The organism is Hyphococcus luteus, assembly GCF_002943565.1.
Taxonomy (GTDB): Bacteria; Pseudomonadota; Alphaproteobacteria; order Caulobacterales; family Parvularculaceae; genus Hyphococcus; species Hyphococcus luteus.
The window spans coordinates 282331-337846 of sequence record NZ_PJCH01000017.1 but is presented as its reverse complement, the minus strand read 5'-3'; the positions used below and the strand labels follow the sequence as shown (position 1 = coordinate 337846).

58 protein-coding genes (2 of these 58 running past the window's edge) are annotated in these 55516 nt (G+C 61.9%); 36 read left to right on the top strand and 22 right to left on the bottom strand.

Annotated features, from left to right (window positions below):
* Both CW354_RS22085 and CW354_RS22080 read left to right on the top strand, forming a co-directional pair.
* Positions 1-196: the 3' end of a hypothetical protein gene (locus CW354_RS22085; protein WP_104832265.1), read on the top strand. It extends 1184 nt beyond the left edge of the window; only the last 196 of its 1380 coding nucleotides appear in the window; its start codon lies beyond the left edge, outside the window; its stop codon occupies positions 194-196.
* The gene (locus CW354_RS22080; protein WP_104832264.1) at positions 193-942 is read left to right on the top strand and encodes a PepSY domain-containing protein; all 750 of its coding nucleotides are present in this window, start codon (positions 193-195) and stop codon (positions 940-942) included. Before CW354_RS22085 ends, CW354_RS22080 begins: the two co-directional genes overlap by 4 nt.
* Positions 943-990: 48 nt before the next feature.
* Here CW354_RS22080 and CW354_RS22075 read toward each other — a convergent pair whose 3' ends face one another.
* From CW354_RS22075 to ald, 3 genes are all read right to left on the bottom strand, one after another.
* Positions 991-1731 carry an EF-hand domain-containing protein gene (locus tag CW354_RS22075; RefSeq protein WP_104832263.1) on the bottom strand — a complete coding sequence of 247 codons (741 nt, stop codon included), beginning with the start codon at positions 1729-1731 and terminating at the stop codon, positions 991-993.
* 193 nt (positions 1732-1924) lie between these two features.
* Positions 1925-2275, bottom strand: coding sequence for a hypothetical protein (locus CW354_RS22070; RefSeq protein WP_104832262.1), 351 nt, complete (start codon positions 2273-2275; stop codon positions 1925-1927).
* Positions 2276-2487: 212 nt separating this feature from the next.
* On the bottom strand, positions 2488-3603 hold the full coding sequence (gene ald / locus CW354_RS22065; protein ID WP_104832414.1) for an alanine dehydrogenase: 1116 nt from the start codon (positions 3601-3603) through the stop codon (positions 2488-2490).
* A gap of 134 nt (positions 3604-3737) precedes the next feature.
* On the opposite strand from ald, the gene CW354_RS22060 reads away from it, so the two are divergent.
* The 3 genes from CW354_RS22060 (at position 3738) to lipA (ending at position 6134) form a co-directional block, all read left to right on the top strand.
* A complete protein-coding gene (locus tag CW354_RS22060; RefSeq protein WP_104832261.1) occupies positions 3738-4190 on the top strand; it encodes an Lrp/AsnC family transcriptional regulator in 453 nt (150 codons plus the stop codon).
* A 180-nt stretch (positions 4191-4370) separates the two neighbouring features.
* Positions 4371-5096, top strand: coding sequence for a hypothetical protein (locus CW354_RS22055; RefSeq protein ID WP_104832260.1), 726 nt, complete (start codon positions 4371-4373; stop codon positions 5094-5096).
* An 87-nt stretch (positions 5097-5183) separates the two neighbouring features.
* Positions 5184-6134: a lipoyl synthase gene (lipA, locus tag CW354_RS22050; RefSeq protein ID WP_104832413.1), complete on the top strand. Its 951-nt coding sequence runs from the start codon at positions 5184-5186 to the stop codon at positions 6132-6134.
* Positions 6135-6180: 46 nt separating this feature from the next.
* On the opposite strand, the gene CW354_RS22045 is transcribed toward lipA, so the two are convergent.
* Complete coding sequence (locus CW354_RS22045) at positions 6181-6813, bottom strand: hypothetical protein (protein ID WP_104832259.1); 633 nt, start codon at positions 6811-6813, stop codon at positions 6181-6183.
* 67 nt (positions 6814-6880) lie between these two features.
* Positions 6881-7105: a hypothetical protein gene (locus tag CW354_RS22040; RefSeq protein ID WP_104832258.1), complete on the bottom strand. Its 225-nt coding sequence runs from the start codon at positions 7103-7105 to the stop codon at positions 6881-6883.
* Positions 7106-7297: 192 nt separating this feature from the next.
* On the opposite strand from CW354_RS22040, the gene CW354_RS22035 reads away from it, so the two are divergent.
* Together CW354_RS22035 and CW354_RS22030 are read left to right on the top strand one after the other, a co-directional pair.
* Complete coding sequence (locus tag CW354_RS22035) at positions 7298-7984, top strand: glutathione S-transferase N-terminal domain-containing protein (protein WP_165793899.1); 687 nt, start codon at positions 7298-7300, stop codon at positions 7982-7984.
* Positions 7981-8421, top strand: a complete 441-nt coding sequence (locus tag CW354_RS22030; RefSeq protein ID WP_207764952.1) for a type II toxin-antitoxin system RatA family toxin — start codon at positions 7981-7983, stop codon at positions 8419-8421. Before CW354_RS22035 ends, CW354_RS22030 begins: the two co-directional genes overlap by 4 nt.
* 21 nt (positions 8422-8442) lie before the next feature.
* Here CW354_RS22030 and CW354_RS22025 read toward each other — a convergent pair whose 3' ends face one another.
* From CW354_RS22025 to CW354_RS22000, 5 genes are all read right to left on the bottom strand, one after another.
* The gene (locus CW354_RS22025) at positions 8443-9345 is read right to left on the bottom strand and encodes a hypothetical protein (RefSeq protein ID WP_104832255.1); all 903 of its coding nucleotides are present in this window, start codon (positions 9343-9345) and stop codon (positions 8443-8445) included.
* 61 nt (positions 9346-9406) lie between these two features.
* Positions 9407-11962 carry a TonB-dependent receptor gene (locus tag CW354_RS22020; protein ID WP_165793898.1) on the bottom strand — a complete coding sequence of 852 codons (2556 nt, stop codon included), beginning with the start codon at positions 11960-11962 and terminating at the stop codon, positions 9407-9409.
* Positions 11963-12348: 386 nt separating this feature from the next.
* Complete coding sequence (locus CW354_RS22015) at positions 12349-12852, bottom strand: CinA family protein (RefSeq protein ID WP_243396509.1); 504 nt, start codon at positions 12850-12852, stop codon at positions 12349-12351.
* A gap of 338 nt (positions 12853-13190) precedes the next feature.
* Positions 13191-13427 (bottom strand): putative signal transducing protein, encoded by a 237-nt coding sequence (locus CW354_RS22005; protein WP_104832252.1) that lies wholly within the window; start codon positions 13425-13427, stop codon positions 13191-13193.
* A gap of 3 nt (positions 13428-13430) precedes the next feature.
* Positions 13431-14618 carry a bifunctional 2-C-methyl-D-erythritol 4-phosphate cytidylyltransferase/2-C-methyl-D-erythritol 2,4-cyclodiphosphate synthase gene (locus tag CW354_RS22000; protein ID WP_104832251.1) on the bottom strand — a complete coding sequence of 396 codons (1188 nt, stop codon included), beginning with the start codon at positions 14616-14618 and terminating at the stop codon, positions 13431-13433.
* A gap of 73 nt (positions 14619-14691) precedes the next feature.
* On the opposite strand from CW354_RS22000, the gene dusB reads away from it, so the two are divergent.
* From dusB to CW354_RS21955, 9 genes are all read left to right on the top strand, one after another.
* Positions 14692-15717 (top strand): tRNA dihydrouridine synthase DusB, encoded by a 1026-nt coding sequence (dusB, locus tag CW354_RS21995; RefSeq protein WP_104832250.1) that lies wholly within the window; start codon positions 14692-14694, stop codon positions 15715-15717.
* A 266-nt stretch (positions 15718-15983) separates the two neighbouring features.
* The gene (locus tag CW354_RS21990) at positions 15984-18251 is read left to right on the top strand and encodes a sensor histidine kinase (protein WP_133162415.1); all 2268 of its coding nucleotides are present in this window, start codon (positions 15984-15986) and stop codon (positions 18249-18251) included.
* A 20-nt stretch (positions 18252-18271) separates the two neighbouring features.
* Complete coding sequence (ntrX, locus tag CW354_RS21985) at positions 18272-19660, top strand: nitrogen assimilation response regulator NtrX (RefSeq protein ID WP_104832248.1); 1389 nt, start codon at positions 18272-18274, stop codon at positions 19658-19660.
* Positions 19661-19705: 45 nt separating this feature from the next.
* The gene (gene trkA, locus CW354_RS21980; RefSeq protein WP_104832247.1) at positions 19706-21079 is read left to right on the top strand and encodes a Trk system potassium transporter TrkA; all 1374 of its coding nucleotides are present in this window, start codon (positions 19706-19708) and stop codon (positions 21077-21079) included.
* A gap of 24 nt (positions 21080-21103) precedes the next feature.
* Entirely contained in the window at positions 21104-22495 is a 1392-nt protein-coding gene (locus CW354_RS21975) for a potassium transporter TrkG (RefSeq protein ID WP_104832246.1), read from the top strand.
* A gap of 5 nt (positions 22496-22500) precedes the next feature.
* Complete coding sequence (gene dat, locus CW354_RS21970; protein WP_104832411.1) at positions 22501-23355, top strand: D-amino-acid transaminase; 855 nt, start codon at positions 22501-22503, stop codon at positions 23353-23355.
* A gap of 145 nt (positions 23356-23500) precedes the next feature.
* Positions 23501-23743 carry an RNA chaperone Hfq gene (hfq, locus tag CW354_RS21965; RefSeq protein ID WP_104832245.1) on the top strand — a complete coding sequence of 81 codons (243 nt, stop codon included), beginning with the start codon at positions 23501-23503 and terminating at the stop codon, positions 23741-23743.
* Between the two features lie 172 nt (positions 23744-23915).
* Positions 23916-25283: a GTPase HflX gene (gene hflX, locus CW354_RS21960; protein WP_104832410.1), complete on the top strand. Its 1368-nt coding sequence runs from the start codon at positions 23916-23918 to the stop codon at positions 25281-25283.
* A complete protein-coding gene (locus CW354_RS21955; RefSeq protein ID WP_104832244.1) occupies positions 25280-26092 on the top strand; it encodes an inositol monophosphatase family protein in 813 nt (270 codons plus the stop codon). Before hflX ends, CW354_RS21955 begins: the two co-directional genes overlap by 4 nt.
* Before the next feature lie 59 nt (positions 26093-26151).
* On the opposite strand, the gene CW354_RS21950 is transcribed toward CW354_RS21955, so the two are convergent.
* The 3 genes from CW354_RS21950 to cysD all read right to left on the bottom strand — a co-directional run bounded on the left by CW354_RS21950 (position 26152) and on the right by cysD (position 30022).
* Positions 26152-26907, bottom strand: coding sequence for a VPLPA-CTERM sorting domain-containing protein (locus CW354_RS21950; RefSeq protein WP_104832243.1), 756 nt, complete (start codon positions 26905-26907; stop codon positions 26152-26154).
* Positions 26908-27209: 302 nt separating this feature from the next.
* Positions 27210-29114: a sulfate adenylyltransferase subunit CysN gene (gene cysN, locus CW354_RS21945; protein ID WP_104832242.1), complete on the bottom strand. Its 1905-nt coding sequence runs from the start codon at positions 29112-29114 to the stop codon at positions 27210-27212.
* Complete coding sequence (gene cysD, locus CW354_RS21940) at positions 29114-30022, bottom strand: sulfate adenylyltransferase subunit CysD (RefSeq protein ID WP_341476496.1); 909 nt, start codon at positions 30020-30022, stop codon at positions 29114-29116. The genes cysN and cysD overlap by 1 nt, the downstream gene beginning before the upstream one ends.
* A gap of 414 nt (positions 30023-30436) precedes the next feature.
* Here cysD and CW354_RS21935 point away from each other — a divergent pair, with 414 nt between their 5' ends.
* The 17 genes from CW354_RS21935 to CW354_RS21855 all read left to right on the top strand — a co-directional run bounded on the left by CW354_RS21935 (position 30437) and on the right by CW354_RS21855 (position 46586).
* Positions 30437-31006, top strand: coding sequence for a GbsR/MarR family transcriptional regulator (locus CW354_RS21935; RefSeq protein WP_104832241.1), 570 nt, complete (start codon positions 30437-30439; stop codon positions 31004-31006).
* A gap of 133 nt (positions 31007-31139) precedes the next feature.
* On the top strand, positions 31140-31670 hold the full coding sequence (locus CW354_RS21930; protein ID WP_165793897.1) for a DUF3429 domain-containing protein: 531 nt from the start codon (positions 31140-31142) through the stop codon (positions 31668-31670).
* Positions 31667-32170, top strand: a complete 504-nt coding sequence (locus CW354_RS21925) for a hypothetical protein (protein ID WP_133162414.1) — start codon at positions 31667-31669, stop codon at positions 32168-32170. The genes CW354_RS21930 and CW354_RS21925 overlap by 4 nt, the downstream gene beginning before the upstream one ends.
* Before the next feature lie 49 nt (positions 32171-32219).
* A complete protein-coding gene (locus CW354_RS21920) occupies positions 32220-32495 on the top strand; it encodes a hypothetical protein (RefSeq protein WP_104832238.1) in 276 nt (91 codons plus the stop codon).
* A gap of 85 nt (positions 32496-32580) precedes the next feature.
* On the top strand, positions 32581-33615 hold the full coding sequence (locus CW354_RS21915; RefSeq protein ID WP_104832237.1) for a hypothetical protein: 1035 nt from the start codon (positions 32581-32583) through the stop codon (positions 33613-33615).
* Between the two features lie 44 nt (positions 33616-33659).
* Positions 33660-34403, top strand: a complete 744-nt coding sequence (locus tag CW354_RS21910) for a sulfite exporter TauE/SafE family protein (RefSeq protein WP_104832236.1) — start codon at positions 33660-33662, stop codon at positions 34401-34403.
* 146 nt (positions 34404-34549) lie between these two features.
* Complete coding sequence (locus CW354_RS21905; protein ID WP_104832235.1) at positions 34550-36091, top strand: MmgE/PrpD family protein; 1542 nt, start codon at positions 34550-34552, stop codon at positions 36089-36091.
* A 207-nt stretch (positions 36092-36298) separates the two neighbouring features.
* Entirely contained in the window at positions 36299-36730 is a 432-nt protein-coding gene (locus CW354_RS21900) for a nuclear transport factor 2 family protein (RefSeq protein ID WP_104832234.1), read from the top strand.
* Positions 36730-37221, top strand: a complete 492-nt coding sequence (locus tag CW354_RS21895; protein ID WP_104832233.1) for a nuclear transport factor 2 family protein — start codon at positions 36730-36732, stop codon at positions 37219-37221. Before CW354_RS21900 ends, CW354_RS21895 begins: the two co-directional genes overlap by 1 nt.
* 34 nt (positions 37222-37255) lie before the next feature.
* On the top strand, positions 37256-38167 hold the full coding sequence (gene prpB / locus CW354_RS21890) for a methylisocitrate lyase (protein ID WP_104832232.1): 912 nt from the start codon (positions 37256-37258) through the stop codon (positions 38165-38167).
* A 56-nt stretch (positions 38168-38223) separates the two neighbouring features.
* Positions 38224-39360, top strand: coding sequence for a bifunctional 2-methylcitrate synthase/citrate synthase (locus tag CW354_RS21885; protein WP_104832231.1), 1137 nt, complete (start codon positions 38224-38226; stop codon positions 39358-39360).
* A gap of 8 nt (positions 39361-39368) precedes the next feature.
* Positions 39369-39962, top strand: a complete 594-nt coding sequence (gene folE / locus CW354_RS21880) for a GTP cyclohydrolase I FolE (RefSeq protein WP_104832230.1) — start codon at positions 39369-39371, stop codon at positions 39960-39962.
* Between the two features lie 26 nt (positions 39963-39988).
* Entirely contained in the window at positions 39989-40765 is a 777-nt protein-coding gene (locus CW354_RS21875; RefSeq protein ID WP_104832229.1) for an enoyl-CoA hydratase, read from the top strand.
* Positions 40766-40789: 24 nt separating this feature from the next.
* A complete protein-coding gene (locus CW354_RS21870; protein ID WP_104832228.1) occupies positions 40790-42730 on the top strand; it encodes a cation:proton antiporter in 1941 nt (646 codons plus the stop codon).
* A gap of 96 nt (positions 42731-42826) precedes the next feature.
* A complete protein-coding gene (locus CW354_RS21865) occupies positions 42827-43738 on the top strand; it encodes a sensor histidine kinase (protein ID WP_104832227.1) in 912 nt (303 codons plus the stop codon).
* Positions 43725-45440, top strand: a complete 1716-nt coding sequence (locus CW354_RS21860) for an ATP-binding protein (RefSeq protein ID WP_165793896.1) — start codon at positions 43725-43727, stop codon at positions 45438-45440. Before CW354_RS21865 ends, CW354_RS21860 begins: the two co-directional genes overlap by 14 nt.
* Positions 45441-45557: 117 nt before the next feature.
* A complete protein-coding gene (locus tag CW354_RS21855; RefSeq protein WP_104832225.1) occupies positions 45558-46586 on the top strand; it encodes an isoaspartyl peptidase/L-asparaginase family protein in 1029 nt (342 codons plus the stop codon).
* Here CW354_RS21855 and CW354_RS21850 read toward each other — a convergent pair whose 3' ends face one another.
* The 5 genes from CW354_RS21850 to CW354_RS21830 all read right to left on the bottom strand — a co-directional run bounded on the left by CW354_RS21850 (position 46587) and on the right by CW354_RS21830 (position 50712).
* Positions 46587-47507 carry a 1-phosphofructokinase family hexose kinase gene (locus tag CW354_RS21850; protein ID WP_165793895.1) on the bottom strand — a complete coding sequence of 307 codons (921 nt, stop codon included), beginning with the start codon at positions 47505-47507 and terminating at the stop codon, positions 46587-46589. It lies immediately after the preceding gene.
* Positions 47508-47523: 16 nt separating this feature from the next.
* On the bottom strand, positions 47524-48225 hold the full coding sequence (gene radC, locus CW354_RS21845; RefSeq protein WP_104832223.1) for a RadC family protein: 702 nt from the start codon (positions 48223-48225) through the stop codon (positions 47524-47526).
* Between the two features lie 177 nt (positions 48226-48402).
* Positions 48403-49251 carry a type I methionyl aminopeptidase gene (map, locus tag CW354_RS21840; protein ID WP_104832222.1) on the bottom strand — a complete coding sequence of 283 codons (849 nt, stop codon included), beginning with the start codon at positions 49249-49251 and terminating at the stop codon, positions 48403-48405.
* Positions 49248-49964, bottom strand: a complete 717-nt coding sequence (gene sfsA / locus CW354_RS21835; protein WP_104832221.1) for a DNA/RNA nuclease SfsA — start codon at positions 49962-49964, stop codon at positions 49248-49250. Before sfsA ends, map begins: the two co-directional genes overlap by 4 nt.
* Before the next feature lie 481 nt (positions 49965-50445).
* Complete coding sequence (locus tag CW354_RS21830; protein ID WP_104832220.1) at positions 50446-50712, bottom strand: type II toxin-antitoxin system Phd/YefM family antitoxin; 267 nt, start codon at positions 50710-50712, stop codon at positions 50446-50448.
* A 145-nt stretch (positions 50713-50857) separates the two neighbouring features.
* Here CW354_RS21830 and CW354_RS21825 point away from each other — a divergent pair, with 145 nt between their 5' ends.
* Positions 50858-51616, top strand: coding sequence for a competence/damage-inducible protein A (locus CW354_RS21825; protein WP_104832408.1), 759 nt, complete (start codon positions 50858-50860; stop codon positions 51614-51616).
* Positions 51617-51628: 12 nt separating this feature from the next.
* Here the strand turns inward: CW354_RS21825 and CW354_RS21820 are convergent, their stop codons facing one another.
* From CW354_RS21820 to CW354_RS23770, 4 genes are all read right to left on the bottom strand, one after another.
* Complete coding sequence (locus CW354_RS21820) at positions 51629-52447, bottom strand: cyclase family protein (RefSeq protein WP_104832219.1); 819 nt, start codon at positions 52445-52447, stop codon at positions 51629-51631.
* A gap of 79 nt (positions 52448-52526) precedes the next feature.
* A complete protein-coding gene (locus CW354_RS21815) occupies positions 52527-53042 on the bottom strand; it encodes a PH domain-containing protein (protein WP_104832218.1) in 516 nt (171 codons plus the stop codon).
* Positions 53043-53090: 48 nt separating this feature from the next.
* Positions 53091-53534 (bottom strand): phasin family protein, encoded by a 444-nt coding sequence (locus CW354_RS21810; RefSeq protein ID WP_104832217.1) that lies wholly within the window; start codon positions 53532-53534, stop codon positions 53091-53093.
* Between the two features lie 77 nt (positions 53535-53611).
* Complete coding sequence (locus CW354_RS23770; protein ID WP_207764950.1) at positions 53612-53998, bottom strand: YrhK family protein; 387 nt, start codon at positions 53996-53998, stop codon at positions 53612-53614.
* Between the two features lie 32 nt (positions 53999-54030).
* On the opposite strand from CW354_RS23770, the gene CW354_RS21800 reads away from it, so the two are divergent.
* Both CW354_RS21800 and CW354_RS23765 read left to right on the top strand, forming a co-directional pair.
* Positions 54031-54750: a PEP-CTERM sorting domain-containing protein gene (locus CW354_RS21800; protein WP_104832216.1), complete on the top strand. Its 720-nt coding sequence runs from the start codon at positions 54031-54033 to the stop codon at positions 54748-54750.
* 176 nt (positions 54751-54926) lie between these two features.
* Positions 54927-55516, top strand: partial view of a VPLPA-CTERM sorting domain-containing protein gene (locus CW354_RS23765; RefSeq protein WP_207764949.1) — the 5' portion only. Its footprint extends 94 nt past the window's final position; the window shows 590 of its 684 coding nt (coding positions 1-590); the start codon lies at positions 54927-54929; the stop codon falls past the right edge of the window.

The following is a 55516-nucleotide window of genomic DNA, read 5'->3' as shown; positions in this document are numbered from 1 at the left end:
ACAGCGCGTGCGCTTTATCGAGACCTATCGCGGTTATGTCCTGAATTACAATCTCGGCCGCGACCTCGTCGCCGCCTATGTGGAGGCGAAGGCGCGCGAAAATGGCGGCGACCGCTGGGCGGCGTTCGAAACGCTTTTGACGACGCCGCTTTCCGCGTCGGACATCGCGGCGGCGGCGGGCGGCGGCGGCGAATGAAATTGAAGACCTGGATTCAGCGCATTCATCTATGGGCCGGGCTGGTGTTCGGCGTCCAGGTTTTGCTCTGGATGGCGTCCGGCGTCGTCATGAGCTGGTTTCCCATCGAGCTCGTGCGCGGCGAAACGAGCGCCTACACCGCGCCGCTTCGCCCGCTTGCGGCGGAAACCTACGCCTCGCCCGGCGGCGTCATTGCGCAAGTCGACGGCGCAACCTCGGTGGAGCTGACGCGGTTTCTGGGCCGTCCGGTCTATGTGACGCGCGGGCCCGGCGAAGCGGCGACGGCGATTTTCGACGCCTCGAGCGGGGACAGGCTGACGCCGCTTTCGGAAAAGGACGCGCGCCGTGTCGCGCGGCGCGATTATGTGGGCGAAGGCGAAATCGACCGCGCCGCGCTGGTTTCCTTTCCGCCGCAGGAATATCGGGGCGAGACGCCGGTCTGGCGGATCGACTTCGACGACAAGCGCCACACAAGGCTTTACATATCGCCGGATACGGGCGAGGTGCGCGCGCGCCGCAACGATATCTGGCGGCTCTATGATTTTTTCTGGATGCTGCACATCATGGATTATGAAGACCGCAAGGACTTCAACAATCCGCTGATCATGACGGCTTCCGCGGCGGGACTTGTCTTCGCGCTTTCTGGGATCGTCATCGTCATTCTGCGTCTCATGCGCGGACGCTACGGCAACGATCTGAAGCTCCTCGCCGGCAGGCGGCCGGGCAAGAAAACCGAGCGGCCGTAAGCCTGAAAAAGGGCTGCAATGGCGCGAAGGCGGGCGGCTCCTTTGGCGTTATCCCGCAAAATCTTCGGGGCCGACCGCGCCGTCCTTGTCCGCGTCATGGGCGGCGATGACGCCATGGGCCATCAAGGCCGCGCCCGCCGCCGGGCTTCGGTCGCCGGCCATGGCTCTTCGCGCCGTGATATAGGCGGCGAGTTCGCCTTCAGCGACTTTGCCGTCTCCGTCCTGGTCCGCCTGAAGGACGGGTTCGTTTAGAACCGTTTCGACGGTGACAATTGAGCTCAGTTCCTCAAGGCTCAACATGCCGTCTTTCGTTTGATCCATGCGGGCGAACAGGCGCTCCCGCGTTTCGTTTGCGGGAATTGCGCCTTTGGTTGTGAGCATGATCATGAGCCCGTTGAAGCTTGCTTCCCCGGTTTTTTCAGGCGAGAGAAACTCCTGCTTTGAAATCGCCTCGTCATGATCGGCGTCGAGCCATTGAAACACCGCCTCTACTCTCGGATCGGCGGCTGCGGAGGTCGTGGCTAGGGCGAAGCCGGCGGCGATGCAGCCTGCCAGCGCCGAAAGTCTCAGCTTGTTTTTGTTGATCAGTCTCAGCATGTCGAACTCCTTGATTGGGATGCTTTGAGGAGCCCGATTGGTTTCTGCGATATAGAGGTCGATGAAACCACGGATGACGGCGCTTGCCGAGCGTTTGCGTTTTTCACAAGACGCCATGAAAGCTTGCTTGGCGTCGGGCGACAAACGGATTTCGATTGTCTCGGTTTTCTTTGGCGGGCGCTGGCGGTTCATCAACAGCCTCTCGCGAAATCGGGCGCAGCAGAGATAAGCCGCGCCGGATTGATCACTGAAGCAGTTTCGATCCGGGACGCAACAGAATTCGTGTCCGGACACGAAAACACAAAGCTAAATTACGCACGAGTGACCATCTTCGATCACGAGGACAGCGCTCGTAAACGATGAAAATAGAGGGGAGGCGCGTCGATTAAAACGCGAAGTAGATCGGCTCGGGACCGACAAGCTGCTTCTTCTTGTCTTTGTCTTCGCTTGCGCCGTCCGCTTCGCTGAGCTTTTCGGCTTCTTTCGGGCAGCCGCCTTTGGGGTGTTCGGCCGCGGCCGTCCTGGTGACTTCGGCTTTTGTCTCGACCGTAATGAAGCGGGCGAGGATCGCGCTGAGCGCCGAGCGGGCCTCTTCCTCAGGCGCCGGCCCTTCCTCCGCCAGCAGGGCGGCGGAATCGAGCTCCGCAGGGAGCGGTTCGGGCGCCGCATGCGCCGCGCCCATGGACATTGCCGAGGCGCTGATGGCGGCGATGCTCGTCAATAAGGATTTGCGCATAAATAGCCCTCTCTCCGCGCGCGACTATGCCCCTGACGCCCCGTTTCCGGCAAGGGAATAAAGCGGCCAGGGAAGGCCGCAAACCTTACTATAAGGTAATATTTCCGAGAGGCTTGGCCTTGTTTTCGAGGATCGCCCAAGACTTGCGCAAGAAAAAGCCCCGCCTGACGCGCACGCCAAACGGGGCTTTTCGGGGAGGAACTGTTGAACGCTCAGGCCTTCAGCGCGTCTTCGGCCGGGACGTAATCGACGCCGAGGGCGTCGGCCACCGCCTTGTAGGTGACATGGCCTTTATGAATGTTGAGGCCGTCCCGGAGATGCGGGTTCTCCTTCAGCGCGGCGAGGCCCTTGTTGGCGAGGGCGAGGCCGAAGGCGAGAGTCGCATTGTTGAGCGCGTGCGAGGAGGTGAGGGGCACCGCGCCCGGCATGTTGGCGACGCAATAATGAATGACCCCGTCCACCACATAAGTCGGATCCGCATGGGTCGTCGCATGGGAGGTTTCGAAACACCCGCCCTGGTCGATGGCGACGTCGACGAGCACGGCGCCTTCCTTCATGCCTTTCAGCATCTCGCGCGTGACGAGTTTCGGCGCCGAGGCGCCGGGAATGAGCACCGCGCCGACGACGACATCCGCGACGTCGGTTTCCTCGTCCAGCGCTTCAAAGGTGGAGTAGCGGGTTTTCGCGCGGCCTTCGAAGGCTTCGTCGAGTTCGGCGAGGCGGCGGTTGGAACGGTCTAGAATGGTGACGTCGGCGCCGAGGCCTACAGCCATGCGCGCCGCATGGGTGCCGACGACGCCGCCGCCGATGACGAGGACTTTCGCCGGCAACACGCCCGGCACGCCGCCCATCAAGAGGCCGCGCCCGCCCTGATGCGCCGTCAGTGCGTAAGCCGCGGCCTGGATCGAAAGCCGGCCAGCGACTTCGCTCATGGGCGCAAGCAGGGGAAGCCCGCCATAAGCATCCGTCACGGTTTCGTAAGCGACGGCGGTGACGCCCGACTGCATCAGCCCGCGCGCCTGATCCGGATCGGGCGCCAGGTGAAGATAGGTGTACAGAATTTGTCCTTCGCGAAGTTGCGCCCATTCTGTCGGCTGGGGCTCTTTCACCTTCACGATCATGTCGGCTTTTTCGAAAACCGTTTTGGCGTCCGGCGCGATTTTCGCGCCCGCGGCGACGTAATCCTCGTCGCTCGCCTTGATGCCGGCCCCGGCGCCGGTTTCCACCAGCACTTCATGGCCGTTTTGCACATATTCGCGCACGCTGCCGGGCACGAGGCCGACGCGGTATTCGTGATTTTTGATTTCCTTGGGAACGCCAACGAGCATGAGACCCTCCTGCGGCTTGTTCGGGCGCATCATATTCGGATTTCAAAGGATTTTCTTGATATTTTCCGGTATTTTAGCAATTATAGAGAATGTTATTTTGAAAATAAGCTAATTTAAGAAACGGGATTCTGAATATGGACCGCTTTGACACGGCCATCCTGAATGTTCTCCAGGAAGACGCCCAGACGCCGTTCACTGAACTCGGCGAAAAGGTGGGCCTGTCGCCCTCGGCCTGCCACAAGCGGGTGAAGGAGATGTGGCGGACCGGGGTCATCACCCAGGAGGTGGTGCTGGTCGACGAGCGCGCGGCGGGGCTCGAAACCTCCGTCTTCGTGCAGGCGACCCTTAAAAACCAGCAACAGGCGACGCTCGCCGCCTTTGAAGAGGCCGCCGCGCGGCGCCGGGAAATCATGGAATGTTATCTGATGGCCGGGCTTTCCGATTATCTGTTGCGCATCCTTTGTCGCGACGGCGCCGATTACGAACGCATTCACACGCAAATCCTGACACGCCTGCCGGGCGTCGACCGGGTCATCACGAACTTCGCGATCCGCAAAGTCATCAGGCGCACGGCCGTCCCGTTATGAGGCGAAATATTAAGGCGAAACGGCGCCAGATTGTGGCGACAATGGGGCGGCGTTAAGCCTCATAAGCCTTGCTGCGCGCACCTTACGAGAAAGTTATTCAATTTGCCGTTAAGCCTTTAAGCCGGCGGCAAATCTTCTGCGCCAGGCTTTCCTCGAAACGGTTTTGGAAAAGAGGATGCCATGCTCACGACTGCGCGTGTTGAAATTCCGGCCCCGGTTGTCGCGCGCCTGAAACATGCCGCGGACTATTCGGACAATGTCAATGATTACGCCCGCGAGGACCTGATCGGGTTCAAGCGGCCGCTGGCGGCGACATTTGCGCTGCTTTTGCCTTTGACGCTCGCTTTTGCTTATTACGCCGGCGGGCCGATGATGGTGCTCCAGCTTGGCCTTTCGATCATTTTAATGGTCGCTTTCGGCATTTACGTCATCGGCCGTCAGGAATGGCCGAATATCGTCGCGAAGTTCCAGGACTGCGTGATGACCAAACGCAAGGCGATCGCCGACTTGAGATGCGGCTTCGGAGAATCGTCTTTTCTCAGCAATGGCCGCGCGCCGCAATTTTTCGAACATGCGAACGGCGTTCTGGCGCTCGCCGATGCGGGCGATTTAAAAACGCTGTTCTTCGACATCTCCAAGGACGGGTCCGACCCGCGCTGGGCGCTTTATCAGAGCGGCGAAATCCGCCGCCGGGTCTGGCGCTGGCTGCGCCTGCCGGTCTCGCGCGAAGTGGTGAAATTCTCCACCGAAGGCGCCCGGCTCGCCCGCGTCGAAAAGGCGCCGATGATCCCCTCCATCGAAGCCTGGGAAGCCATTAACGTCTCGCTGGGCGAGCCCATGGACGGCGCGATCATCCACCGCCCGTTCGACGAAGTGATCGACGACGTGAACCGCCTTATGTTCTAACCCCTTGAGCTTTCATGCCTTTGGCGGTTCACGGATAGAGAGCGGCGCCCCCTTACAATATCGGGGCGCCGCTGCTACATGGGCGTTATGGCCACCCTTATAGACAGTTTAAGCGACAAGCCGCGCCACCCTGAAAAGCAGAAGCGCGCGGACAGCCCCGTCCTGCGCAAGCCCGAATGGATTCGCGTCAAGGCGCCGGTTTCCAAAGGCTACGCCGAAACCCGCAAGATCGTTCATTCGAAAAACCTCCACACCGTGTGCGAGGAAGCGGCCTGTCCGAATATCGGCGAGTGTTGGGATAAAAAACACGCGACCATGATGATCATGGGCGACACCTGCACGCGGGCCTGCGCCTTTTGCAACATCAAGACCGGCCTGCCGGCGGCGCTTAATGTGGACGAGCCGGAAAACGTCGCCAAGGCGGTGGCGGAGATGGGGCTCAATCATGTGGTCATCACCTCGGTCGACCGCGACGATCTCGAGGATGGCGGCGCCGAGCATTTCGCCAAGGTGGTGCGTGCGATCCGCGCCGCGGCGCCGGGCACGACGATTGAAATTCTGACGCCGGACTTTTTGCGTAAAACGGGCGCCGCGGAAATCGTCATCGATTCTAAGCCTGACGTCTTCAACCACAATCTCGAAACCGTGCCGCGCCTTTATCTCTCGATCCGCCCCGGCGCGCGCTATTATCATTCCATGCGCCTGCTTGAAAAAGTGAAGGAGCGCGATCCGCAGATGTTTACGAAGTCCGGCATTATGGTCGGGCTCGGCGAAAGCCGCGAAGAAGTGATGCAGGTGATGGACGACATGCGTTCGGCCGGCGTCGATTTCATCACCATCGGCCAGTACCTCCAGCCGACGAGGAAGCACGCGCCCATCGACCGCTTCGTGACCCCGGACGAATTCAAGTCCTATGAAATCACGGCGCGCGCCAAGGGCTTTTTGATGGTCTCGTCCTCGCCGCTGACCCGGTCTTCGCATCATGCGGGCGAGGACTTTGCGAAACTGCAGGCCGCGCGCGCCGCGAAAACGCGCTAGAGCGGAAGCGAACCGGAAAGCCGGTTTTGCTTTTCCCGATCGCGCTCTAACACTGCCGGCAGGGCTTTCGGCAGCGCCGGTCGAGCAGGCCGCGCGCATTGCCGCAGAGCATCAGAATGTCCTGATCCACTTTTTTGTCGCCGGTTTTCGACTCGTTCGACTGTGTTTGCGTCTGCGTCGTATCCTGCTCGATATTGTTGTTGATCGTCACCGGCGGCCGTTTTTTGCCGTGGCGGGACTTTTTCTTCCGGTTTTCGATCCGGCGCAGGGTTTCGGCGAGATCTGAAAAGCGCCGCTCGGCGTCCTTGCGGTCGCTCGCGGCCATATAGCACTTGCCTTCGTCGTAGCGCTGGACTTCCAGGCAATGCATGTGCGTCTTGCAGCGCTGCACGACATTATTATAGGCGGCGTTGATTTCAGCGCGAAACGCATCGAGCGGCGCTTTCGTGGCGTCCGGCTCGCCCTTGGCGGCGATGCGCGTTTCGACGGCGGCGAGATAATTCTGTTTGTCGCCTTCATATTGCGCTTCGCACGTTTCTTCGGCGACCTGAACCCGCTGATCGAATTCCGCCGAAGGAACGATTGTCCTGTTCGTCACCGTGATGTCGTCAACGGCGACTTGGTGGGTGCAGGCGGCGGCGAGAGCGGACGCGGTGAGCGCAAGGATGATTTTCTGCATGGATGGATACCCCCCGTATTTGCGGCCGTTTGCGCACGGCCTCATGAATGGCGCGGTGAAGCGGCGCTCAAAGGTCCAGATCGAAATCGAAGTCGTACCCGCCGATGCAGCAGGGCGCGGCGAAATAGCCGGCGCGCCAGCCGGCGCAATATCCGGCCCCGATCAAGATCACGGCGACGATGACGCCCGCCGCCGCCATCGCGAGGGGATGCGACTTTTTCGGCGGCGGCGCAGGCTTTTCGATATGAAAAAAAGCAATATCCTGACAGCTTTTTTTAATAGTTGAAAACATTATTCCCCTCCACGCATAGTAAAGAACAAATAAACAACATCTTCTTATTACAATCTATAATTGTGGCTTGTCGAGTCTTTTCGAGGAAAGGTTGTGTCCTAAAGTATCGGCGCCGCCATCCGCCGGGGCGCTTGCCCGCCGGGGCGGGGCGGGGCTATGACACCGCCGACTTCACCGGACGGAAACAGGCCTATGTCCTTGAAATTATACGATCTGGCGCTCGCCGACCGGGATATCCGGCCGAGCCCGTTTTGCTGGATCGCGAAATTCGCGCTCCTGCATAAAGGGCTCGATTTCGAGACCGTCCCCGTGGGGTTTTCCAACAAGCAGGATTATCCCGACCCCGAATATGGCCGGGTGCCGGTGCTGGTGGACGGCGACGAGATGGTGAAGGACAGCGCGGCCATCGCCGCCTGGCTCGACAAGACCTATCCCGAGAAGCCGCTCACCGCGACGCCGGGCGAGGCGGCTGCGGCGGAGTTTTACAAGGCCTGGCTGTTTGCGGCGTTTTTTCCGGCGGTGATGCCCATGCTGGTGACGCGGATCCACGCCCTCGCCAAGAAAGAGGACAAGCCCTATTTCCGGCAGTCGCGCGAAGAGCGTTTCGGCAAAACGCTTGAGGATCTCGCCGCGGCCAAAGGCCAAAAGGAGAAACTCGAAAAAGCGGTCGAGCTGTTGTCGGCGCCGTTGTCGCGCTTTTCATATCTCGGCGGCGACGCGCCCAATCTTTCCGATTATCTCGTCATGGGCGCCTTCATGTGGCCGCGGCTTTCCACGGCTAAAGACATTTACACGGCGCCCGAGCCTGTCGCCGCATGGACCGAACGCATGCTCGACCTTTATGACGGCTATGCGCGAAAGGCGAAGCGCCCCTCGTGACCGCCCGGCATACGCAGACAGACGTTCCGTACACAGCCGACCAGATGTTCGATCTGGTCGCCGATGTGGAGCGCTATCCGGAATTCCTGCCCTGGTGCGTCGCCTTGCGCATTATCGAGCGCGACGACGCGGCGGGAACGCTCACCGCCGACATGGTCGTCGCTTACAAGGTCTTTCGTGAACGTTTCCGCAGCAAAGTGATGCTTAACCGCGCCGAAAAGCATATTGAAGCTTTTTACATCGACGGGCCGTTCCGTAATCTCGAAAACCGCTGGCGCTTCACGGATAAGCCTGAAGGCGGCTCGGTGATCGATTTCGAAATCTCTTTTGAGTTCAAGAACTTTCTTTTACAGGCGACGGCGCAGGCGGTCTTCGACAAGGCCTTCGCGCGCATGTCGGAAGCGTTCGTGAAGCGGGCGGATGAGGTATACGGCTAACACCCCCGCACTGTTTCCCGGCTATTTCATATCCGGCAGGCGGAAGGAGACGACCTTGCCGCGCGGGCGGCTGATCGCCCAGACGCGATCCGGCTCTTTCGGATCGAAGTCAAAGGCCTGACCTTCGGCGGGAACCGCGATGGTCGCCGCATGGACCAGGGTTGGCCCCATCTCAGGGAAATCGAGGACATACATTTCCGGGAGGTCGTGGCCCATGACGTAAAGCTTGCCGTCCGGTCCGATGGAGCCGCCCGACGCGGCCTGCGGCGCCATTTTCTCTAAAATGCCGGCGGGCAGGGCGTAGCCGCCGGTCTTGCGCCAGTCTTTGTCGAAGGTCACGACCGTTGCATAGGTGTGGTCTTTATAGGGAAGACCTGTTTCGTCGTCATATTGCGCAAAGCCGGCGATCCAGCCGTCCTTGTAATGGTCGAACCAGACGAGGGAGCCCTCGTCCAGGACGCCGAGGCTCTTCGAGTCCGCATGGGTCATGGTCTTCGTATCGAAGATCTCGATGGAGCTCGCCATGGGCAGGTGCGGATGGTTTGAATTGGCGCAGTAAAGCCGGCCCGCTTCTTCGTAACAGCTGTTGAGATGGCCGATCAGGCCGCCGCGCTTGCCGATCCAGCGTTTTACGAGCGCGCCGGTTTTGCGGTCGTATTTGCCGATGACGTAATTGGCGACGGCGTAGAAATATTTTCCGTCGGCGGCGACGCCTTGCGTCGCGTCCGGGGCGTCCCAGGCGCCGAGTTCCTCCGCCGTTCCCGTTTTCACTTCGGGGGGAACATAATCCTCGATGCCCATGGCGGCCCAGGCGGCTCGGCGCGCGTCGCGTTTCGCCTCGATATTATCGGGCTCTTCGGCTTGCGCGAGGGAGGCGGCGCAGAGGCCGAGAGCGGAAAGAAAAGCGGCGGCGGTCTTGATCATGACGGGTCCTTGGGAAAAAGCGGGCGCTCTACAATATTTAGAGCGCCCGTTTCGGGTTTGGCTAGAAGGAGGCGTTGACGCCGAGCCAGAAAGTGCGGCCGAAACGCGCGTCTTCCTGCAGGAATTTCTTGTTCGGCCCAGTCAGCTCCGTACGGCCTTCATCGGTGACGTTGACCGCTTCGGCGACCAGCGAAAGATTTTCGCTGACATTCACGCGGGCCTGCAGGTCGAGCTGGCCGCGTTCTTCCCAGTATTCATCCTTGTTCGGATCGCCGGCGTTGAGCGAGTCAAGGAACTTGCCGGTGAAGTTGTAAGACCCGCGAAGTTCGAAATATTCGTTCTGATAGAACGCGGTCAGGTTATAGGTGAGGTCCGGCTGCTGATAGAGTGTTGTCGTGCGGCTCGTCCCGTCGCCCAGCGGCACGACAAAGTCAGTGTCGAGCCAGGTGACGTTGGCGCCGACGCCGAGGCCGTTCCAGGGCGCGGGCAGGAAGGACAGCACCTGCTGATACTGGGCCTCAAGGCCCCAGATTTCCGCATTCGCCGCGTTTTCCGGCTGGTTCACCGTGTCGAAGGTGTCGCCGTTGATGACGATGCCGGCGCCGGTGGTGGTCAGGTTGAAGATTTCGTCTTTGATGTCCTTGTAGAAGCCGCCGACCGCGAAAATGCCGTCGGGAATGTACCATTCGAGCGAGACGTCCAGGTTGGTGGATTTGCGCGGCTCGAGATCGGGGTTGGAGCGCGTGACGCTGTTTTCCGTCACATTGATGGAAAGGCCCCGGGTCAGGCTGGTGATGTCCGGGCGGCCGATGGTGCGCGAAGCGGCGATGCGGAACACGACGTCATCAGCGAGTTCGAAGCGGGCGATGGCGCTTGGCAACCAGTTTGTGTACTCGCCGGAAACTTGCTCCGCATCCGCCGGGCCGCCGTCCCAGGAGGTGTGTTCGACGCGCAGGCCGCCGACGATGGAGCCGACGCCGAAATCCAGATCGCCTTGAATGTAGCCGGCGATGACTTCTTCAGAAGCGGTCGAGCCCGAGATGTAAGGCGCGCCGGCGCTGAACGCGTTCTCAGCGAAATAGGCGTTCGCCGCGTCAGAGTCGATGCGGAACGGGAAGTGGTAATTGCCCTGATAATCGACATCGCCGAGCTTTGTATCAAGGACCTGGGCGAGCGTGTAAGGCGCGTCCGCAGAATAGCTTACATAGGTAAGCCCTTCTTCTTTGGTGCGGTCGCGATAGACGCCGCCGGCTTTCACGGTGAAGCTTTCGAAGGCGAATTCGCCGTTCAGCGCCGCTTCGTAAATCTCGTCATCAGCGAAACGGTCAAGACCGCCGCGGCCGCTATGGGCGTAGTTGGACGGATCGAAGAACGCTTCCGGGTCGAGTGGCGAGAAACGGTTGAAGAAATCGACTGTGTCATAGCGCGCGCCGTAAGTCGTGTCGGTGCGGAAGCTTTCCGTCGATTCCGGATTGTGCAGTTTCGCGCCGGAATAGGTGAAGCGCGTGTCGAAAGTGGCGATATCGCTTGGGCGCCAGATCGCGTCGGCTTGAGCGTTGTAGATCTTACGGTCGAGGATGAAGCGGCCGATGCCGACGATGCCATAGCCGGTCTGGGTGACGCCGGAGGTTGGCGTCTGGCCGGTGATCGTCGCAGGCTCCGACGCGCTGCCGCTCGTGCCGAGCTCGTAAGTGAATTCGTCACGGCGCTCGTCATCGTTGAACTGGGTGTAAAGGCCCGAAAGCGCCAGTTCGAACTGTTCGGAGGGCCGCCACTCGACTTTGCCCGAGCCGCCAATGCGCTGGCGGGTGTTGTTATAGAAGAAGAGGCGGTTGTTGGTTGGCACGATGATGCCGTTGCCATTGCCGAGCCCGACATTGTTTCCGGCGTCGTCGAATTCGGTGTAGTCGGCGTCGTCCACTTCGATCTGCGGAATCTCAAAGTTACGCACGGAATAGTCGAAGCCGATGACGACGCCGAATTGATCGTCCGGGCCGAAGCGCGTGCCGGTCGCGAAATTGGCGCGCCAGGGCTGGACCCGGTCGCCGTCGCTCAGCGTGCCGCCGTCGCCGGATTGTTCATGGAAACCGATAAAGCCCGAGCCGTAAAAGAACGGATCTTCCTGATCGAAGGCGCTGCGCGTGACGACGTTGATGGCGCCGCCGATGGCGTTGGCGTTGAGTTCCGGCGTCGCCGATTTCACGACTTCAAGCCGCGACAAAAGCGAGGCGGGAATGACGTCAAGCGGCACGGCGCGGCCTGACCCGCCGCGTTCCGGCGAGGAGACGATGCCGCCGTCGATGGTCGTGCGGTTATAGGTCGGGTTGAGGCCGCGGATAATGGGAAAGCGGGCTTCGGCCTGGTCGTTCTGGACCGCAACGCCGGTAATGCGGCGGATGACGGAAGCGGTGTTGAGATCGGGCAGGCGTCCGATATCGTCCTGCACGGTGGCGTCCATGATGTTGGTCGCCGCGCGCTTGGCGTCGACGGAACGCTGCATCGAAAGCGCCTGACCGTAAACGACGATTTCGTCGGCCTCGTCCTCATCGTCTGCGTTTTGCGCATAAACCGGCGCGCTGATGCAGGCGGCGAGCGCAGCCGTGCAACAGGTGCGCATAAAACGGGCGCTGAATTTTGGACGAGCGAAATTGACGCGTAAACGCGTTTGATCAGACATTGCCTTATACCCCTCAACAGGAATCAACTTCGTTGCGCAGCGCAACAGGGCGGGATCAAGCACAAATATGCGTCAGTTTGATGTCTGTTTTTTCTCGTTGATGTTACAGCTTTAGAATTTATATTTTCGCGCAATAGATAATAAAATCAGTAGACAGAATAAATTGGTTTAACGCTTTCGGCGGTAATCTTTTGTTTGCTTTCGCAAAAGCCAGAATGCGGGGGCGGTGATGCGAGCGCGCCCCGCTATGATGCAAAGCGCGTATTTGAAAATCGGCGCATGGTAAAAATAACGAGAGCGGTGCGCACGGATTGCGTAAAAAGGGGTTACGCCTGGCCGCCGAGCGCCGTCAGCATGAGATGCAGCGCGGTTTCGGTCGCCTTGGTGCGCACGAAATCGCGCCCGCCCTCGGCGAAGACGCGGCGTTCGACGCGCGCCGGCGCGCCTTTGACCGCAAGGCCGAACCAGACGAGCCCCACGGGCTTTCGCGCTGTGCCGCCGTCGGGGCCGGCGATGCCAGTGACCGAGACGGCGATATCGGCGCGGGAGTGAAGGAGTGCGCCTTTCGCCATCGCCCGCGCGACGGCGGCGCTGACGGCGCCGTGCCGTGCGATCAGCGCCATAGGCACGCCGAGCATTTCGTTTTTGGCTTCGTTGGAATAGGTGACGAAACCGCGTTCGACCACCGCGGAGGAGCCCGGCACGTCGGTGAGCGCCCCGGCGATGAGCCCGCCGGTGCAGGACTCCGCCGTCGCGACCATCATGCCTTCCGCGCCGGCCTTGTCGATGATGGCCTCGGCGAGGGACCAGATGCGATGGGTTTGGGTCACAGATGTTCGTCCTTTAAGCGACTGCAAGCCATGTCTCGCCTTATCTGCTGAAAACGCCGGAAGAATAGAAGCCTAGCGCTAAGACGCCTCCTATAAGAAGGCTTAACATCAAACCGTAAAGAATAACTGTCCTGCCGACTTTGAGGGCCTTCGTTCTTTCTGTCTTGGAACGCAGAACCGGCAAGACAACCGAGCCGAGAAAAACGAAAAGAACCAAAACGGAAAAAATCGAAAGGAATCGGAAGGCCGTTGCGTCTAGCTGGTCCCGGAATATCTCTACTGAGGCAAAAAGCACTATCAATACGCACAAAAGGAGCATTCTAGCTTTCGGCATTTCACTAGTCTTTGTTGTGCGTGCGGCTGATCTCGTCGCCGATATCGGCCTCGCGCATGATGCGTTTGGCGTCTTCGAAATCGTCGTCGGGCACGAGAATGCGCCGGGGCAGGGCGCCGATGGAGCCGTCCATGATGCTGGCATGCTGGTCGGCGAGCAGAAATTCGATCTCCGCTTCTGACAGAAGGCTCTGAACGAAGCTCAAGAGCGCCGGATTGTTGGTGCGGACAAGTTCTTTCATGGCTTACTCCGTTGCGGGCAGGGCGATCGTCGCCGTCGCCATGGCGGCGAGGCCTTCGCCGCGGCCCGTAAAGCCGAGTTTTTCCGTGGTCGTCGCTTTCACCGAGATGCGGGGCTCGTCGATGTCGAGGATGAGGGCGAGCGCAGCGCGCATGCGATCCCGGTGCGGGCCGATCTTCGGCGTCTCGCAGATCAGCGTCACGTCGCAATGAACGATCTTGCCCTGATATTGGGCGACGAGGTCTCGCGCCTTTTCCAGAAACACATGGCTCGGCGCGCCTTTCCATTGCGGGTCGGAGGGCGGGAAATGATCGCCGATGTCGCCTTCGCCGATGGCGCCTAATATGGCGTCGGTGAGGGCGTGCATGCCCGCGTCTGCGTCGGAATGGCCTTTCAGTTTCTTGTCGTGGGGAATTTCGACGCCGCAGAGCATGACGGCGTTTCCGTCCTCGAAGGCGTGAACGTCATAGCCGTGGCCGGTGCGGTATTCCATTTGATTGTCTTTCCGGCCGAGCAGGGTTTCGGCCATGCCGAAATCTTCAGCCTGGGTCAGTTTCATATTGTCCGGCGAGCCGGGGACGAGCGCCACTACAAGCCCCGCCTCTTCGGCGACCGCGGCGTCGTCGGTCAGCACCTTGCCTTGCGCCGCGCGATGGGCGGCGAGGATCTTGTCGAAGTGAAAGCCCTGCGGCGTTTGCGCCCTCCATAGCGCGTCGCGCGGCACCGTCGTCTCGATCTTGCCGTCCGCGTCTTCGCGCTTGATGGTGTCGTGAACGGGGAGGGCGGCGATGGCGCCGTCCGCCGTGTCGAGGGCGTTGATCACGCGGGTGATGGTCGCTTCGTCGATAAAAGGCCGGGCGGCGTCGTGAATGAGCACGCGCATCGGCTCTTCTGCGACGATGCTTTCCAGGCCGAGCCGCACGGAATCCTGGCGCTCGGCGCCGCCGGTGACGGGCTCCATGAGTTTCTTGTCTTTTAAGAGCGGGCCCATGGCGGCGTCATATTCCTCCCGGTCGTCGCGGTGGATGATGACCCGCACGCCGTCGATATCGGGATGGGCCAGAAAAGCCTCCGCCGTGCGGGCGATGACGGCGCGCCCGCTAAGCTGGCGATATTGCTTAGGCCCGCCCGCCCCGGCGCGGGCGCCGCGCCCGGCGGCGACGATGACAGCGATGGTGTTCAGCTTAACCATGGAATCCCAAAGTTATTTGTAACGTCATGCTTTAGCGGTTAAACACGGCCGCCGCCAACATGAACCCTGAAGAATGTTTTCGATCGCCGACATCACGCTGAAAAACGCCGTCGCTCTGGCGCCCATGTCGGGCGTTTCGGACCTGCCGTTTCGGCGGGCGGTGGCGCGGTTCGGGGCCGGGCTCGTGGTGTCGGAGATGACCGCCTGCGAGGAGCTGGCGCGGGGCCGCCCGGACGTCGTGCGCCGTGCCGAAGGCGACGGCGAGATCTTTCCTTTCGTCGTTCAGCTTGCGGGCCGCGAGGCGCGCTGGATGGCCGAGGGCGCGCGGCTCGCCGAAGCGGCGGGCGCGGACATCATCGACATCAATATGGGCTGCCCCTCGCGCCAGGTGACGGGCGTGCTCTCAGGCTCGGCGCTGATGCGCGATCTCGATCACGCCCTGACGCTGATCGAGGCGACGGTCGGCGCGACGGCGAAACCGGTGACGCTTAAAATGCGTTTGGGCTGGGACTGGAACTCCTTGAATGCGCCGGAGCTCGCAAGCCGCGCCGAAAGCGCCGGGGTGCGGATGGTCACGGTCCATGGCCGCACCCGCAACGATTTCTATACGGGGGTCGCGGACTGGTCCGCGGTGCGCGCGGTGAAGGAAGCGGTCTCGGTTCCGGTCATCGTCAATGGCGACATCACGGACGAGACGACAGCGCGCGAAGCCCTGCAACAGTCCGGCGCCGACGGCGTCATGATCGGGCGCGCGGCGACGGGCCGGCCCTGGCTGCCGGGCGTCGTTGCGAAAGCGCTGGAGACGGGCGGGGCGATGGCGCCGCCGCCGCTGGAGGCGCAGCGCGATGCGGCGCTCGCTCACTATGAAGAGACCATCGCCCATTACGGCGCGCCGCTGGGCGTCCGGATGGCGCGCAAGCATCTGGCGGCGACGGTCGACCATCTGCCCCTCGATCTCGACCCGGCTTTGCGCCGCTCCTTCCGCAGCGCCCTTTGCCGGATCGCTTCGCCGGAGCGGGTGCTGGACGCGCTCGCCGGCTTTTTCGAAGGCGAGACCGGCCTCGAAGAAGAGGTCGCGGCCAGCAAATCCGCCGCCTGAGTCGGCCCGATTCGCGTTGAGCCGGTCTGGAGCCGGTCTGGTCTCGGCCCGGGGCGAAGCCGCCCGCTTTCCCGCAGCCGGACGGCGAAAATTTACCCTGTTTCATTTTGGCAACAAATGTGTTGATTTTCGGCAACAACAGACGCAACATCCTGCTGGTTTGGGGGGCCGTCTGTCCTGCCCGGCGCTTTTCGGAGTCCGAATCGGCAGGGGGCGTGCGGCGAAAACAAACCCGGGCGTGAAGCGCCCTTCAGGATGGCGTGGAGTTGAGTAGTCTGACTCAAAACCAAGGCGATAAAGACAATTCCAGCCGGCGGTTCATACCGCAATGGGCGCTTTCCAACACGACCGCCGCTGCGGCGCTGTTCGGCGCGGGCGCCGTGGCCTTTTTCACAACATGGTTTTTGATGTCGCCGCTGGTCGAGCGCGTCGACCGCAGCTTCCTGATGTGGATGATCATCGGCAACATCGTCATCGCCGCAGGCTTTGCGTTGCTCGTGGGCGTGCGCCTTTTCCACGTCTGGTCGAGCCGGCGCAACCAGCTCGCCGGGTCGCGCACGCATATTCAGCTTGTCGGGATTTTCTCCGCGCTTGCAGTGGTGCCGGCGGTGATCGCCTTTCTGTTCGCTTTTACGATCCTGCGCGCCAGCCTCAACGATGTGTTCAGTGAACGGATCGACCGCTATCAGGAAACGGCGCGCGATCTCGCCCGCGGCCTCATCGACTTCAATTCGTCGGAAGCCCAGCAGACCATCCGCGAAGTCGCCTATGACATTCACCGTCAGGAAGAGGCGGGCATCGGGTTCGAACAGACGCCGATTTCGTTCCGGCGCTATATATTCGCCCAGGCGCAGATCCGCGGCCTGTCGGCGCTTTATCTCATGGACGGGGACATGAATCTCCTGGTCCGGGCGGAGCTCGAACCGGGCAATTACACGCTGCCTTCGGCGGATATCTTCCGCAAGATCGCGGAAAATCCCGCGCCCGGCGGGCCGTTCTTCTTCGGCGTCAATAATGACGAAACCTACGACATGTTCCGGGGGACGCTGCCCATCGAGGATTATGGCGGCGGCTATCTCATCGCCTATTACCGCATCGATCCGCAGACGACGGCGCGCATCATTTCCGCCCGGCAGGTGGTGGAGGACTGGGAGGAGGCCAAGCTCGGCCGCGCCCGGCTCGAACGGGTGTTCCTCGCCGGCTATGTGGTGCTGGCGATCATCATTCTCTTCGGCGCAATCTGGCTTGCGCTGTGGGCGGCGACCCGCTTCGTCCAGCCTATCGGCCGCCTCGTGAACATGGCCGAGCGCGTGTCCGGCGGCGAGCTCGGCGCCCGGGTCGAAGTGCACAAGGAAGACGGCGAGCTTGGCGCGCTGGCGCGCTCGATGAATCACATGACGGCGCAGCTTCAAACGCAACGCGACGATCTCATCGACACCAACCGCCAGTTCGACGAACGCCGCCGCTTCACCGAAGCCGTGCTGTCGGGCGTCTCCGCCGGGGTCATCGGCCTCGCCGCCGACGGGCGCATCACCATCGCCAACAAATCCGCCGCCGAACTCCTCGGCGAAGATCCGGGCAAGCTCACCGGCCAGAACATCAAGGAGATCATGCCGGAGCTCGCCGGGCTTCTGGAGCAGTCGGAGCAATCTTCTTATGCGGAGGTGGGCAACCAGATCGACATCGCCCGCCATGGCCGCGTCAGAACGCTCAATGTGCGGGTCGTCAAAGACCTTGCCGGCGAGGGCGGGCGTTACGTCGCGACCTTCGACGACATCACCCAGCTGATCTCCGCTCAGCGCAACGCCGCCTGGGGCGACGTGGCGCGGCGCATCGCCCATGAGATCAAGAACCCGCTGACGCCGATCCAGCTTTCGGCGGAACGGCTCAGGCGCAAATACCGCAGCGAGATCCAGTCGAACCCGGACGTCTTCGAACGCTGCACCGAAACCATCATTCGCCAGGTCAGCGATATTGGCCGCATGGTCGACGAATTCTCGTCTTTCGCGCGCATGCCCAAGCCGGTCATCAACAGCGAGGATCTGCGCGAGCTCGTCAAGGCGGCGGTGTTTCCGCAGAAAGTCGCTTTTCCCGACGTGGAGTTCACAGTGGAGGGGCTCGACGCGCCGGCCTATGTGGAATGCGACGGGCGGCTTATCGTGCAGGCCCTGTCCAATCTCTTGAAGAACGCAGCGGAGTCGATCGGCGCGAGGATTGCCGAAGACGAAGACGGCGTTCCGGGCCGCATTGTGGTGCGCATTGAAAATGACGGTCCCTTGTCGAGAGTCCATATCACCGATAACGGGATCGGCTTGCCGAAAGAGGAACGCCACCGGCTCGCCGAACCTTACATGACCACCCGCGCCAAAGGCACCGGGCTCGGGCTTGCGATCGTCAAGAAGGTCGCGGAAGAACATGGCGGATCGCTTGAATTCGCCGACGATCAGTCGCTGGGCCCCACCGGCGCGCGGATCACCATGTCATTATTGCGGGAGAAAACCGGCGCGGCGGCGCAAGTCGCGGCGGCGGAATAAGATCAGGGAAGAAGGCGCATATGAGTATCGATGTTCTAATTGTCGACGACGAGGAAGACATCCGGGAGCTCATCTCGGGGATCCTCGAGGATGAAGGCTTTTCGCCCCGGGCGGCGGCGAATTCGACCGAGGCGCTCGCCGCCGTGCGCGACCGCCTGCCGTCGCTCGTCATTCTCGACGTCTGGCTGCAGAACTCCGAAATGGACGGGATCGAAATCCTGGAAGCGTTGAAAAAACTGCATCCTGAAATTCCCGTCGTCATTATTTCCGGACACGGAACGATCGAGACCGCCGTCGCTGCGATCAAGAAAGGCGCTTACGACTTTGTCGAAAAGCCGTTCAACGCCGACCGGCTGATCCTCGCCGCCACGCGCGCTCTCGAGACGGCGCGACTCACCCGCGAGGTTTCGGAGCTGCGCGAGCGCGCGCCCGACTGGGGGCTGATCGGGTCGTCCGCCGCCGTCGCATCCTTGCGCAATGTCATCGAACGCGTCGCCGACGCCCGTTCGCGGGTTCTCATCTCCGGTCCGCCGGGCTCCGGCAAGGAAATGATCGCGCGGCTTCTGCATGCGCGCTCGAGCCGCAACACGCGGCCTTTCGTGGTCGCCAGCGCCGCCTCCATCGCGCCGGACCGCATGGAGGAGGAGCTGTTCGGCATCGAGGATGAAAGCGGCGACACGCGCGCCGTCGGTCTTCTGGAAAGGGCCCATGGCGGCACCTTGATGTTCGACGAAATCTCGGACATGCCGCTCGAAACCCAGGGCAAGATCCTGCGCGTTCTCGTGGAGCAGCGCTTTAAGCGCGTCGGCGCCCAGAAAGCGGTGGAGGTCGATGTGCGCATCGTCTCGACCACCTCACAGGACCTCCTGGCGCTCGCCGGCGAAGGCCGCTTCCGCGAGGATCTCTTTCATCGCCTTAACGTGGTTTCGATCAACGCGCCGGGGCTCGACGAACGCCGCGAGGACATCCCCGCGCTCACGGCGTTTTTTGTCGACCGCATCGCCAAGTCGTCGGGCCTGCCGAAGCGCCCGCTCTCGGCCGAAGCCATGGCGGCGCTGCAGGCCTGCGCCTGGCCGGGCAATGTCCGCCAGTTGCGGAACGTCATCGAGCGCACGCTCATCCTTATGGGCCGCGATCCGGAAATAGAGATCACCTGCGAGCACCTGCCTACGGAGGTCATGGATTCAGGCCTGTCGATTCCGGCGGGCGAGGGGCTCGAACAGATCATCACGCTCCCCTTGCGCGAGGCGCGCGAGCGTTTCGAGCGCGAATATCTGATTGCGCAGATCAACCGATTCGGCGGCAATATCTCCCGCACGGCGGCGTTCATCGGCATGGAGCGCTCGGCGCTGCACCGCAAGCTCAAAGCCCTCGGCGTCAACGGCCAGGCGCGCATTGAAAGCGCCTAAGCGCCCGGTTAAGACCCGCGAGGCGAAAAGAAAGAGGATCGGATCATGCGCGTGATCGTTTGCGGCGCCGGCCGCGTCGGCGTCGGCATCGCCCGGCGCCTTTCGCATGAGAACAATGAAGTGACGGTGGTCGATCAGTCGAAAGAGCTGATCCGCGCCGTCACCGAACGTCTCGACGTGCGCGGCGTCGTCGGCAACGGCGCTTATCCCGAAACCTTGGAGGAAGCGGGCGCGCGCGAAGCGGACATGGTCATCGCCGTCACCTTTTCCGACGAGGTGAACATGGTGGCCTGCCAGATCGCCCATTCGCTGTTCAAGGTGCCGACCAAGATCGCCCGGGTGCGCGCGCAAGGTTATCTCGACCCGCGCTATTCCGACATCTTCTCGCGCAACCACCTGCCCATCGACGTCGTCATCTCGCCGGAACGCGAAGTCTCCGAAGCGATCACCCAGCGCATGTCGACGCCCGGCGCTTTCGAACTCAAGACCTTTGTCGACGGGCGGGTCTGGGCGGTGGGCGTCAAGCTGCGCGAGGATTGCGCCATCGTGAACACGCCCCTGCGCCAGGTGGCGGAGCTGTTCCCGGATCTCAAGATCACGATTGTTGCAGTCAAGCGCGGCGATCACATCTGGCGCGCCCATTCCGGCGACATGCTCGAAGCCGGCGACCGCGTGTTTTTCATCGCCGACCGCGCCGATGTTTCCCGCGCGCTCGAAATCATGGGCGAGGCGGCGCGTCAGGCGCGGCGCGTCATCATTGTCGGCGGCGGCAATATCGGCCTGTTCGTCGCCAAGGGGCTCGAGAAAATGGGCGCGATGAAAATCCGTCTCATCGAGCGCAACCGCAAGCGCGCGGAGATCATCGCCGAGGAGCTCGAGCGCACGATTGTGTTGCAGGGCGACGGGCTCGATCGCAGCATCTTGCGCGAAGCCGGCGTTTCGGAAGCGGAAACCGTGGTCGCCGTCACCGACAACGACCAGGTCAACATTCTCGCCGGCGTCGTCGCCAAGCGCGAAGGCTCGCGCCGGGCCATGGCGCTGATCAACGACCAGGATTACGGGCCGATCAGCGAAGCCGTGGGGGTCGACCGCTATGTGGATCCGCGCGCTACGACCATTTCAACGATCCTCCAGCATATCCGCCGCGGACGCATTAAAGGCGTCTATTCGTTGTCCGACGGCGATGCTGAGCTGATCGACGCCGTGGCGCTCGAAACCTCGCCGCTTGTCGGCAAACCCCTGCGCGAGGCGAACCTGCCCGAAGGCGTGATGATCGGCGCCGTTTATCGCGACAACGAGGTGCAAATGCCCACGGGCGACATGGTGATCAACGCCGGCGACCGCGTCGTTTTGATGTCCATGCGCGAAAACGTCAAAGACGTCGAACAGATGTTCCGCGTCAGCATCGAATATTTTTAAGGCGCGCATGCGCATGGCCGCATCATGGCGTTGACGAGCATTCTGCGCAGTACGGCGGCGTTGCTGCTGATTCTCGCCGCCGCCATGATCGCGCCGATGATCATGGCGTTCGCCAATGGCGAGCAAACCGCCGGGGCTTACCTGTTCGCCTTTTCGACGGCGCTTCTGTTCGGCGCCGGGGCTTACGCCGCCGGGCTCGGCAAGCGCTACCCTTCAGGCTTTCGCGGCGCGATGATCGTCGTTCTGGTCTGGTGGATCGTCATTCCCCTGTTCGCGGCGCCGCCGATCATGGCGGAAGGCTTAAGCTTCGCCGACGCCTATTTCGAAACGGTCTCGGCAATGACGACCACCGGCGCCTGGCTGTCCCATAACAGCGCCATTGCAACGCGCGCCGGCGCCCTCTGGCGGGCCGAGCTGCAATGGCTGGGCGGGCTCGGTTCTCTCGCCATCGCCGCGGCGATTTTCATCCGCCCCGCCTTTATCGGCATCGACACGCTGTTGCCGCCGTTTTCCCGCGGCGAACAGGACTCTTATCTGCGGCCCTTGCGCAATGCGGTGGTGTCCTTTTCGGGCGTATATCTGATCGTGACGCTTGCGGCGTTTTCCGCCATCGCCGTCGCCGGCGCGCCGACTCTCGACGCGGTGATCATGGCGATGACGACGGCGGCGTCCGGCGGCTTCATTCCCCATGACCGCGGTCTCGCCGGGTACTCCACCGGCGTCGAAACCGCGATTTTCTTTTTCACGCTGCTGGGCGGCGTCAATTTCGTTCTTCTGGCTCGCGTGATGAAAGGCGAGCGCGAGCGGCTGCGCGATATTGAAACCGGCGCCTATCTGATGATCGTCCTGTGGGCGGCGGTGCTTTTCTGGATCACCGCCGGGGCCGGGGACGTCATTCTGCTCGCGCCGCAGCTTTTCAACGCGGCCTCTCTCGTCACCACCAACGGCTATCTCATCGGCGAGGCCCCGCCGCTGCTTGTGGCGCTCGTCACCTCGATCATCGGCGCGGCCGCCGTGTCGACCGCCGGCGGTTTCAAGATCCTGCGCTGGCTCGTCATCATGCGCCGGGCGCGGGAGGAAATCCGCCGCCTGATCACGCCGAGCGCGATTTTCGGAACGCGCCGCGTGGTGAACGAATTCGGCGTGTGGATGCATTTTCTCGTTTTCACGCTGACGCTCGCCGGGCTCTTGCTGGCGCTGTCCATGGGCGGGCATTCTTTTGATCTGGCTGCTGCGGCGGCCACGGCGGCGCTGTCGAACACCGGCCCGCTGATCGGGCTTGCGGCGGAACATGCAGACGGTTACGCCGTCTTTCAGGAGCCTTTACGCTGGCTGCTTCTCGGGGCCATGATCCTTGGCCGGCTCGAAGCGGCGGTGGCGCTCGCCCTTGTCAACCGCACCTTCTGGAGATGGTGATCCCGATGTCGCGCATTGCTTATGTCAACGGCCAGTATGTTCCCGTCTCGAAGGCGATGGTGCATATCGAGGATCGCGGCTATCAGTTCGCAGACGGCATTTACGAAGTCTGCACCGTGGTGAACGGCCGCTATTGGGACATGGAGGGCCATCTGGCGCGGCTCGACCGGTCCTTGCGCGAGTTGCAAATGGACGCGCCCATGGATCACGCCGCGCTGAGAGTCGTGATGAAAGAGGTCGTGCGGCGCAACCGGCTTAAAAACGCGCTCGTTTACATGCAGGTGACCCGGGGCGTCGCGCCGCGCAACCACGCCTTTCCGCCCGAAGGCACGCCGCCTTCGCTGGTCATCACGGCGCGCCGGTTCAATCTCAATCGCGGTGACGCGCTTGCGGAAAGCGGCGTCTCCGTCATCAGCCATCCGGATATTCGCTGGGGCCGGGTCGACATTAAGACGGTCGGCCTTTTGCCCAATGCGCTGGCCAAACAGGCGGCGAGCGAAGCCGGCGCCTATGAAGCGTTTTTGGTTCGCGACGGCTATGTCACGGAATGCTCCTCTTCGAACGCCTGGATCGTCGATGAGAGCGGGGCGCTCGTCACCCATCCCAAGGGAAACACCATCCTTGGCGGCATCACCCGCCAGACCGCCATCGCCTGCGCCGAAGAGCTCCAGATCAAGGTGATCGAGCGTCCGTTCACCCTGGAGGAGGCCAAGGCCGCGCCGGAGGCGTTCCTGACCTCGGCGACTTCCTTCGTCACCCCGGTCACCGCCATCGACGGGGTGCGAATCGGGTCGGGCAAGCCCGGCCCCGTGGCCCGCCGGCTGCGGGAAGCTTACAAGGCGCGGGCCGCAAGGGGCTGAAAAACCAGCCTTTTATCCCCATATCAGGGTTAAATTGCAGAACTTGACGCCTTACGGGCCTTAAACCAGTTGCAAGCCCCGATTTTCCGCGTCAGTATGTTTGCTGCGCTGCAATAAAAATAACCGACTCGGAGAAGCGGGATAAATGACGGAAAAGAAACAAAACTTGCAGGACACGTTCCTGAATCACGTTCGCAAGACGAAAATCCCGGTGACGATTTTCCTCGTGAATGGCGTGAAATTGCAGGGCATCGTGAGCTGGTTCGACAATTTCTGCGTGTTGTTGAAACGCGACGGCCACGCCCAGCTTGTTTACAAGCACGCGATTTCCACGGTCATGCCGCAATCTCCGGTCACGCTCTGGGACGGCGATGACGCGGGCGAATAAACCCCGCCGGATCGCGTGAGCCTTGCGCGGCTTTTAAAGCTGGAAAACGCCGAGCCCAAGGGCGGCCCGCGAAAACGCGTGAGCGATTTTTCGCCACAGCGCCGCGGCAATCGAAATTTTACACCGTGATGCGCGATTCTGAAATCACGCATCATGCTGTAGTATGGTGGACATGACGGAAGCCAAATCGTCTGAAAATCTCTTTGCGGTTGTCGTCCACCCCGCCATTCGCGGGGAGGAGGGATTGCGAGACCCTGAGGCGCGGCTTGAAGAAGCCGTGGGCCTGGCGGCGGCTATTGACCTTGAGGTTGTGGCGTCGGAAATCGCGCCGGTCGTCAAGCCGCGCCCGGCGACGTTGATGGGCGCCGGCAAGGTCGAAGAGATCAAGGCGCGGCTCGACGGTTTCGAACCGCGCCCGGCGCTTGTCATCATCGACGGCGCCTTGACGCCGGTGCAGCACCGCAATCTCGAACGCGAACTGAACGCGAAAGTGCTCGACCGCACGGCGCTCATTCTCGAAATTTTCGGCGATCGCGCGCAGACGGCGGAAGGCCGGCTGCAGGTCGATCTCGCCCATCTCAATTATCAGCGCTCGCGGCTGGTGCGCTCCTGGACCCACCTCGAGCGTCAGCGCGGCGGCGCCGGTTTTCTCGGCGGTCCCGGCGAACGCCAGATCGAAAGCGACCGGCGCGCGCTTGACGACAAGATCGTCCGTCTCAAGAAGAAACTGGAGGACGTCCGGCGCACGCGCACGCTTCAGCGCGCCAAGCGTAAGCGCGCGCCGCATCCCATCGTTGCGCTTGTGGGCTACACCAACGCCGGCAAGTCGACGCTGTTCAACCGGCTGACGCATTCGCGCGTCATGGCGGAGGATCTTCTGTTCGCCACGCTCGACCCGACCATGCGCGCCATCGACCTGCCGTCCGGCGTGGGGGCGATCCTGTCCGACACGGTGGGCTTCATCTCCGATCTGCCGACGCAGCTCGTGGCCGCTTTCCGCGCCACGCTCGAAGAGGTGCTCGAAGCCGACGTCATCGTTCATGTGCGCGACATCGCCCATCCCGATTCCGACGCCCAGCGGGCGGACGTGGTGAAGGTGCTGGGCGAACTCGGGATCAAAGGAGAAGATTCGCGCCCGGTGATCGAAGCCCTGAACAAGATCGACCTTCTCGATGAAGACGAGCGCCTCGACGTGGAAGCGATTGCGCGTTTGTCTCAGACCGGCGAGCCGGGAACGCTCGCCGCGCCCGTGCGCGCGGCGATTTCCGCCGAGACGGGCGAGGGCGTCGCGCATCTGCTGGATCTTATCGAGGAGGCGCTGACCGCGGAGCATGAGACGGTGACGATCCGTCTGCCGTCGCCTTTCGGTGCGGCGCGCGCCTGGCTCCACGATCGCGCCGACATTCTCGACGAAACGCCCAGCGGCGAAGATATGATCATCACGGCGCGCCTGTCGAAAAAGACCGAAGGACAGTTCTTCAAACTCTACCCGGACGCAATCGTCGCCGCTGACGACGACCTGTCAGAAAAGCGCGCATGATTGTCGATCCTGAAAAAGCCGCAGCGCTGATCGCCGAGATCGCGGAAGAAGAGATCATGCCCCGTTTCGGCGCGCTCGCCGAACATGAGATCGACACGAAGTCGGGGCCTGAGGATTTCGTCACCGCCGCCGATCATGCAGCCGAAGCGCGCCTCGAAAAAGCGCTTGGCGGGCTTTATCCGGGCGCGGCGTTTATTGGCGAGGAAAGCGCCGCCGCCGATCTCTCGCTGGTTTCGCGCCTTGATCATGAACGCGGCGCCTTCTGGATCGTCGATCCCCTCGACGGCACGCGCAATTTCGTCCATGGCCGACGCGAATTCGCGACTATTGTCGCGCTTATCGAGAACGGCGAAATCCGGCAAGGCTGGATTTATGCGATCCCGGACCGCGCCTGCGCCATCGGCTCGAAAGGCGACGGCGCGGCCTGGCGGGGCGCGCCTTTAGGGCCGGTGGCGGCGCCGGACGGCAAAATGAGCGGCTATCGCGGCATGAACTCCATGGCGCCGGCCTGGAAAGACCGCATCATGGACGCGCTGAAGAAAAATTTCGAGAGCGAGCGCGCCCGCTGCTCCGCCTACGCCTATATCAATCTTGCGCGCGGGGAGAAGGATTTCGCCGTTTATTCGCGGGTCAATCCCTGGGATCACGCCGCCGGCGTCTTGCTGTTGCGCGAGATCGGCGGGCGCGCCGCCTACCTCGACGATGAAAGCCCTTACGCGCCCCGGCTCACCGTGGGCCGGCCGCTTCTCGTTTCGGGAAGCCGGGAGATATGGGCGCGCGCCGCCGCCTTTCTTGAAAACGGCGTTTAAGTTCAAAAACAAAAAACGCCGCCCGAAGGCGGCGTTTTGTTGTTCAGATGAGCTCAGGCTTAAGCGGCTTTGCGCTTTTTGCGGCCGAAGAAGCCGAGCGCGCCGACGCCCGACAGGAGCAATGGCAGGGCCGCAGGCAGCGGCACTTCGCTCGGCGGCGGCGCCACGTCTTCCGTGATGCCCGCATAACGGACATCTTCTTGCGAGAAGTTGTAAAATCCGAAAGCGCCGTCTGAGAACGAGCCGGTCACGTAAAGTTCGAGAACGTCGTCGACATAAACGCTGATATAGCTGGATGTGAAGTTAAGATCGAACTTGTAGGTCGTGTTGTCTTCCCAGCCCGTGTCGCCGAGATTGTTGGCCCTGTCGAGAAGCTCGACATTGCCTGTATGTGTCCAGGTGTCCGCAGTCACGTCCGTGCCGCCTGCCTGGATAGGGCCGGTGACGCGCGAAATGGACATGCCTTCTTCCCAGCCGCTTTGGTCGCCCTGTTTCCAGTCGATGAGGATGAAATCCGTGTCATCGTTGCCGTCGATGTCGCCCTGCGTGTAGCCGAGAACGAAGCCGATAAAGTCGTTATCGGCCGTAGTCTCCACCGTGATGGAGCCGGACAGAGACTTGCCCTGGCTGTTTTCGCCGTTGTGAAAAACCGTCGGCGGGCTGTTCAGCGACTGGAACACGCTGTTGTTGTCGCCCGCCAGCGTCCAGTTCCCGTTGCCGTCGACGGTCCAGCTTGAAAGGTCGACGGGCGCGGCATGGGCCTGCGCGGCGAACAGGGCGGACGCCACCGCAATGGCTGATAATTTGTGTCGCATAGTGCTCCCCACATAACGTAAATACGGCGTTAGGGTTGCCGATTTACAAATGTAGCGCAACCCGTATCCCCCTGAATTTTCAAAAAATAGGGGGCCGGCTTCAAAAACTAGGTGTGTAGCGCGAACTCTCCGCGACCCTTACGTGTTTTTAGCATGCTGTGCGTTATTTTACGTTGAATTCGCGCTAGCGCCTTACGCACGAATCTATCCCTCCGCCGAAGGGCTGGCTGGCGTGTTAACGATCGCTATGACGTTATTATGGATGCTAGCGAAATTATGGATGCTGGCGAAATAAGCGCTGCTTACCCCGCCAGATAGCCGTTCTTTTCGAGATAATCGACAATCCGGGTCGCGGCGTCCGCCGCCGACATCTCCGCCGTGTTGAGATCGAGCTCGGCGTTTTCCGGCGCTTCATAGTCGCTGTCGATGCCGGTGAAGTTCTTGATCTCGCCGCGCCGCGCGCGCGCATAGAGCCCTTTGACGTCGCGCTGTTCGCAGACTTCGAGCGGCGTCGAGATATAGACCTCCACGAACTCGCCGTCTTCCACCACGTCGCGCGCCATGCGCCGCTCGCTCTGGAAGGGCGAGATGAAGGAAACGAGCACGATCAGCCCGGCGTCGACCATGAGCCGCGCGGTTTCCCCGACGCGGCGGATGTTTTCGACCCGGTCGGCGTCGGTGAAGCCGAGATCCTTGTTGAGGCCGTGGCGCACATTGTCGCCGTCGAGCGTGTAGGTGTGCCGGCCCATGTCATGGAGGCGCTTTTCAACGAGGTTCGCCACCGTCGATTTGCCGGAGCCCGAAAGTCCGGTGAACCACAAGACGCATGGCTTCTGGTGCTTGGCGCTCGCCCGCACGGTTTTGTTGACGTCGAGATCCTGCCAGTGGACGTTCTTCGCCCGCCTGAGGGAGAAGTCGATCATGCCGACGCCGATGGTGGCGTTGGTGCGCCGGTCGATGAGGATGAAAGACCCCGTCTTCGGATTGTCCTTGTAGGGGTCGAAGGCGATCGGCTGGGCCAGGTTGAAATTGCAGAAGCCGACTTCGTTGAGCTCCATGGTCTTGCCGGACATATGCTCCAGCGTGTTGACGTTGACCTTGTGTTTCAGCTCCGTGACCGTCGCGGGAATAGTGCGGTTCGCGGTTTTCAACAGATATTGCCGGCCCGGGTAAAGCGCGTCTTCGCCCATCCAGAGGAGATGTGCGGCGAACTGGTCGGTCTGTTCCGCCGGCGCCTTGCCGGCGCAGATGATGTCGCCGCGGGAAATGTCGATCTCGTCTTCCAGCGTCAGGGTCACCGCCATGTCGGGGCGCGCTTCGGCGAGTTCGCCGTCATGCGTGACAATGCTTTTCACTTTAGAGCGCTTGGCCGATGGCAGGACGACGATCTCATCGCCGGGCTTGACGACGCCGCTGGCGACGGTGCCGGAAAAGCCGCGGAAATCGAGATTGGGCCGGTTCACCCATTGCACGGGCAGGCGGAAGGGCTTTTCTTCTAGCCGCCCGCGCACCTTGACCGTTTCCAGATAGGGCAGGAGCGCGCAGCCCTGATACCAGCCGGTTTCGCTGCTCTGTTTGGTGATGTTGACGCCTTCGAGCGCCGACATCGGGATGCAGGTGATCGATTCGAAACCGAGGTCTTTAGCGAAAGCGCGGTAATCGGCTTCTATCCTGTCGAAGGTGCTTTCGGAATAATCGACGAGGTCCATCTTGTTGATGGCGACGACCACATGGCGGATGCCGAGGAGCGAGACGATATAGGAGTGTCGGCGGGTCTGCGTCAGGACGCCCTTGCGCGCGTCGACGAGAATGACCGCAAGGTCCGCGGTCGAGGCGCCGGTCGCCATATTGCGGGTGTATTGCTCGTGGCCCGGCGTGTCGGCGACGATGAATTTGCGTTTTTCCGTTGAGAAGAAACGATAGGCGACGTCGATGGTGATGCCCTGTTCGCGCTCGGCGGCGAGGCCGTCGACGAGGAGGGCGAAGTCGATCTTCTCGCCTTGCGTGCCGTGTTTCTTGGTGTCGCTTTCAAGCGCTGAAATCTGGTCGTCGTAAAGCAGTTTCGAATCGTAGAGCAGGCGCCCGATCAGGGTCGACTTGCCGTCGTCGACGCTGCCGCAGGTGATGAAGCGCAGCATGGATTTCTTCTCATGCGCGGCGAGATATTCGATGACGTCGTCGGAGGGTTTGAGCGTCGAAACGGACATTAGAAATACCCTTCCTGTTTCTTCTTCTCCATGGACGCCGCCTGGTCGTGGTCGATGACACGGCCCTGGCGCTCGGACGTGGTGGCGACCAGCATTTCCTTGATGATTTCGGGCAGGGTCGTCGCGGTCGAGCGCACGGCGCCGGTCAGCGGATAGCAGCCGAGGGTGCGGAAGCGCACCATTTCCTTCTTGGGCGTCTGGCCGTCGAGCGGCATGCGCTCGTCATCGACCATGATGAGCGCGCCGTCGCGCTCCACCACCGGGCGTTCGGCGGCGAAATAAAGCGGCACGATGGGGATGCTCTCGCGATAGATATATTGCCAGATATCGAGCTCGGTCCAATTGGAGAGCGGGAAGACGCGGATCGATTCGCCCTTGTTGATGCGCGTGTTGTAGATGTTCCAGAGCTCCGGGCGCTGATTTTTCGGGTCCCAGCGATGCTCGCGCGAGCGGAAGGAGAAGATGCGTTCTTTCGCGCGGGATTTCTCCTCGTCGCGCCGCGCGCCGCCGAAGGCCGCGTCGAACTTGTATTTGTCGAGCGCCTGTTTCAGGCTTTGCGTCTTCATGATGTCGGTGTGAAGCTGCGAGCCGTGGGTGAAGGGGCCGACGCCTTGCTCCACGCCTTCCTGATTGATGTGGACGATGAGATCGAGGCCGAGCTTCGCCGTCATCTCGTCGCGGAACTGGATCATCTCCCGGAACTTCCAGGTGGTGTCCACATGCATGACCGGGAAGGGCGGTTTCGACGGATAGAACGCCTTCATGGCGAGATGCAGCATCACCGCGGAGTCCTTGCCGACGGAATAGAGCATCACCGGATTTTCCGCTTCCGAGGCGACCTCGCGCATGATGTGAATCGATTCCGCTTCGAGCCGGTCGAGATGGGTCATGGTTGAGGGCGTCAACAGGCCCGTCTCGTCATTGGCCGGACTGGCGGCGGTGTCGGGGGCAGCGCTTTCGGCGCTGGGGCTTGCGCCGGATTGCAGCTCGGCGAGGCGCGCCCGCGCCGTTTCCAGGGTCTTCAGCGTGCATTGCCCGCCGGCCTCGAGCCGGGCGATCGCCTTGCCGTCATTGAAGAGCTTGCGGCTGATGGTGGAGACCGAAAGGCCCGTGCTTTCAGCGGCGGCTTTCGCCTGGTTCAGAAGAGTGGTGATTTCCGACATTGGGACATTACCCACGTTTGCGCGACAAGATTGCCGACCTTTTCAGCACAACATCGTGGGATATGCAAGTTTCTTACGCATTAAACCGGTAATCGTGGGATTAATCCAACGATTCCGAATTTTATTGGCTTGGCTCTCTGTTTTTCCTAAATTTCTGTCATGACAGAAATAACTGTAAATAGTGCTGAGCTCAGCCCCGCCATCAAGCGCTTCGTTCTTCACTGGGGCGATCTCGGGGGGCAATGGGGCGTCAATCGCTCCGTGGCGCAGATCCATGCGCTGCTCCTGGTAAGCGACAAGCCGATGAACGCCGAAGACATCGCCGAGGCGCTCGGCCTTGCGCGTTCCAATGTCTCGAACTCGGTGAAAGAGCTTCTGACCTGGGACCTCGTCCGGCGCGCGCCGGTGGCCGGCGACCGCCGCGACCATTTCGAGGCGGAAAGCGACATGTGGGAGATGGTTTCGCGCATCGTCGCCATGCGCAAAGCCCGCGAGCTCGACCCGGCGGCGAAGGTTCTCGACTCGTGTCTGACCGATGCGAAGGAAGACCCGGCGGCGGGCGAGGCGGCGGTCAAGCGCCTTTCCGATTTGCAGGAGCTGATCGGGCTGCTCGACGGCTGGTACGCGCAGATGAACAAGCTGCCGAAATCGCGCCTCTTGCCCTTGATCCGTATGGGAACGAAAGCCGTCGATTTGCTGGCGCCTTTTATGGGCAAGAAAAAGGAGTGACGCCAAAACATTGAGGGCAAGCGTGAATTTTTAACCGCTCATCCCGGCGAAAGCCGGGATCTGGAGCAGCCCGGAAATAGATTCCGGCCTTCGCCGGAATGAGCGGATCAGGGACGGGAAGATGGAGGCGATAATGAGCTATGCAGATGTTCTTGAGCTTCGCCGTTTTGGAAACCGCAAAGAGACGAAGCGCCGCGCTCCTTCCGTCGTCGCATCGGAAGATGTTAAAACCGGCGCCGCGCAGCTTCTCGCCTATCTCGCGGCCGCGCCGCTCATCGCCGCATCGCTTGTGATCGTCGCCGGGAGCGAAGAGGCGGCGCGCATATCCATCTATTTCATGAGCCTTTACGGCGCGGCGCTGATCGTCTTTTTCGGGGGCGTCAGATGGGGCGTCGCGGTGATGAAAGAGGGCGGGCCGACCATGGGCGCGCTCTTCGGCGCCGTCCTGCCGCTCGCCGCCGCCATGCCGCTCTTCGCGCCGATCGGCGGCGTGTTCTGGAAATTTCCTGTGATTATGGCCGTCATTGCGATCCTCTTGCTGGACGACCTGAAGGCCACGGCCCGCGGTTCCGGTGCGCCCGCCTGGTATCTCGCAACGCGGCTGCCGCTGACGGTGCTGATCGAGCTTGCCTTTGTCATCGCCATCACGGGAGCGGTGAAATGACCCAGGTGGAGACAAAGTTGAAAACGCCAGAAGCCGCTGATCCCGGTGAAAAGATCGGGCGCCGTTTTGCAATTTTTTGCGTCTATCTCGTCCTCGGTCCGCCGGTGGGCGGGCTTTTCCTCATCGCGGGGGCGCTGCTCACAGCGGGCGCCTCAGTCTTTACCGGGAATGGAGACGGAATTTCCAGCGGCTCTGGGTGGGACACCATTTTTGGCGTGTTCGCCCTCACGCCTTTGGTGCTCATGTTCAGCTATCTGTTCGGCGGGCTGCAGGCGGCGGCGACGGGGCTTTTCCTCGCTGTTTTTTCCGGAAAGGAAGGCCGGTTCGGCTACATCCTCGCCGTGCTGGCGCCGGTTCCGCCAGGGCTTGTGGCGTTGTTCGTAATGGGCCGCGACGGTTTAAGCGGCGGCCTTGCGCTGGGCCTTCTCGGCATTCTCGCCAGTGTCACCCTGCGCTTTGTCTTCCGCAAAAGCTTCGGGCGCCGCCCGCCGGAACTTTAGCGCCGGGCGCCTGTTCTCCTCATGAGGCAATGACAGGGAGGCTTGGCTCATGACCTCCGCCAATGACAATCCGCAGGGAACGACGCCGGACAAACCCGCCGGCCATTACCGCCGCCGCGCTTATGCGCTGTGGATCGGCGCGCTGATCGGCGTTTTTCTTCTTTACATGATCGCGCCGGTGCTGCTGCCGTTGTTCGACCTGCCGCCGCGCCTTCTCGCCGCGCCGCTGGTCTTTATCGAGATCGCGCTGGTTCTGTTCGGGCTCGGCTGGCTGGCCTTTTACGTTTTCGGCGCGCCGCGCAAGAAAGACCGCGGCGCCCGATAGAATTGCATCGCTCTGGCCTGCAGTGCGATTGTCATGATCAAGCACAGGGCGTATGCATTTCCCCGCAACAAAGACGGGGCTTTAAATGCAACTTTTGCGCTTGTGGGCTGCGGCCGGGATTTTCACGTTAGCGGCCTGCGCCTCAGCGCCGGTTGGCGGACGGGCGCCAGCTGCGATAGCCTTTCCGGTCATCGGCGACATTCCGTATAGCGATGAAGACAGCTATGTTCTCGAAGAACAGATCGTTCCCGCCGTCAAGGCTGGCGGCTATCCCTTCGTCATTCATATCGGCGACTATAAGAGCGGCGGCGCGCCATGCACGGCGGAAAAAGACGACGCCTTCGCCGCGCTGATCGAAGAGTTCGCGCCGGTTCCCGTCTTTTATACGCCCGGCGACAATGAATGGACCGATTGCGACCGTTTCGAAGATCCGGCGACGGGCCAGCCCCAGTCTGAGCTTGCGCGCCTCGACATCATCCGCACGCGGTATTTCAAGGAGCTTGTTGCGGCGCCGGAGGCGATGCAGGCGACGGCGCAGCCGGACGCGCCGGAGAATGTGATGTGGCGTTATAAGCGCGTGCGTTTTGCGACAGTCCATGTGGTCGGCACGGGCAATGGCCGCCGGGCGGTTGCGGGCGACGATCCAGCCGAAGCCGGACGCCGCGCGGATGCGCGGGAAGCCGCCGCGCGCAACTGGATTACGGCCGCCTCGGCCGCTGCGAAAACCGAAAACGCCAAGGCGCTCGTCATCGCCATGCATGCAGACATGACCGATGTTGACAATGCTGTCTTTGGCGAGCCTTGCGCCGGCGCGGCGGCGGCGCGCGAACAGCGTTGCGACGCGTTCGTCGCCTTGCGGGCCGCCGTGCGGGATGCGGCCGCAACGTTCGGCGGGCCGACGCTCCTCATTCACGGCGACACGGCGCCCTTTACGCTGACGCAAAGCTTTGGCGGAGATGAGGCTGACAATCTCTGGGTTTTGAACGCCGCCGGCGATCATGGCGTGACGGCGGAAGGGTTTCATTACGGCCTGCAGGATTCGACCCTGGTCGAGATCCGGCCCGGCGCCGCGGCGCCGTTTTCCGCGCGCGGCGTCGCTGAAGGCGCGCCGGCCGACTGACGTTTTTTGTTGACGCCGGCCCGTGACTCCGCGCTGCTGACAATATGGAATTCTGGAAGCCCCTGTTGCTCTTCGCCGCCGGCGTCGTTTCCGGATGGATCAACGTCATGGCCGGCGGGGGCTCGATCATCTCCGTGCCGGTGATGGTGTTTCTCGGCCTGCCGGGGCCGGTCGCGAACGGCACCAACCGCATCGGCATTATCGCCCAGAATGTGATGGCGGTGTGGGGCTTTTTCCGCAAAGGCTTTTCCGATTTCAAACTGAGCGCGAGCCTCGCCGCCTGCGCGTCGCTCGGCGCTTTTTTCGGCGCCAATGCCGGCGTGCGCCTCGAAGGCGCCTGGTTCGAGCGCACGCTCGCCATGATCATGATCGGCGTGTTGATCATCTCCATGACCGGCTTCGGGCAGAAACGCGTCTCCCCGGAGGACAAGCCGAAAAATCTCCTGCTCGGTCATTTGCTGTTTGTCGGCGCTGGGTTCTGGGGCGGCTTCATCCAGATCGGCGTTGGCCTTATCCAGCTTCCGATTCTCAATCGCGTCATGGGGCTCGATCTTGTGCGCGCCAATATGCACAAGGTTTTTATCGCGCTGGTTTTCTCTTTCGTGTCGCTTGCGGTCTTCGCCGCCCAGGTCGAAATCGAATGGGAGCTGGGTCTGGCTCTCGGGCTCGGTTATGCACTCGGCGGCTGGCTGGGGGCCCATTCCGCTGTTTCGCGCGGGGAGGGGCTGATCCGCAAAGTGTTTTACCTCGCGCTTGTCGCTATGGCTGTTAAGCTATTGTTTTTCTGATATAAGTTTTCCAGAGGCGTTATGACGCCTTTTCCGTGAGTGGACAGCTTGTCGCAGCGGGGAGTAGGAGGGCGCCGAACGTATCCGGGCGGTCCCCCGAACCCCGCCCATCCCTGTTTACTGGCCCGAAAAGAGGTTTTGCTCCCATGGAAATCCATGACGTCCGCGCCCATCGCTCCAAGGACAATCTGAAGCGCGAAGATCAGCTCGCCTGGAAGATCGCCGAAGTCGCCGCCGACCCGGTGGAGGTCGACGCCGAGGCGACGGACATGATCATTAACCGCATCATCGACAATGCGTCGGTGGCCATCGCCTCTTTGAATCGCGGGCCCATCAAATCGGCCCGCGCCATGGCGAACGCGCATCTGCGCGCCGGCGGCGCGAGCCTGTTCGGTCTTCCCGCCGATCACGCCGTCTGCGCCGAATGGGCGGCCTGGGCGAACGGCACGGCGGTGCGCGAGCTCGACTATCACGACACGTTTCTGGCCGCCGAATATTCCCACCCCGGCGACAACATCCCGCCGGTGCTGGCGGTTGCGCAGCAATGCGGGCGTGGCGGGCGCGATCTCGTGCGCGGCATCGCGACCGGCTATGAAATTCAGGTCAATCTCGTGAAGTCGATCTGCCTGCACGAGCACAAGATCGACCATATCGCCCATATCGGTCCGTCGGCCTCTGCAGGCGTTGGCACGCTTCTTGGTCTGCCGACGGAAATTATTTATCAGTCGGTGCAGCAGGGCCTGCACACGACGGTGACCACGCGCCAGTCGCGCAAAGGCGAAATCTCTTCATGGAAGGCCTTCGCGCCGGCCTATGCGGGCAAGCTCGCCATCGAGGCCGTCGACCGCTGCATGCGCGGCGAGGGCGCCCCGTCGCCGATTTATGAAGGCGAGGATTCGGTGATCGCCTACATCCTCAACGGCCGCACCGCGCGCGACCGCGGTGAAAGCCCCTACGAGCCTGCCTATCATGTGCCGCTGCCGGGCAAAGGGGAAGCGAAGCGCGCCATCCTCGACACCTACACCAAGGAGCATTCGGCTGAATATCAGAGCCAGGCGCTGATCGACCTCGCCTTCCGCATGGGCAAGGAGATCGAAAAGCGCGGCGGCTTCGACAAGGTGAAGTCGATCGTTCTGCACACGTCGCATCACACCCATTACGTGATCGGCACGGGCTCGGGCGATCCGCAGAAGATGGACCCGAACGCCTCGCGCGAAACCCTCGACCACTCCATCATGTATATCTTCGCCGTCGCGCTGCAGGACGGCGAATGGCACCATGTGAAATCTTATGCGCCCGAACGCGCCCAGCGCGAAGACACGGTGCGTCTCTGGCATAAGATTTCGACGACGGAAGATCCGGAATGGACGCGCCGTTATCACAGCCAGGACCCGAACGAGAAAGCCTTCGGCGCGCGCGTCGTTGTCACGTTCGAGGACGGCTCGGAGCTTGTCGACGAACTCGGCATCGCTAACGCCCACCCCTTCGGCGCGCGGCCGTTCGCGCGGCCGGAATATATCAAGAAGTTCAAGACGCTCACGGACGACATTCTCGACAAGGCGGAAAGCGAACGTTTCCTCGATCTCGTCCAGCAATTGCCGAACCTTTCCGCCGAGCAGGTGAAACAGCTCAATCCCGTGGCGCCGAAAGGCTATCTCGTTGAAAATGAAACAAAGGGGATATTTTGATTTTGGGAAACCAGCCCCCTCAGTCGCTTCGCGACAGCTCCCCCCGTGAATGGGGGAACAGGGCGCATGGGGCGCGTCTTTTCTCCCCCGCTTGCGAGGGAGGTGTCGGCCCCGGGCCTCGTCCGGGCGAGACGGAGGGGGGCGATCCTTCGCGACGGATTGAACATTCTGTAAATGCTCAATCCTCCTCAGGATGAGGGAGGGCTTATGACGGAATTAAAAGACAGTGCTCAGACTGCTTTGGCCCGCTGGCGTGAGGTGGCCGCTTCCGGCGATTTTTCAAAAGTCGGCGAGATTGCGCGTAAGGATGTGATTTTCCGTTCGCCGGTCGTTTACAAGCCTTACAAAGGCCGCGAAGCGCTGACGCTGGTGCTCACGACCGTGATCAAGGTGTTTGAAGACTTCACCTATCACCGCCAGTTTGTTTCGGAAGACGGTCTGAGCGTCGCGCTTGAGTTCAGCGCCCATGTGGGCGGCAAAGAATTGAAGGGCGCCGATTTTATCAAGTTCGGCGAGGACGGGATGATCGAGGAATTCGAAGTGATGATCCGCCCCGCCTCCGGCCTGATGGCGCTGGGCCAGGCCATGGGCGCGAAGCTTGAAGGCAAGCTCGACATTCTCAAAGGGGGAGATGCGTGATGAAGCGAAAAGGACTTTTCCTGCTTGGCGCCGCCGCTTTGCTTGCCGCCTGTGCGGAACAACCGGCGACTGAGCCGTCCGTCGATCACGAGGCCGCGATTGCGGAGATCGACGCTTTGCGCAGCGGCTTCGAAAGGGCCGTTGCGGAAGGCGACATGGCGGCGCTCGGCGCGCTGGTCACGCCGGAGGCGATTATGCTTCAGCCGGGGTCTGCGGACTGGAAAGCCATGCAGGCGCTTGCCGCCGGCGCGCCTTTTCCGCCGGGCGCCGAAATTCGCATCACGCCTTTCGAGACGAAGATCGTGAATGCGACATGGGCGTTTGAGCGCGGCGCGTCCCTTGTCGCTTATGCCGATCCTGCGAGCGGCGATGAAATCGTCTTGCGCGATGCTTATCTCCTGATTTTCCGCAACGACGGAGAGGGATGGCGGCTTCACCGCGAAGTCGCCAGCGCCAGCGAGCCGCCGGAAGGCTGGCCGGCCGCCGACTGATCCAATGACTTCTGAAAGATGAAAGAATAATCACATGCTGTTTACGAAAAAATCCGCCGCTGAAAAGCGCGAAGCTTTCCGCAAAGGACTCGCCTCCGGAAAACTGTTGCAGTTTCCGGGCGCCTTCAATCCGCTCTGCGCGCAGATGATCGAGCGCAAGGGCTTTGACGGCGTTTACATTTCGGGCGCGGTGATGGCCGCCGATCTTTGCCTGCCGGATATCGGTCTTGCGACCATGACGGAATTCGCCGAGCGCGGCCAGCAGATCGCGCGCGTCACAGACCTGCCGTCCTTTATCGACATCGACACCGGCTTCGGCGAGCCCATGGCGGCGGCGCGCACGGTGCGCACGATGGAGGAGGCGGGGCTTTCCGGCTGTCACATCGAAGACCAGGTGATGCCCAAACGCTGCGGCCATCTCGACGGCAAGGAGATCGTGTCGACGGACGTGATGGTCCAGCGCGTCAAGGCCGCGGCGGAGGCCAAGCGCGATCCGAATTTCGTTCTCATCGCGCGTTCCGACGCCCGCGCCGTCGAAGGGCTCGAAGCGTCCATCGACCGCATGAAAGCCTATGTGGACGCGGGCGCCGACATGATCTTCCCGGAAGCCATGAAGTCCGAACAGGAATTCGAAGCGGTTCGGAAAGCCCTCGACGTGCCGATCCTCGCCAACATGACCGAGTTCGGCAAGTCGCGTCTTCTGAACAAGAAAGAGCTCGAAGATCTCGGCTTCAATGTTGTCATCTATCCGGTGACGACCTTGCGCCTCGCCATGGGCGCCTGCGACCGCGGGCTCGACGCCATCCTCAAGGACGGCGACCAGAACAACATCCTCGACGAGATGCAGCACCGGCGCGATCTCTACGATCTTCTGCGCTATCACGAATACAACAAGTTCGATGAGTCGATTTACAACTTTCAAGTCAGCGACACGCCGACGGAGTAACCCCGACAAAACAGCAATGCGGCGCGAGGCCGGAGAGCAGGGCAGGAGAAAAGATAATGAGCGAAGTAGAAGTGCAATACGGCCTTGCGGGCGTTTATGCGGACGATACGGCGATCTCCAAGGTGATGCCGGAGATCAATTCGCTGACCTATCGCGGCTACAAGGTGCAGGACCTTGCAACCCAGTGCCGGTTCGAGGAAACGGCTTATCTCATCTGGAACGGCGAATTGCCGACGCAAAGCCAGCTCGATGCGTTTAACGCGGCGGAGAAAAAAGAGCGCGGGCTTTCCGGAGATCTTTACAAGGTCATGGGGCTGTTCAATCCGAAAGCGCATCCCATGGACACGCTGAGGACCGCGATCTCGTTTCTCGGCCAGGAAGACGAAACTGCGGACGATTCCTCGCCGGAAGCGCTGATGGAAAAATCCATCCGCATGTATGCGAAGATCCCGGAAATCGTCGCGGCGACCTATCGCCTGCGCAACGGCAAACAGCCGATCCCGACGACGAAGGACCTCGCCTTTTCGGAAAACTTCTTCCATATGTGCTTCGGCGAAGTGCCGGCGCCGGAGATCGTCAAATGTTTCGACATTTCCATGACGCTTTACGCCGAACATTCCTTCAACGCCTCGACCTTCACCGCGCGCACGATTGCGTCCTCGACCTCGGACATTTATTCGGCGGTGACGGGCGCTGTCGGCTCGCTGAAAGGCCCTCTGCATGGCGGCGCCAATGAAGCCGTGATGTATATGCTCAAAGAGGTGGGCTCGGCGGAAAAGGCCAAAGACTGGATGCTCGACGCCCTCGCCACCAAGAAGAAAATCATGGGCTTCGGCCACCGGGTCTACCGCTCCGGCGACAGCCGCGTGCCGACCATGACCGAGGCCTACAAGAAAATGGTCGACGTTATTGGAACTGACGAGGCTAAAAAGTATTGGGAGATGAGCCGCATTCTCGACGAGACCATGGTGGCGGAAAAAGGCATCTATCCGAACCTCGATTTCCCGGCCGGTCCGGCCTATTATCTCATGGGCTTTGAGATCCCGATGTTCACGCCGATCTTCGTCGTGAGCCGGATCACCGGATGGACGGCGCATGTTATGGAGCAGCTGGCCAACAACAAGCTCATCCGGCCCCTTTCGCACTATGTCGGCGAGGGCCAACGCGAGGTGACGCCGATCGCCGCCCGATAGGAGACTTTATGAGCGGTCAATTTGGAGAACGCACCGAGGAACAGCGCGAACGCGCGCTTGAAGCGGTGCGCGAGCTTATCCGCTGGATCGGCGACAATCCGGCGCGCGAGGGGCTAAAAGACACGCCTCGGCGCGTCGTCGACGCCTATCTTGAATATTTTCAAGGTTACGATCAGCAGCCGGAAGACTATCTCACCCGCACCTTCGAGCAGGTGGGCGGTTATGACGAGATCGTCCTTTTAAAGGAGATTCCGTTTCACTCCCATTGCGAACATCACATGGCGCCGATCATCGGCAAGGCGCATGTCGCCTATCTGCCGACCGACAAGGTGGTGGGCATTTCGAAACTCGCCCGCGTGGTGCAGGCCTACGCCCGGCGCCTGCAGGTGCAGGAGCGGCTGACGGCGGAGATCGCGGACTGCATCCAGAAAGTGCTGGAGCCGCAAGGGGTCGCCGTCGTCATCGAGGCGAGCCACGCCTGCATGACAGCGCGCGGCGTCAACACGCCGGGGGTCTCCATGACCACGAGCCGCATGATGGGCGTCTTCCGCGAAGACCAGAAAGCCCGTGAAGAAGTGATCAAGCTCATCGGCATCAAGTGACGAGAAGCAGCAGTCAGGAAAACCTCATGCCTTACGAATGCATCCTTACCGAAACCGACGGCGCGGTCGCCGTCATCACGCTGAACCGGCCGGACGCGCTGAACGCGTTCAACCGGCAGCTCATGGATGAACTGACCGATGCGGTGAAAAAATTCGAAGCGGATGACGCCATTGGCTGCATGGTCGTCACCGGCTCGGAAAAAGCCTTCGCCGCAGGGGCCGACATCAAGGAAATGGCCGACAAGGATTATATCGACGTTCTCAAGGAGGATTTCATCACCGCCAACTGGGAAGAGGCGAGCCGTGCGCGAAAACCGATCATTGCGGCGGTCGCCGGCTATGCGCTCGGCGGCGGCTGCGAGCTCGCCCTGATGTGCGATTTCATCATCGCTGGCGACAACGCCAAATTCGGCCAGCCGGAAATTTCCATCGGCGCCATGCCGGGCGCCGGCGGCACGCAGCGCCTCGCGCGCTTTATCGGCAAGTCCAAAGCCATGGAAATGTGCCTGACGGGCCGGATGATGGACGCCGAGGAGGCCGAGCGCTGCGGGCTTGTGAGCCGCATCGTGCCGAAGGGCGAGCTTCGCGAGGAAGCGATGCGCGTCGCCAAGCAGATCGCCGGCTTCTCCCGGCCCATTACGATCCTGACCAAGGAATCGGTGAACCGCGCCTTTGAAACGACCTTGGCTGAAGGCGTGCGCTTCGAACGCCGGGTCTTCCATTCGGTTTTCGCCTTTGAAGACCAGAAAGAAGGCATGGCCGCCTTTGCGGAAAAGCGCAAACCGGTGTTCAAGAACCGGTAACGGCCGCTCCCCGCGGGAGACTGAATGGAAAATCTCGTCCTCGCCTTCGCCATTATCGGCGTTCTCGGCATTGGCGCGCAATGGCTCGCCTGGCGCTTCAACCTTCCGGCGATCGTGCTGATGGCCGTCGCCGGCATTCTCGCCGGGCCGGTTTTCAATATTTTCTCCGCTTCCGATGCGCCGCCGGGAACGCCGCCCATGGAGGCGCTTTTCGGCGACTTCTACCGGCCGATCATCGCCGTCGCGGTCGCCGTCATTTTGTTCGAGGGCGGGCTGCAGCTCAATTTCTCCGAATTGCGCGGGCTGACCCGCGGCGTGCGCCGGCTTGTGCTTCCCGGCGTTCCCATCGCCTGGTTTCTCGCCGCCATCGCCGGCTACCTGATCGCCGGGCTGACCTGGCAGGCGGCGCTTTTGTTCGGCGGGATCATGGTCGTCACCGGCCCCACGGTGATTATTCCGCTCCTCAGGCAGTCGCGGCTGAATGCCCGTCCGGCGACGCTTTTGAAGTGGGAAGGCATCGTCAACGACCCCATCGGCGCGCTGCTCGCTGTTCTGGTCTACGAATTTCTCGTCATTGGCGATCATAGCGGCACGTCGATTGAGATCGTCAGCTCGCTTGTTTTGGCGGCGCTGCTTTCCGCCGGTCTTGGTTTCGCCTTCGGGCGGTTCACGGCGACGTCTTTCCGGCGCGGCTGGGTTCCGGAATATTTAAAGCCGCCGGTGCTCCTGGCGCTGGTGCTTGTTTGCTTCGAGCTCGCGAACCTCATGCAGGAGGAGGCGGGCCTCTTGTCGGTGACGGCCATGGGCGTCACCCTCGCCAATTCGCGCATCGCCAGCATCGATGATTTGCGCCTGTTCAAAGAAAACATCACGGTGATGCTGGTGTCGGGGGTGTTCATCATCCTCACCGCCAATCTCACCATGGGCGACATCGCCGCGCTCGATTGGCGGTCCTTCTGGTTCATTATCGCCATGCTGTTTGTGGTGCGCCCCCTGACTGTGTTGATTGCGACAGTCGGCGCGGGACTTCCCTGGAAGGAGCGTCTGCTGGTGGGCTGGATCGCGCCGCGCGGCATCGTCGCCGTTGCGGTGACGGGCTTTTTCGGCGCGTCCATGACCGACGCCGGCTATCTCGACGGCGACAAGGTCATTGCGCTCGCCTTCGCCATGGTGTTCGCCACCGTCGCGCTGCACGGGTTTTCGATATCGCCTTTGGCTAAAGCGCTGGGGCTGGCCTCGCGCGAAAGCCCCGGCGTCCTCATTATCGGCGCGTCGCCTTTCGCGATCTCACTTGCGACCAAGCTGAAGGAGATGGAAATCCCCGTCATGGTCGCCGATACGAGCTGGCGGCGGCTGAAGCCCGCGCGTCTCGCCAATGTGGAGACCTATTACGGCGAAATCCTCTCCGAAGTGACCGAGCACCATCTCGACCTCAACCGCTTCGGCTATCTGCTCGCGCTCGGCGGCAACGAGGCGCATAACGCGCTCGTCGCCACCGACCTGGCGCCGGAGCTCGGCCGCGCCGCGATCTTTCAGGTGAACGCTCGCGGCAAGGACGAAGAAGACCGCAAAGCGCTGTCCTACACGCTGCAGGGGCGCACCTTCCTTCAGTCCGGCCCGGCGCTCGACGAGCTGGTGCGCCGCCATTATTCCGGCTGGATCTTCCAGCGCACCAAGCTCTCGGACGAATATCCCCCCGAGCAGTACAAAAAGGATTTGGGCGCCGAAGGCGAACTCGTCCTTGTCATCCGCAAAGGCGTCATCAATTTCGCTTCGCCCGAGGTCCCGGTGACGCCGGAAACCGGCGACATCGCGCTCGCCTATATTCCAAAGCCTTCCGAGCCTAAAGAAAAGCCCGCGAAACAGGACAAGGAAAAAGAGGCGAAGGCGGAAAAGGACAAGGAAACGGCGCCGGATAAACCGGCTGACGAACCGCCGGCGCCCCCGGCTGACGACGTTGTCTGAAAGCCGTTTTACCTTCGGTTAACCATGATTTTCAGCGGCGATTGCTTAACGGCGCATTAGCGCTTGGCGGATAGTTTTTCCGTCAGGGACAGTCACATGCGTACGCTTCGCTCATTCACTGCGTCACAGGGCTCGCGGCTCGCCGATTACGGCGCGCGCGTCAGCGAATTGTTGATTCGCCGCCGGGCCGAGCTGGAGGCGCGCGCCGCCCGCATGGAGGCTGAATTCGCCATCAAGGCGCGATCGGAATTTCTGGCCAATATGAATCACGAATTGAGAACGCCGTTGAACGCAATCATCGGCTTCGCCACCATGCTGCGCGACAGCGACGACTATCAGATCGGCGAGGAGCAGCGCCGCACCTATTCGGAATATATCCTTCAGTCTGCGGATCTGTTGCTTGGCCATATCAACACGCTGCTCGAAGTGGCGGCGCTCGAAAGCGGCCGCGTTGAAATTCATTCCGCCGCCATCGACTTGCGGGCGCTGCTCGATGACGCCATTGAACGCGCGCAGATCCGCGCCGAGGTGGCCGGCGTCGAAGTGAGGCGCCAGAGCGAGCATGACGAGGTCGTCGGCTGGGGCGATCCGGAACGCACCGCGCAGGCGGTCGACCATCTGATCCAGACCGCGATCAAGCTGAGCGACGAAGGCTCCCGGGTTCACGCGCGCGCCTCGATCGGCGCCAGTGGCTGGCCGGAAATCACGGTGCGCGACCAGGGCGACGGCTTCACCGAGGAAGATCTCGAAGAGGCGCTCGAAGCCTTTACGGAAATCCATCGCGGTCTCGACCGGTCCTTCCTGGGGCCGGGCGTCGGCTATGCGGTCGCAAAGACTTTCGTGGAAATGCAAGGCGGCCGCTTCGCCATCGAAAGCCGGTCAGGGCAGGGGACGCGCGCGACGATTTCATTGCCGCCGGCGGAAGCCGGTCATGACAGCGGCGAAGACGACGACGCGCCGGAGGCGGACGAAGACCGCATCGAGGAACGGGACGATGACGCCGCATAAATCATCGCACAAGAAATCACCTTTTGCGCGTAAAGGGGGCGCCTCGCCGACAGCCGAGGCGTTCGACCAGGCCTTCCAGGACAAACCGCGCGTCGGAACGGTGGTTTCCGTCACCGGCTCTCACGCGCTTGTCATGCTGGATGAGGAGACGGCGGATTCGGAACGCGCGTCGCGCCCGCAGCTCGGCGCCATTATGAGCGTCGATGCGGGTTCGTCCATCGTCCTCGGTCTTGTTTCCGCCATGAGCATGCCGGCGCCGAGCCTCGACGCCGGCGGGCTCGACATGCGGATCATCGAAATTGAGCTCATCGGCGAGTTTACGAAACCGACGATCAATGCGCCCGCGCGTTTCCGCCGCGGCGTTTCCGCCTATCCGACGCTCGGCGACAATGTGCATGTGGCGACCCGCGACGAACTGACGGCGCTGTTCGCCGTCAATGGCGCGGCGAGCGTGCGCGTCGGCGTCGTCAAGCAGGACTCTTCAATCCCGGCGACCGTCAATGTGGACGAGATTTTCTCGCGCCATTGCGCCGTCCTCGGGACGACGGGCGCGGGCAAGTCCTGCGCCATTGCGCTCCTCCTGCGTGCGGTCCTGCAGCGCTTTCCCCATGCGCATATGGTCATTCTCGATCCGCATAATGAATATGCGAACAGTTTCGGCGACGGCGCCGTCGTTTTCGATCCGACGAATTTTTCGCTGCCCTACTGGATGCTGACTTTCGACGAGCTTGTCGAAGTGCTCTATCCGGGCCGGGCGCGCGATTCCGAAGAAATCGAAATTCTCGCCGATCTTCTGCCGGCCGCGAAAAAGATGAATCTGGGCGGGGCCGGGCGGGGAAGCCGCCTGCGCGCCGACACCTCGGCGGTGACGGTGGACACGCCCATGCCTTACCGCATTTCCGAACTGCTCGGGCTGATCGACAAGGCGCTGGGTGGGCTCGACGCCGCGCGTTCGGGCGCGCCTTACAAGCGTCTTCGAAGCCGGATTTACACCATCAGCCAGGACGCGCGTTACGCGTTCATGTTCGGCAGTCTCACCGTTCAGGACACGCTGAAAGACATGCTGAGCGAGCTCTTCCGCATTCCCGTGGACGGTCGCCCGGTGAGCGTCATCGAACTTGGCGGCCTGCCGGCGGAAGTGGTGCAGGTCGTTGTCTCCGTCGTTTCGCGCCTCGCCTTCGAATTCGGCTTGTGGAGCAAGGGCGCCGCGCCCATTGCGCTCGTTGTCGAGGATGCGCACCGTTACGCGCCGGCGGACGCGAAGGAAGGCTTCGGGCCGACCCGCCGGTCTCTCATTCGCATCGCCAAGGAAGGCCGCAAGACCGGCGTTTCCTTGTGGATCGCCTCGCAGCGCCCGACGGAGCTCGACCCGACCGTCCTTTCCCAGTGCAATACGATCTTCGCCATGCGCCTTGCGAACCAGGCGGACCAAGATGCGCTTCGCGCTGCTGTCCCTGATGCGTCGACCAGCCTCTTAAGCTGCCTGCCGTCGCTCGGCCTTGGCGAAGCCATCGCGGTCGGCGAGGGCGTGCCCATGCCGACGCGCATCCGTTTCGATGCGCTGCCCGCCGACGCGGTGCCAAGGAGCCTGACGGCCTGTTTCACCGATGGCTGGTCGGTGGACATCGAAGACAACAGCTTCATCGACCGCATTGTCGAGCAATGGCGCGCCCAGCGCATGATGACGCCGGATATCGACTGATTTGGCCGCTCATCCCGGCGAAAGCCGGGATCTCCATGCGGCGGATTGCGTTGCAGCTTTTCCTTGATCGCTTCCGCCGGCGCTTCCACAATGGCGCGCAAACGGAAGGGGCGATTCATGCGGTTTGTACTTGGATTTCTGGCGGCGTTATGGGCGGCGGGGGCCGCGTTTGCAGCGGATGAGGCGTCCGCGCCCATCACTATCGTCATTCACGGCGGCGCCGGGGCGCTCGCGCCCGGCCGCTACACGCCGGAAGAAGAGGCCGCTTACAAGGCCAAGCTCGGCGAAGCGCTCGATGCAGGCTACGCCGTTCTCGAAGAGGGCGGCGCGGCGCTCGACGCGATCGAGGCGGCGATCGTGACGATGGAGGACTCGCCGCTGTTCAACGCCGGCAAAGGCGCTGTTTTCACCCGCGACGGCAAGAACGAACTCGACACCTCGATCATGGACGGCAGGACCCTGAACGCCGGCGCGGCGGCGGGCGTCACCACCGTGAAAAACCCGATTAAGCTTGCCCGCGCGATCATGGAAAACTCCGAGCATGTGATGTTCGCGCGCGACGGCGCCGATAAATTTGCAAAAGAACAGGGCCTCGATCTTGTCAAACCGGAATATTTCCGCACCGAACGCCGCTGGAACGCGTACAAGAAGGCGCTGAAGGCGGAAAAGGAAGCGGCGAAAGACGGCAAGGGCGCCGCCCTGCCGCATCCCTTCAAATACGGCACGGTGGGCGCCGTCGCGCTCGACGCCGACGGCAATCTCGCGGCGGGCACGTCGACCGGCGGCATGATGATGAAGCGGTATGGCCGGGTCGGCGACTCGCCGATCATCGGCGCCGGGACCTTCGCCGACAATAAATCCTGCGCCGTCTCGGCGACCGGCTGGGGCGAGTATTTCATCCGCCTCACCATTGCGCGGGACATCTGCGCGCAAGTGGAATACGCCGGCAAGACCGTTGAAGAAGCCGCGGATGACGTCATTCATCATCGCCTGCCGGATCTCGGCGGCGACGGCGGCGTCATCGTCCTCGGCCCCGACGGGTCTTATGTGATGAGTTTCAACACCAAGGGCATGTTCCGCGGGGTCAAAAACGCCGACACGCAGATGGTGGCGATCTACGGCGAAACCGAAGCAACGGAAGAATAATCAGCCGCCGCTGAACAGCTTCTTCACGTCTGCGGGATCGAACAGCGCCGTGCCTTCGCTCATGCGCGTCGCCGCGGCGGCGGCCATACCGAAACGGAGCGCGTCTTCCGGCGCCTCGCCGCGGCAGAGCGCCGTGACGAGCCCGCCGACGAAACTGTCCCCGGCGCCGACCGCGCTTGAGGCGCGCACCTTGTAGGCGGGGGCGGTGAAAACGCCGTCCGCGTTCGCCAGGAGCGATCCGTCGCCGCCATGGCTCACCACCATGTTCTGGACGCGGCCTTTGGATACCATGTCCTTTGCGTAAGTTTCGATCCCGTCCGGCCATTTCAGGGTCTTGCCTGCGACGGCCGCATATTCATGTTCGTTCTGGCGCAGCATGTAGACGCCTTCATCGAGCGCCGCATCGAGCCCGCTGATGGAATCGAGCACGAAGCGCGCGCCTTCCTGTTTGGCGAGGTGCGCCGCTTCCGCCCAGAAATCCTCCGGCGCCCCCGGGGGCAGCGACCCGCTGCCAACGACGAAATCGCCGGGCTCGGCCTCCTCGCGCACGGCGTTGAAAAAGCGCCGGATTTCCCCTTCGCTCATTTCCGCGCCGGGCAGATTGAAGCGATATTCATTGCCTTCCTTGCGATTGTTCACATGGAAGGCGAGGCGGGTGTCGCCGGCGATGGGGATCATCCGCATGGGAACGTTTTCCGACGCGAGCGATTTTATCAGTGCATCGCCATAGACCCCGCCGGCGGTGTAGATCGCCAGCGTATGGGCGCCGAGCCGGGCGCAGGAACGGGCCACATTAACGCCGCCGCCGCCCGGATGCATTTGCGGATCGCGGCAGCGGATTTTGCGGTTCGGCTCGACGAAATCGGCGGCGACGGCGTAATCGAGCGCCGGGTTCGGGGTGAGGGTGATGATGCGGGTCATGAATGAAGCCCCAATCCTAAAGAAGTCCCAGCGTTTTGAAACTCGCATGGCGGTCATGGCCGATGACGAGATGATCGTGCACGCGGATATTAAGCGCCGATGCGGCTTTGACGATCTGATTGGTCATGTCGACATCCGCCTTTGAGGGCGTCGGGTCGCCCGAGGGGTGGTTGTGCACGAGAATAATCGCCGAGGCGCCGAGTTCGAGGGCGCGCTTGACGACTTCGCGCGGATAGACCGGCGTGTGGTCCACGGTGCCGCGCTGCTGCACCTCGTCGGCGATGAGGATGTTCTTCTTGTCGAGAAAGAGAATGCGGAAAAGCTCGGTCTTTTCATCGGCCATGGCCGCGCGGCAATAGGAGAGGAGCGCGTCCCAGGAGGAAATGACCGGCCGTTTCAGCACCCGCGCCTGAGACAGCTTGATCGCCGAGGCGTGGATGATCTTGAGCTCCTGCGCGACATTTTCCGAGACACCCTTGATCTCCATGAGGCGCTCCATGGGCGCGGCCAGCACCTGCGGGAAGCCGCCGAAGGCCGCGATCAGGTCTTTCGCCAGCGGTTTGACGTCCCGGCGGGGAATGGCGCGGAATAAAATGAGCTCCAGAAGCTCGTAATCCTGCACGCCGTCGACGCCGGCTTTTTTAAAGCGTGCGCGCAACCGCTCGCGATGCCCCGCGGCGTGATTTTGCGTGTCTTTCTGGAGGGTGTTTGGTTTCACGCAGCTATCCCCGTCCGCTCATCCCCGCGAAAGCGGGGATCCAGAATCCCGGAGTTTTACAGGAAGCGCAAGCATGCTTGTTTCAGCCATATTTTCTGTGCCGTTTCCCGTTAGCATGCAGGCTTTATTGGATTCCCGCTTTCGCGGGGATGAGCGGCTGGAAAACGCAACAGGAAATCAATAAGGCGGCTTGTCGAGGCCCTTCGGCGATTTGGTGAAAATCTCGAAGCTCGTTTCGGTGACGGCGATGGAATGTTCGAACTGGGCGGAGAGGGACTTGTCGCGCGACACGGCGGTCCAGTTGTCTTTGAGCAGCTTCACGTCCGGCTTGCCTTCGTTGATCATCGGCTCGATGGTGAAGAACATGCCAGGTTTCAATTCCGTTTCCGGCGCCTGGTGAACGCCGCCCCAGCGGTCTTTATATTCCGCATAATGAACGACATTGGGCGCGTCGTGGAAGACGCGGCCAAGCCCGTGGCCGCAGAAATCGCGCACCACGGAAAAGCCCTGACCCTCGGCGATCATTTGGATGGCGCGGCCGATATCGCGCAGGGTCGCCCCGGGCTTCACTGCTTCGATCCCCGCCATCATGGCGTCATAGGTCGTATCCACAAGGCGGCGCGCCTTCACCTTGGGTTCGCCGGCGTAGAACATGCGGCTCGTGTCGCCATGCCAGCCGTCGACGATGACGGTGACGTCGATATTCATGATGTCGCCGTTCTTTAAGAGTTTGTCGCCGGGAATGCCGTGACAGATCACATGATTGAGCGAGATGCAGCTCGCATGGCGGTAGCCGCGATAGCCGATGGTTGCGGAAAGGGCGCCGTGATCCATGACGAAGTCGCGGATGAGATTGTCGAGATGGCCGGTGGTGACGCCCGGCTTCACCTCGCCGGCGATCATGTCGAGGCATTCGGCGGCGAGCCGCCCGGCCTTGCGCATGCCCTCGAAATCCTCCGCGCCGTGGATCTTGATCGACCCGGTGCGGATGTCCTGTTCTTCGTCGTCGAGCATGCTCTCGGTCATGTCGTCTCCAGATCGATCTCAAGCGCCTTGCGCAGCACTACCTCTGATGTGGTCACTTCGCAATCATAACACAGGAGTTCAACCCCTGCGGAAGCCGCCGATTTCAAGGCCTTAGCATAGGCGGGGTCGAGATCGGCGGCGGGAGCGAAGCGGCGGCAGTCGGCGCGCTGGACGACGAACAGCATCACGGGCCGGGCTTGCTTCGCGTCCGCGAGGCGCGAGAGCTCCTCAAGATGCTTGGCGCCGCGCTTGGTGACGCTGTCCGGGAATTCCGCGAGCCCGGGCGTGCGCGACAGGTGCACATTCTTGATTTCCACATAGCAGGGTTTTTTCCGCCGCCCCCCGGAAAGCAGAAGGTCAATCCGGCTGCCTTCGCCATATTTCACCTCCCGCGCGATCTCGCCATAGCCGGAGAGTTCGGGGATGACGCCCTTGTCGAGGGCTTCGGGGACGATGCGGTTGGGGTTCGTCGTGTTGACGGGAATGAGCACGCCGCCGATCTCTACAAGCTCCCATGAGAAGGCGAGCTTGCGTTTCCTGTCGCCATGCTCCCACAGCCAGACTTTCGCGCCTTCAACCGCGACGCCGAGCATGGAGCCCGGATTGGCGCAATGGGCCGTGACCTCGCGCCCGTCATCCAGAAGGACATCGGCGAGGAAGCGTTTATAGCGTTTGACAAGACGGCCGGCGACGAGCGGCGAAGGCAGGCGCATAGGCGATGACTATCTCCTGATTTCAAAGCGCGCAAGCAAAGGTTGATTCGCGGCTTTGCGGATTCATCATTTCCGATGAATTCTTCAAGGAATCCCGCCTTCGGTGCGTAGTTATCCACCAACCTTGCGGCGGTGTTATGCTCGCTCTCACGTGTCATTCCGCACGCGGCGAAGCCATTCCTTCGTCCTTCGAGACACGGCGCTGACACGCCGTCCTCAGGATGAAGGAATGGCTTCGGACCGGCCTCTTCATCCTGAGGAGCCGCCGCTCTTACGGCGGCGTCTCGAAGGACGGCCGGTCCGGCGGAAGGGCCGATCGCGCGCATGCGCGTTTCGGGATGGCAAATGAAAGAAAGAGAATCTCGTGAAACACGCCGTGGAACAATTACCGCAAATGGCGCCAAACTCCGCTGAAAGCCAGGAAAGACGCCATTTAAAAGAAAGAGAGACTCGCGTTTACGTAAATTGTTCCACGCGGCGGTCAGCGCCCGGCGCGCTTCATGAGCCGGGCGAGAACGCGCACCGCCTTGTCGTCATTGGCGGGGGCGTTTTCGATATCGGCGAGCGCCTGCGCCACCTCGCTGCGCAGGGCTTCGTCTTTCAGCCGGGCGAAGTCGCGATAATCGGATGGCGAGATGACGACCGCGACGGTGCGCTTGTGGCGCGTGACGGCGACCGGCGCGGCGCGCGCCTCGTCGACAAGAGCGCTGAAATGACGGACGGCTTTATGGGCGGTGATCGTTTTCATGATGGACCTTTCAATGTTTATCGCCGCGCTGCTTCCTTTATAAAAGAAGCGTACGGATGAATTTCAAGAAAAAGATTCGCATGTTTTTCAATTGGCGTTGCGGGGAAAACCGGCTATGACCATTGAAAAAAACAGAGGACAGGCAATGCAAAAGACGGCGGCCATCTTGGCGATCGGCGATGAAATCCTTTCCGGGCGCACGCGCGATGCGAATATGCATTATCTCGCCGGGTGGCTGACCGAACGGGGCGTCGACCTCATGGAGGCGCGGGTCGTTCCCGACAATGCGCAGATGATCGGCGAGGCGCTGAACGCGCTGCGCGAACGGTATGATTACGTCTTTACGTGCGGCGGCATCGGGCCCACCCATGACGACATCACCATCGACGCCATTGCAGCGGCGCTGGGACGTCCCGTCATCGAGCACCCGCGGGCGGCCGCCATGGTGCGCGCTTATTACAAAGGCAAGGGAGACGAAGTGACGCCGGCGCGCCTGCGCATGGCGCGCACGCCCGACGGCGCCGAGCTTATTGAAAATCCCGTATCCGGCGCGCCGGGCGTCAGGATCGAAAATGTTTTCGTCATGGCGGGCGTGCCGAAGATTTTCCAGGCGATGCTGAACGCTATCGAGGGCGAGATCGAGCATGGCGTGCGGCTTTATTCCTTTGCGGCGACGGCCCGCAATCTTCCCGAATCGACCCTGTCCGATCAGCTGCGCGATATTCAGGCGGCGCTGAAAGACGTCACGCTCGGCAGCTACCCCATTGAAGGCGACGAAAAGGGCGTCACCGTGGTGGCGCGCTCGCCCGACGCCGACACCGCGAAGAAGGCGATCAATGCGGTCGCGGCCGCCATGCGCGCGCTTGGCTTCGAGCCGGAAATGGAAGACCGCAAAAAGAAATAAGGCGCTGAAATTCTATTCTTTCGGCGCGAGCGCGACGGCGCGTAAAGGCCCGCCCGATCCGCCCTCGATTTTCATGGGCAGCGCCATGACATAAGCGCCCGTCGGCGGCAGCTGGTCGAGATTGGCGAGGTTTTCGAAGCCGGGCGTGTTGGCCGCGCCCATGATCCGGTGAACGGGAAAATCCGTAGACGGACCGTAATCGGTCGAGGCCGTGTCTATGCCGAGCGCCGCCGCTTCGCGTTCTTCGATGAGAAAGCGCGCCGCATCCGCGCCGAAACTCGGAAAGGCGAGGGCGGACGGATCCGTTCCGCCGAGATAGGCTTTTGCATTCGGCCAGTATTGCGACCAGCCGGTGCGGACAAGGACGATGGTTCCGGGCGCGATTTCGCCATGGATGATTTCGAAGGCGAGAATGTCGCCGGGCTTGACGCGATAGAGCCGGTCCCCGGCGGTCCTGTCCGTCACGTCGATGACAACCGCCGGCGCGATCAGCCGCGACAAGGGGACGCTCGCCGCATCGTCGCCTTCGGAGTCGAAATGATAGGGCGCGTCCATATGCGTGCCGCCATGCTCGGCCGTGGCGATGTCGAAAGCGGCGTACCAGCCGTCTTCGCGCTCGCCTTCGAAAACGGTTTTTTTCGAAAAGCCTTTTTTATCCGTAGGCCAATAGATCGTGTCAGGAGCAAAGGCGTGACTGAGATCGACGATCCGGTAGCGCTCAAGGTCAAGGGAAGGCGGCGCCGGCTCGGCGTCCGGCGCCGGCGTGCACGCCCCGAGCCACAACGCCGCCGCTGCGGCGGCTCCAAGAGAGTGTTCCGCCAGTCGCCCCATGCCCGGTCCTTCCCGAATCCCGGCTGTAGCGTGAAAACCTACCGCGGTTCCGCCGTCCCGGCAAATGGGGAAAAAACGGTCAGGCGGCCTTTGCCGCGCCGCGGGCGCGCATGATGGCGGCTTCAATTTCCTTACGGACTTTTGTGGGGCTTCCGACGACCGGAAACTCGACCGTCGAATCGCCCGTGCCGCGCACTCTCAGGACGCCATAACCGAGGATCCGCCCGAGAAAACTCTGCTTCACCAGCACTTCTTCGATTTCGTCCAGCATGACTTCATGGCTGGCGCGGGCGATCATGCCGGTCTTGAGGATCAGCCGCACGGAGGTGACGGCGATCACCGTTGTCCATTTGCGCACGAAGCGCGACAGGCACAGAACGGCGCCGAGCGTCAGCGACGCGCCCGAGAGATAGGCGAGGCTTTCGCTGAGGAAGTCGTGGCGCAGCGCATCCATCCTCAGGGCGTAAAGCCACAGCCCTGTGGGGATCGCCGAAAAGACAAGCCAGACCCAGCTGCGGAAATCATACGTCCAGTTGAAATGCGCGCGGTAAAGATAGTCCTCGCCCGGCGCGAGCGTGCGTTTCACATAGCCCATTGGCCCTCTCTTTCCCGCGCCGCACTACAACAGCCTATGGCGGCCGGTTCAGGCGGCTTTGCCGGCTTTGTCCGCCTCGGCGGCGTGTTCGTCGAGATCGTCGAGCACTTCTTCGGCGCGCTCTTCCACCGGCTCCAGCGTGGCGTTGGTGATGTCCGCCGCCATGTGCAAAAGCTTCGAGGCTTCGTCGGCGTAATCGCGCAGCGCGTCTTCAACAAACTCCGCCTGCGCATGATAGGCGGTTTTGCTGGTTTTTGCGGTCATGAAATTTTGCGCGCAAGCGAGATCCTTCTGGAAGCGCTTGCTCATGAAATCCAGCATCTCCCAGTTCAGTTTCGCCGCGCCGGAAATGCAGGCGCTGGCGGCGCGCGTCGCGAAGTCGAGATTGCGCGCGCCGGTGTCTGTAAAGTCGCCCGGATCGAAAAGCGGGAACGGCGTCGCATGATGTCCGGTCTTGGGTTTGGCGGCTTTGGTTTTGGCGGATTTGGCCATGGAGGACCTCCCTCAAAAAAGCGCTTTGGAATGGTAGCGAAACTAGCCGGGGCGCGACAAGGGGAAGTTGATTTGCATCAATCCTTCTGGCCGTTTTCCCTGTCCTCGTACAGCGAGACAAGGAGCTGGCCGGCGGCCCCGATCAGCATGCCGAAGGAGCCGGCGATAAACAGCCATACGCCCGCGGTTTTATAGGGCTCCAGCGCCGGCAGGAAGAAAATGCTGCCGATGAAAAAGGCCAAATTGCCCACAAGACCGAGGGAGAGGTGGATCCAGCCGAAATCCTGGACGAGGGTTTTGATGAAATTGGCGATGGCGGGCCTCCTTTCCATATGCCGGCGGGGCGGGCGCACCCAGCGCTCTTTTGGGGCGGCGAACAGCTTTCCCGGCGCCGGGTTTTCCCGCAAGACGCGGAAATCCGGGCGCGCCGCCCGGCATTCGACAGGCGCGCCCGGATGGCGCATAATAGATGCTTCGTTGTCAGGGGGAGTTGATAATGAAGCACAGTCTCATCCTTTTCGCGGCGCTCGCCGCTTTCGCAGCCGCGCCGGCGCAGGCCGGCGTTCTCTATACTTTCGCCTATACCGGCGAGATCGCCGAGCTCGGTCTCGACGACGGCCTGTTCGGCGCGCCGGGCGACACGGAGATCGGCGATACGTTCTCCGGCAGCTTCAGCTATGTGGTCGGGCCGGAAAATCCCGACATGCAACCCGGCGACGCGACGGTCGGCCAGTATGCGATCCAGTCGGCAGGCGTTGACGGAACCCTTCTGCCGCTGGGGCCGGTCCCGGTCTTCGGCGGGATCGTGACCCATGAACCGGGGGGTGTGGCCCTGCCGCCGGCGCCGCCGGACGACGGCGAGGACTCGCTTGTCATTCCGCTCGGTTTCGATCTCGGCGACTATGCGACGGTCAGCCTCCGCTTCGAGGCGCCCTATGAAATGGCGTTTACGGACGATTCCCTTCCGGCGAGCCTCGATCTGTCGGATTTCGTCATCGCGGAAATCGTCGGCAAGGAAGCGCCGGCTCTTTCCGTATCCCTGGCGCAGAACCTGAACGACGACGTGGAGACCCTGGTCGATCGCGGGGTCATCACCTCGCTCACGCTCATCTCCACGACGCCCGTGGGCGAGGTTCCGCTGCCGGCCGCGCTGCCGCTGTTTCTCGCGGGGGTTGGCGTTGTCGGCGCGGCCGCCCGCAGGAAGCGCAGGGCGTAAGGCCCGGCGTCCCGGAAATTCGCCTTATGCGGGCGCCCGCCGCCGGGTTTCCCCCGATGTTTGTGACGGGCGGGGGAAATTTTCATCTTTTTTCGGCTCCGGAACGACGCCCGTGCTTGTAAGCTGGCGCCGAATTTGCGAAAGATAAAACTTGAAACAAGTGTATGGGGGTTTCCATGATGTCTCGCCTAAAATTCGCCGTCGCCGCTGGCGCGGCTTCTCTCGCGGCAGCGGGCCCCGCCTCCGCCGCCGAGATTTTCTTCGACAGCTTCGAAGCGCCGGATGTCGCCGACTGGGCCGTGTTCCAGGTCGCCGGCGACGGCAGCGACTGGACCGCCGAATTCGGCACGGGCATCGAGATCCAGGACGAAAGCCTCGGCATCACCGACGCCTATGACGGCGAACAATATGTCGAGCTCGACAGCGATTTCGCCCGCGGCGGCGACGCCGGCGCGAGCGGCACCAATTCCGGCATGGGCGCGCTGGTTCCTTTCGTCGAGGGCCGGACTTACGACATCTCCTTCGCCTACAAGCCGCGCACCGACGTGGCCGACGACAATATCATCCAGCTTTACGCTCTGGCCTATGACGGGGCGGATGTCGACAACGCCGTTCAACTTTTCGAGGTCAACGAAACCACGTCGACCCTGTCCGACTGGATGGTCTACACGGTGAGCTATACGGCGCTGGCCGGTTTCAACGGCATCGGCTTCGCCGCGGACGGCATCGAAAACTCGCTCGGCGGCTTTCTCGACGCGGTCAGCGT

What these genes read in the sequence shown, in the direction of transcription:
- CW354_RS22080 (WP_104832264.1), top strand. Translation starts at nt 193, where the DNA reads ATGAAATTGAAGACCTGGATTCAGCGCATTCATCTATGGGCCGGGCTG.
- CW354_RS22075 (WP_104832263.1), bottom strand. Translation starts at nt 1,731, where the DNA reads ATGAACCGCCAGCGCCCGCCAAAGAAAACCGAGACAATCGAAATCCGT.
- CW354_RS22070 (WP_104832262.1), bottom strand. Translation starts at nt 2,275, where the DNA reads ATGCGCAAATCCTTATTGACGAGCATCGCCGCCATCAGCGCCTCGGCA.
- ald (WP_104832414.1), bottom strand. Translation starts at nt 3,603, where the DNA reads ATGCTCGTTGGCGTTCCCAAGGAAATCAAAAATCACGAATACCGCGTC.
- CW354_RS22060 (WP_104832261.1), top strand. Translation starts at nt 3,738, where the DNA reads ATGGACCGCTTTGACACGGCCATCCTGAATGTTCTCCAGGAAGACGCC.
- CW354_RS22055 (WP_104832260.1), top strand. Translation starts at nt 4,371, where the DNA reads ATGCTCACGACTGCGCGTGTTGAAATTCCGGCCCCGGTTGTCGCGCGC.
- lipA (WP_104832413.1), top strand. Translation starts at nt 5,184, where the DNA reads ATGGCCACCCTTATAGACAGTTTAAGCGACAAGCCGCGCCACCCTGAA.
- CW354_RS22045 (WP_104832259.1), bottom strand. Translation starts at nt 6,813, where the DNA reads ATGCAGAAAATCATCCTTGCGCTCACCGCGTCCGCTCTCGCCGCCGCC.
- CW354_RS22040 (WP_104832258.1), bottom strand. Translation starts at nt 7,105, where the DNA reads ATGTTTTCAACTATTAAAAAAAGCTGTCAGGATATTGCTTTTTTTCAT.
- CW354_RS22035 (WP_165793899.1), top strand. Translation starts at nt 7,298, where the DNA reads ATGTCCTTGAAATTATACGATCTGGCGCTCGCCGACCGGGATATCCGG.
- CW354_RS22025 (WP_104832255.1), bottom strand. Translation starts at nt 9,345, where the DNA reads ATGATCAAGACCGCCGCCGCTTTTCTTTCCGCTCTCGGCCTCTGCGCC.
- CW354_RS22020 (WP_165793898.1), bottom strand. Translation starts at nt 11,962, where the DNA reads ATGCGCACCTGTTGCACGGCTGCGCTCGCCGCCTGCATCAGCGCGCCG.
- CW354_RS22005 (WP_104832252.1), bottom strand. Translation starts at nt 13,427, where the DNA reads ATGAAAGAACTTGTCCGCACCAACAATCCGGCGCTCTTGAGCTTCGTT.
- CW354_RS22000 (WP_104832251.1), bottom strand. Translation starts at nt 14,618, where the DNA reads ATGGTTAAGCTGAACACCATCGCTGTCATCGTCGCCGCCGGGCGCGGC.
- dusB (WP_104832250.1), top strand. Translation starts at nt 14,692, where the DNA reads ATGTTTTCGATCGCCGACATCACGCTGAAAAACGCCGTCGCTCTGGCG.
- ntrX (WP_104832248.1), top strand. Translation starts at nt 18,272, where the DNA reads ATGAGTATCGATGTTCTAATTGTCGACGACGAGGAAGACATCCGGGAG.
- trkA (WP_104832247.1), top strand. Translation starts at nt 19,706, where the DNA reads ATGCGCGTGATCGTTTGCGGCGCCGGCCGCGTCGGCGTCGGCATCGCC.
- CW354_RS21975 (WP_104832246.1), top strand. Translation starts at nt 21,104, where the DNA reads ATGGCGTTGACGAGCATTCTGCGCAGTACGGCGGCGTTGCTGCTGATT.
- dat (WP_104832411.1), top strand. Translation starts at nt 22,501, where the DNA reads ATGTCGCGCATTGCTTATGTCAACGGCCAGTATGTTCCCGTCTCGAAG.
- hfq (WP_104832245.1), top strand. Translation starts at nt 23,501, where the DNA reads ATGACGGAAAAGAAACAAAACTTGCAGGACACGTTCCTGAATCACGTT.
- hflX (WP_104832410.1), top strand. Translation starts at nt 23,916, where the DNA reads ATGACGGAAGCCAAATCGTCTGAAAATCTCTTTGCGGTTGTCGTCCAC.
- CW354_RS21955 (WP_104832244.1), top strand. Translation starts at nt 25,280, where the DNA reads ATGATTGTCGATCCTGAAAAAGCCGCAGCGCTGATCGCCGAGATCGCG.
- CW354_RS21950 (WP_104832243.1), bottom strand. Translation starts at nt 26,907, where the DNA reads ATGCGACACAAATTATCAGCCATTGCGGTGGCGTCCGCCCTGTTCGCC.
- cysN (WP_104832242.1), bottom strand. Translation starts at nt 29,114, where the DNA reads ATGTCCGTTTCGACGCTCAAACCCTCCGACGACGTCATCGAATATCTC.
- CW354_RS21935 (WP_104832241.1), top strand. Translation starts at nt 30,437, where the DNA reads ATGACAGAAATAACTGTAAATAGTGCTGAGCTCAGCCCCGCCATCAAG.
- CW354_RS21930 (WP_165793897.1), top strand. Translation starts at nt 31,140, where the DNA reads ATGAGCTATGCAGATGTTCTTGAGCTTCGCCGTTTTGGAAACCGCAAA.
- CW354_RS21925 (WP_133162414.1), top strand. Translation starts at nt 31,667, where the DNA reads ATGACCCAGGTGGAGACAAAGTTGAAAACGCCAGAAGCCGCTGATCCC.
- CW354_RS21920 (WP_104832238.1), top strand. Translation starts at nt 32,220, where the DNA reads ATGACCTCCGCCAATGACAATCCGCAGGGAACGACGCCGGACAAACCC.
- CW354_RS21915 (WP_104832237.1), top strand. Translation starts at nt 32,581, where the DNA reads ATGCAACTTTTGCGCTTGTGGGCTGCGGCCGGGATTTTCACGTTAGCG.
- CW354_RS21910 (WP_104832236.1), top strand. Translation starts at nt 33,660, where the DNA reads ATGGAATTCTGGAAGCCCCTGTTGCTCTTCGCCGCCGGCGTCGTTTCC.
- CW354_RS21905 (WP_104832235.1), top strand. Translation starts at nt 34,550, where the DNA reads ATGGAAATCCATGACGTCCGCGCCCATCGCTCCAAGGACAATCTGAAG.
- CW354_RS21900 (WP_104832234.1), top strand. Translation starts at nt 36,299, where the DNA reads ATGACGGAATTAAAAGACAGTGCTCAGACTGCTTTGGCCCGCTGGCGT.
- CW354_RS21895 (WP_104832233.1), top strand. Translation starts at nt 36,730, where the DNA reads ATGAAGCGAAAAGGACTTTTCCTGCTTGGCGCCGCCGCTTTGCTTGCC.
- prpB (WP_104832232.1), top strand. Translation starts at nt 37,256, where the DNA reads ATGCTGTTTACGAAAAAATCCGCCGCTGAAAAGCGCGAAGCTTTCCGC.
- CW354_RS21885 (WP_104832231.1), top strand. Translation starts at nt 38,224, where the DNA reads ATGAGCGAAGTAGAAGTGCAATACGGCCTTGCGGGCGTTTATGCGGAC.
- folE (WP_104832230.1), top strand. Translation starts at nt 39,369, where the DNA reads ATGAGCGGTCAATTTGGAGAACGCACCGAGGAACAGCGCGAACGCGCG.
- CW354_RS21875 (WP_104832229.1), top strand. Translation starts at nt 39,989, where the DNA reads ATGCCTTACGAATGCATCCTTACCGAAACCGACGGCGCGGTCGCCGTC.
- CW354_RS21870 (WP_104832228.1), top strand. Translation starts at nt 40,790, where the DNA reads ATGGAAAATCTCGTCCTCGCCTTCGCCATTATCGGCGTTCTCGGCATT.
- CW354_RS21865 (WP_104832227.1), top strand. Translation starts at nt 42,827, where the DNA reads ATGCGTACGCTTCGCTCATTCACTGCGTCACAGGGCTCGCGGCTCGCC.
- CW354_RS21860 (WP_165793896.1), top strand. Translation starts at nt 43,725, where the DNA reads ATGACGCCGCATAAATCATCGCACAAGAAATCACCTTTTGCGCGTAAA.
- CW354_RS21855 (WP_104832225.1), top strand. Translation starts at nt 45,558, where the DNA reads ATGCGGTTTGTACTTGGATTTCTGGCGGCGTTATGGGCGGCGGGGGCC.
- CW354_RS21850 (WP_165793895.1), bottom strand. Translation starts at nt 47,507, where the DNA reads ATGACCCGCATCATCACCCTCACCCCGAACCCGGCGCTCGATTACGCC.
- map (WP_104832222.1), bottom strand. Translation starts at nt 49,251, where the DNA reads ATGACCGAGAGCATGCTCGACGACGAAGAACAGGACATCCGCACCGGG.
- sfsA (WP_104832221.1), bottom strand. Translation starts at nt 49,964, where the DNA reads ATGCGCCTGCCTTCGCCGCTCGTCGCCGGCCGTCTTGTCAAACGCTAT.
- CW354_RS21830 (WP_104832220.1), bottom strand. Translation starts at nt 50,712, where the DNA reads ATGAAAACGATCACCGCCCATAAAGCCGTCCGTCATTTCAGCGCTCTT.
- CW354_RS21825 (WP_104832408.1), top strand. Translation starts at nt 50,858, where the DNA reads ATGCAAAAGACGGCGGCCATCTTGGCGATCGGCGATGAAATCCTTTCC.
- CW354_RS21820 (WP_104832219.1), bottom strand. Translation starts at nt 52,447, where the DNA reads ATGGGGCGACTGGCGGAACACTCTCTTGGAGCCGCCGCAGCGGCGGCG.
- CW354_RS21815 (WP_104832218.1), bottom strand. Translation starts at nt 53,042, where the DNA reads ATGGGCTATGTGAAACGCACGCTCGCGCCGGGCGAGGACTATCTTTAC.
- CW354_RS21810 (WP_104832217.1), bottom strand. Translation starts at nt 53,534, where the DNA reads ATGGCCAAATCCGCCAAAACCAAAGCCGCCAAACCCAAGACCGGACAT.
- CW354_RS23770 (WP_207764950.1), bottom strand. Translation starts at nt 53,998, where the DNA reads ATGCGCCATCCGGGCGCGCCTGTCGAATGCCGGGCGGCGCGCCCGGAT.
- CW354_RS21800 (WP_104832216.1), top strand. Translation starts at nt 54,031, where the DNA reads ATGAAGCACAGTCTCATCCTTTTCGCGGCGCTCGCCGCTTTCGCAGCC.